The organism is Gordonia sp. DT219 (assembly GCF_049847065.1).
In the GTDB taxonomy this organism is placed as follows: Bacteria; Actinomycetota; Actinomycetes; order Mycobacteriales; family Mycobacteriaceae; genus Gordonia.
The window spans coordinates 117,857-174,878 of sequence record NZ_JBNCNR010000004.1 but is presented as its reverse complement, the minus strand read 5'-3'; the positions used below and the strand labels follow the sequence as shown (position 1 = coordinate 174,878).

Annotated in this window: 54 protein-coding genes, 2 tRNA genes and 1 pseudogene (1 of these 57 only partly in view); 41 read left to right on the top strand and 16 right to left on the bottom strand. The window is 68.1% G+C overall.

Annotation, left to right across the window (positions count from 1 at the left end; all coding sequences use genetic code 11):
• From ACPXB3_RS08340 to ACPXB3_RS08290, 11 genes are all read left to right on the top strand, one after another.
• Positions 1-580, top strand: partial view of an electron transfer flavoprotein subunit beta/FixA family protein gene (locus ACPXB3_RS08340; RefSeq protein ID WP_425703827.1) — the 3' portion only. Its footprint begins 206 nt before the window's first position; 580 of the gene's 786 nt are visible here — the last part of the coding sequence; its start codon lies beyond the left edge, outside the window; it ends in the stop codon at positions 578-580.
• 104 nt (positions 581-684) lie between these two features.
• The gene (locus ACPXB3_RS08335; protein WP_425703825.1) at positions 685-1,641 is read left to right on the top strand and encodes an electron transfer flavoprotein subunit alpha/FixB family protein; all 957 of its coding nucleotides are present in this window, start codon (positions 685-687) and stop codon (positions 1,639-1,641) included.
• An 87-nt stretch (positions 1,642-1,728) separates the two neighbouring features.
• Positions 1,729-2,646 (top strand): GNAT family N-acetyltransferase, encoded by a 918-nt coding sequence (locus tag ACPXB3_RS08330; RefSeq protein ID WP_425727335.1) that lies wholly within the window; start codon positions 1,729-1,731, stop codon positions 2,644-2,646.
• Positions 2,643-3,524 (top strand): lysophospholipid acyltransferase family protein, encoded by an 882-nt coding sequence (locus ACPXB3_RS08325; RefSeq protein WP_425703821.1) that lies wholly within the window; start codon positions 2,643-2,645, stop codon positions 3,522-3,524. Before ACPXB3_RS08330 ends, ACPXB3_RS08325 begins: the two co-directional genes overlap by 4 nt.
• A gap of 93 nt (positions 3,525-3,617) precedes the next feature.
• On the top strand, positions 3,618-4,115 hold the full coding sequence (locus ACPXB3_RS08320; protein WP_425727334.1) for a DUF4334 domain-containing protein: 498 nt from the start codon (positions 3,618-3,620) through the stop codon (positions 4,113-4,115).
• 169 nt (positions 4,116-4,284) lie between these two features.
• Entirely contained in the window at positions 4,285-5,751 is a 1,467-nt protein-coding gene (locus tag ACPXB3_RS08315) for an MFS transporter (protein ID WP_425727333.1), read from the top strand.
• Positions 5,752-5,816: 65 nt separating this feature from the next.
• Positions 5,817-9,287 carry a BTAD domain-containing putative transcriptional regulator gene (locus ACPXB3_RS08310; protein WP_425727332.1) on the top strand — a complete coding sequence of 1,157 codons (3,471 nt, stop codon included), beginning with the start codon at positions 5,817-5,819 and terminating at the stop codon, positions 9,285-9,287.
• Positions 9,288-9,418: 131 nt separating this feature from the next.
• Entirely contained in the window at positions 9,419-10,792 is a 1,374-nt protein-coding gene (locus tag ACPXB3_RS08305; protein WP_425727331.1) for an FAD-binding oxidoreductase, read from the top strand.
• A gap of 87 nt (positions 10,793-10,879) precedes the next feature.
• Positions 10,880-12,085, top strand: a complete 1,206-nt coding sequence (locus ACPXB3_RS08300) for a cysteine desulfurase family protein (RefSeq protein WP_425703811.1) — start codon at positions 10,880-10,882, stop codon at positions 12,083-12,085.
• Positions 12,085-13,239: a tRNA 2-thiouridine(34) synthase MnmA gene (gene mnmA / locus ACPXB3_RS08295; RefSeq protein ID WP_425727330.1), complete on the top strand. Its 1,155-nt coding sequence runs from the start codon at positions 12,085-12,087 to the stop codon at positions 13,237-13,239. The genes ACPXB3_RS08300 and mnmA overlap by 1 nt, the downstream gene beginning before the upstream one ends.
• 3 nt (positions 13,240-13,242) lie before the next feature.
• Positions 13,243-14,274: a vitamin-B12 independent methionine synthase gene (locus ACPXB3_RS08290; protein WP_425727329.1), complete on the top strand. Its 1,032-nt coding sequence runs from the start codon at positions 13,243-13,245 to the stop codon at positions 14,272-14,274.
• A gap of 15 nt (positions 14,275-14,289) precedes the next feature.
• Here ACPXB3_RS08290 and ACPXB3_RS08285 read toward each other — a convergent pair whose 3' ends face one another.
• The gene (locus ACPXB3_RS08285; protein WP_425727328.1) at positions 14,290-15,561 is read right to left on the bottom strand and encodes an MFS transporter; all 1,272 of its coding nucleotides are present in this window, start codon (positions 15,559-15,561) and stop codon (positions 14,290-14,292) included.
• A gap of 131 nt (positions 15,562-15,692) precedes the next feature.
• Complete coding sequence (locus ACPXB3_RS08280; protein ID WP_425703803.1) at positions 15,693-16,076, bottom strand: MmcQ/YjbR family DNA-binding protein; 384 nt, start codon at positions 16,074-16,076, stop codon at positions 15,693-15,695.
• Between the two features lie 124 nt (positions 16,077-16,200).
• On the opposite strand from ACPXB3_RS08280, the gene ligA reads away from it, so the two are divergent.
• Entirely contained in the window at positions 16,201-18,285 is a 2,085-nt protein-coding gene (gene ligA / locus ACPXB3_RS08275; protein ID WP_425727327.1) for an NAD-dependent DNA ligase LigA, read from the top strand.
• On the opposite strand, the gene ACPXB3_RS08270 is transcribed toward ligA, so the two are convergent.
• Positions 18,245-19,177, bottom strand: a complete 933-nt coding sequence (locus ACPXB3_RS08270; protein ID WP_425727326.1) for a LysR family transcriptional regulator — start codon at positions 19,175-19,177, stop codon at positions 18,245-18,247. The two genes, ligA and ACPXB3_RS08270, sit on opposite strands and share 41 nt — an antisense overlap.
• 48 nt (positions 19,178-19,225) lie before the next feature.
• Between ACPXB3_RS08270 and ACPXB3_RS08265 the strand changes: the two genes are divergently transcribed.
• The 5 genes and pseudogenes from ACPXB3_RS08265 (at position 19,226) to ACPXB3_RS08245 (ending at position 21,645) form a co-directional block, all read left to right on the top strand.
• Positions 19,226-19,369 (top strand): hypothetical protein, encoded by a 144-nt coding sequence (locus ACPXB3_RS08265; protein WP_425727325.1) that lies wholly within the window; start codon positions 19,226-19,228, stop codon positions 19,367-19,369.
• Complete coding sequence (locus ACPXB3_RS08260) at positions 19,329-20,111, top strand: SDR family oxidoreductase (protein ID WP_425727324.1); 783 nt, start codon at positions 19,329-19,331, stop codon at positions 20,109-20,111. Before ACPXB3_RS08265 ends, ACPXB3_RS08260 begins: the two co-directional genes overlap by 41 nt.
• A 28-nt stretch (positions 20,112-20,139) precedes the next feature.
• Positions 20,140-20,465, top strand: a pseudogene (locus ACPXB3_RS08255) (nuclear transport factor 2 family protein).
• Positions 20,466-20,555: 90 nt separating this feature from the next.
• Positions 20,556-21,416: a 3-hydroxyacyl-CoA dehydrogenase gene (locus ACPXB3_RS08250; protein WP_425703791.1), complete on the top strand. Its 861-nt coding sequence runs from the start codon at positions 20,556-20,558 to the stop codon at positions 21,414-21,416.
• Positions 21,417-21,459: 43 nt separating this feature from the next.
• The gene (locus tag ACPXB3_RS08245; protein WP_425703789.1) at positions 21,460-21,645 is read left to right on the top strand and encodes a hypothetical protein; all 186 of its coding nucleotides are present in this window, start codon (positions 21,460-21,462) and stop codon (positions 21,643-21,645) included.
• A 28-nt stretch (positions 21,646-21,673) separates the two neighbouring features.
• On the opposite strand, the gene ACPXB3_RS08240 is transcribed toward ACPXB3_RS08245, so the two are convergent.
• The 3 genes from ACPXB3_RS08240 to ACPXB3_RS08230 all read right to left on the bottom strand — a co-directional run bounded on the left by ACPXB3_RS08240 (position 21,674) and on the right by ACPXB3_RS08230 (position 23,261).
• Positions 21,674-22,183 carry an O-acetyl-ADP-ribose deacetylase gene (locus ACPXB3_RS08240; protein ID WP_425727323.1) on the bottom strand — a complete coding sequence of 170 codons (510 nt, stop codon included), beginning with the start codon at positions 22,181-22,183 and terminating at the stop codon, positions 21,674-21,676.
• Positions 22,184-22,191: 8 nt separating this feature from the next.
• Positions 22,192-22,860, bottom strand: a complete 669-nt coding sequence (locus ACPXB3_RS08235; RefSeq protein WP_425703785.1) for an amino acid-binding protein — start codon at positions 22,858-22,860, stop codon at positions 22,192-22,194.
• Between the two features lie 71 nt (positions 22,861-22,931).
• A complete protein-coding gene (locus ACPXB3_RS08230; RefSeq protein ID WP_425703783.1) occupies positions 22,932-23,261 on the bottom strand; it encodes a YbjQ family protein in 330 nt (109 codons plus the stop codon).
• Between the two features lie 86 nt (positions 23,262-23,347).
• Here ACPXB3_RS08230 and gatC point away from each other — a divergent pair, with 86 nt between their 5' ends.
• Positions 23,348-23,737, top strand: coding sequence for an Asp-tRNA(Asn)/Glu-tRNA(Gln) amidotransferase subunit GatC (gatC, locus tag ACPXB3_RS08225; RefSeq protein WP_425727322.1), 390 nt, complete (start codon positions 23,348-23,350; stop codon positions 23,735-23,737).
• Positions 23,734-25,233, top strand: coding sequence for an Asp-tRNA(Asn)/Glu-tRNA(Gln) amidotransferase subunit GatA (gatA, locus tag ACPXB3_RS08220; protein WP_425703781.1), 1,500 nt, complete (start codon positions 23,734-23,736; stop codon positions 25,231-25,233). The genes gatC and gatA overlap by 4 nt, the downstream gene beginning before the upstream one ends.
• Positions 25,234-25,252: 19 nt before the next feature.
• On the opposite strand, the gene ACPXB3_RS08215 is transcribed toward gatA, so the two are convergent.
• Both ACPXB3_RS08215 and ACPXB3_RS08210 read right to left on the bottom strand, forming a co-directional pair.
• Positions 25,253-26,389, bottom strand: a complete 1,137-nt coding sequence (locus ACPXB3_RS08215) for an alpha/beta-hydrolase family protein (RefSeq protein WP_425727321.1) — start codon at positions 26,387-26,389, stop codon at positions 25,253-25,255.
• Positions 26,386-27,015: a hypothetical protein gene (locus ACPXB3_RS08210; protein ID WP_425727320.1), complete on the bottom strand. Its 630-nt coding sequence runs from the start codon at positions 27,013-27,015 to the stop codon at positions 26,386-26,388. Before ACPXB3_RS08210 ends, ACPXB3_RS08215 begins: the two co-directional genes overlap by 4 nt.
• A gap of 176 nt (positions 27,016-27,191) precedes the next feature.
• Here ACPXB3_RS08210 and ACPXB3_RS08205 point away from each other — a divergent pair, with 176 nt between their 5' ends.
• The 4 genes from ACPXB3_RS08205 (at position 27,192) to gatB (ending at position 31,937) form a co-directional block, all read left to right on the top strand.
• Entirely contained in the window at positions 27,192-28,523 is a 1,332-nt protein-coding gene (locus tag ACPXB3_RS08205) for a sensor histidine kinase (RefSeq protein ID WP_425727319.1), read from the top strand.
• 10 nt (positions 28,524-28,533) lie between these two features.
• Positions 28,534-29,217 carry a LuxR C-terminal-related transcriptional regulator gene (locus ACPXB3_RS08200; RefSeq protein ID WP_425703773.1) on the top strand — a complete coding sequence of 228 codons (684 nt, stop codon included), beginning with the start codon at positions 28,534-28,536 and terminating at the stop codon, positions 29,215-29,217.
• 126 nt (positions 29,218-29,343) lie between these two features.
• Positions 29,344-30,378 carry a 6-phosphofructokinase gene (locus ACPXB3_RS08195; RefSeq protein WP_425703771.1) on the top strand — a complete coding sequence of 345 codons (1,035 nt, stop codon included), beginning with the start codon at positions 29,344-29,346 and terminating at the stop codon, positions 30,376-30,378.
• 56 nt (positions 30,379-30,434) lie between these two features.
• Complete coding sequence (gene gatB, locus ACPXB3_RS08190; RefSeq protein WP_425727318.1) at positions 30,435-31,937, top strand: Asp-tRNA(Asn)/Glu-tRNA(Gln) amidotransferase subunit GatB; 1,503 nt, start codon at positions 30,435-30,437, stop codon at positions 31,935-31,937.
• 26 nt (positions 31,938-31,963) lie between these two features.
• Here the strand turns inward: gatB and ACPXB3_RS08185 are convergent, their stop codons facing one another.
• Positions 31,964-33,163, bottom strand: a complete 1,200-nt coding sequence (locus tag ACPXB3_RS08185; RefSeq protein ID WP_425727317.1) for a PQQ-dependent sugar dehydrogenase — start codon at positions 33,161-33,163, stop codon at positions 31,964-31,966.
• 82 nt (positions 33,164-33,245) lie between these two features.
• Here ACPXB3_RS08185 and ACPXB3_RS08180 point away from each other — a divergent pair, with 82 nt between their 5' ends.
• Positions 33,246-34,427 (top strand): DoxX family protein, encoded by a 1,182-nt coding sequence (locus ACPXB3_RS08180; protein ID WP_425703766.1) that lies wholly within the window; start codon positions 33,246-33,248, stop codon positions 34,425-34,427.
• A gap of 92 nt (positions 34,428-34,519) precedes the next feature.
• Here ACPXB3_RS08180 and ilvD read toward each other — a convergent pair whose 3' ends face one another.
• The 3 genes from ilvD to ACPXB3_RS08165 form a co-directional block, all read right to left on the bottom strand.
• Complete coding sequence (ilvD, locus tag ACPXB3_RS08175) at positions 34,520-36,364, bottom strand: dihydroxy-acid dehydratase (protein WP_425703764.1); 1,845 nt, start codon at positions 36,362-36,364, stop codon at positions 34,520-34,522.
• A gap of 240 nt (positions 36,365-36,604) precedes the next feature.
• Positions 36,605-36,733 (bottom strand): hypothetical protein, encoded by a 129-nt coding sequence (locus tag ACPXB3_RS08170; protein ID WP_425703763.1) that lies wholly within the window; start codon positions 36,731-36,733, stop codon positions 36,605-36,607.
• Between the two features lie 97 nt (positions 36,734-36,830).
• Positions 36,831-37,346, bottom strand: coding sequence for a PH domain-containing protein (locus tag ACPXB3_RS08165; protein WP_425703762.1), 516 nt, complete (start codon positions 37,344-37,346; stop codon positions 36,831-36,833).
• A gap of 354 nt (positions 37,347-37,700) precedes the next feature.
• Here ACPXB3_RS08165 and ACPXB3_RS08160 point away from each other — a divergent pair, with 354 nt between their 5' ends.
• The 7 genes from ACPXB3_RS08160 (at position 37,701) to ACPXB3_RS08130 (ending at position 44,216) form a co-directional block, all read left to right on the top strand.
• On the top strand, positions 37,701-39,656 hold the full coding sequence (locus tag ACPXB3_RS08160) for an acetolactate synthase large subunit (protein ID WP_425727316.1): 1,956 nt from the start codon (positions 37,701-37,703) through the stop codon (positions 39,654-39,656).
• The gene (gene ilvN, locus ACPXB3_RS08155; protein ID WP_425703759.1) at positions 39,653-40,153 is read left to right on the top strand and encodes an acetolactate synthase small subunit; all 501 of its coding nucleotides are present in this window, start codon (positions 39,653-39,655) and stop codon (positions 40,151-40,153) included. The genes ACPXB3_RS08160 and ilvN overlap by 4 nt, the downstream gene beginning before the upstream one ends.
• 74 nt (positions 40,154-40,227) lie before the next feature.
• Entirely contained in the window at positions 40,228-41,241 is a 1,014-nt protein-coding gene (gene ilvC / locus ACPXB3_RS08150) for a ketol-acid reductoisomerase (RefSeq protein ID WP_425703758.1), read from the top strand.
• Between the two features lie 174 nt (positions 41,242-41,415).
• Positions 41,416-41,718, top strand: coding sequence for a hypothetical protein (locus tag ACPXB3_RS08145; RefSeq protein WP_425727315.1), 303 nt, complete (start codon positions 41,416-41,418; stop codon positions 41,716-41,718).
• Entirely contained in the window at positions 41,715-42,998 is a 1,284-nt protein-coding gene (locus tag ACPXB3_RS08140; protein ID WP_425727314.1) for a hypothetical protein, read from the top strand. The genes ACPXB3_RS08145 and ACPXB3_RS08140 overlap by 4 nt, the downstream gene beginning before the upstream one ends.
• Complete coding sequence (locus ACPXB3_RS08135) at positions 42,995-43,855, top strand: hypothetical protein (RefSeq protein ID WP_425727313.1); 861 nt, start codon at positions 42,995-42,997, stop codon at positions 43,853-43,855. The genes ACPXB3_RS08140 and ACPXB3_RS08135 overlap by 4 nt, the downstream gene beginning before the upstream one ends.
• Complete coding sequence (locus tag ACPXB3_RS08130) at positions 43,848-44,216, top strand: hypothetical protein (RefSeq protein ID WP_425727312.1); 369 nt, start codon at positions 43,848-43,850, stop codon at positions 44,214-44,216. The genes ACPXB3_RS08135 and ACPXB3_RS08130 overlap by 8 nt, the downstream gene beginning before the upstream one ends.
• Before the next feature lie 117 nt (positions 44,217-44,333).
• Here ACPXB3_RS08130 and ACPXB3_RS08125 read toward each other — a convergent pair whose 3' ends face one another.
• Positions 44,334-44,999 carry a serine protease gene (locus tag ACPXB3_RS08125; protein ID WP_425703750.1) on the bottom strand — a complete coding sequence of 222 codons (666 nt, stop codon included), beginning with the start codon at positions 44,997-44,999 and terminating at the stop codon, positions 44,334-44,336.
• A gap of 296 nt (positions 45,000-45,295) precedes the next feature.
• Here ACPXB3_RS08125 and serA point away from each other — a divergent pair, with 296 nt between their 5' ends.
• Entirely contained in the window at positions 45,296-46,891 is a 1,596-nt protein-coding gene (gene serA, locus ACPXB3_RS08120) for a phosphoglycerate dehydrogenase (RefSeq protein WP_425703748.1), read from the top strand.
• A complete protein-coding gene (locus tag ACPXB3_RS08115; RefSeq protein ID WP_425703746.1) occupies positions 46,888-47,898 on the top strand; it encodes a 3-isopropylmalate dehydrogenase in 1,011 nt (336 codons plus the stop codon). The genes serA and ACPXB3_RS08115 overlap by 4 nt, the downstream gene beginning before the upstream one ends.
• A 43-nt stretch (positions 47,899-47,941) precedes the next feature.
• Here ACPXB3_RS08115 and ACPXB3_RS08110 read toward each other — a convergent pair whose 3' ends face one another.
• Positions 47,942-49,165, bottom strand: a complete 1,224-nt coding sequence (locus ACPXB3_RS08110) for an MFS transporter (protein WP_425703744.1) — start codon at positions 49,163-49,165, stop codon at positions 47,942-47,944.
• 148 nt (positions 49,166-49,313) lie between these two features.
• Here ACPXB3_RS08110 and ACPXB3_RS08105 point away from each other — a divergent pair, with 148 nt between their 5' ends.
• The 5 genes from ACPXB3_RS08105 to ACPXB3_RS08085 all read left to right on the top strand — a co-directional run bounded on the left by ACPXB3_RS08105 (position 49,314) and on the right by ACPXB3_RS08085 (position 52,708).
• On the top strand, positions 49,314-50,087 hold the full coding sequence (locus ACPXB3_RS08105) for a fumarylacetoacetate hydrolase family protein (protein WP_425703742.1): 774 nt from the start codon (positions 49,314-49,316) through the stop codon (positions 50,085-50,087).
• Positions 50,084-50,908 carry an alpha/beta fold hydrolase gene (locus ACPXB3_RS08100; RefSeq protein ID WP_425727311.1) on the top strand — a complete coding sequence of 275 codons (825 nt, stop codon included), beginning with the start codon at positions 50,084-50,086 and terminating at the stop codon, positions 50,906-50,908. Before ACPXB3_RS08105 ends, ACPXB3_RS08100 begins: the two co-directional genes overlap by 4 nt.
• A gap of 34 nt (positions 50,909-50,942) precedes the next feature.
• Complete coding sequence (gltX, locus tag ACPXB3_RS08095; protein WP_425727310.1) at positions 50,943-52,472, top strand: glutamate--tRNA ligase; 1,530 nt, start codon at positions 50,943-50,945, stop codon at positions 52,470-52,472.
• Between the two features lie 75 nt (positions 52,473-52,547).
• Positions 52,548-52,619: transfer RNA gene (locus ACPXB3_RS08090), tRNA-Gln, on the top strand.
• A 16-nt stretch (positions 52,620-52,635) separates the two neighbouring features.
• Positions 52,636-52,708: transfer RNA gene (locus tag ACPXB3_RS08085), tRNA-Glu, on the top strand.
• 119 nt (positions 52,709-52,827) lie between these two features.
• On the opposite strand, the gene ACPXB3_RS08080 is transcribed toward ACPXB3_RS08085, so the two are convergent.
• Both ACPXB3_RS08080 and ACPXB3_RS08075 read right to left on the bottom strand, forming a co-directional pair.
• The gene (locus ACPXB3_RS08080; RefSeq protein ID WP_425703737.1) at positions 52,828-53,325 is read right to left on the bottom strand and encodes a pyridoxamine 5'-phosphate oxidase family protein; all 498 of its coding nucleotides are present in this window, start codon (positions 53,323-53,325) and stop codon (positions 52,828-52,830) included.
• A gap of 58 nt (positions 53,326-53,383) precedes the next feature.
• Positions 53,384-54,115, bottom strand: coding sequence for an IclR family transcriptional regulator (locus tag ACPXB3_RS08075; protein WP_425703736.1), 732 nt, complete (start codon positions 54,113-54,115; stop codon positions 53,384-53,386).
• Between the two features lie 105 nt (positions 54,116-54,220).
• Here ACPXB3_RS08075 and leuC point away from each other — a divergent pair, with 105 nt between their 5' ends.
• The 3 genes from leuC to ACPXB3_RS08060 form a co-directional block, all read left to right on the top strand.
• Positions 54,221-55,663 carry a 3-isopropylmalate dehydratase large subunit gene (gene leuC / locus ACPXB3_RS08070; RefSeq protein WP_425727309.1) on the top strand — a complete coding sequence of 481 codons (1,443 nt, stop codon included), beginning with the start codon at positions 54,221-54,223 and terminating at the stop codon, positions 55,661-55,663.
• Between the two features lie 103 nt (positions 55,664-55,766).
• Positions 55,767-56,360, top strand: coding sequence for a 3-isopropylmalate dehydratase small subunit (gene leuD, locus ACPXB3_RS08065; protein WP_425703733.1), 594 nt, complete (start codon positions 55,767-55,769; stop codon positions 56,358-56,360).
• A 180-nt stretch (positions 56,361-56,540) separates the two neighbouring features.
• The coding region (locus ACPXB3_RS08060) for an HU family DNA-binding protein (protein WP_425727308.1) at positions 56,541-57,022 on the top strand (482 nt) is incomplete at its 3' end.

Genomic DNA, 57,022 nt, shown 5'->3' with positions numbered 1-57,022 from the left:
CGAGGCGATCCGCAAGGCGCTGTCGATGGGTGCCGACAAGGCCATTCACGTCAAGGACGATGCGCTGCACGGCTCCGACGCGGTGCAGACCGCGTATGTGCTGGCCCGCGCGCTGGGCACCGTCGAGGGCGTGGAACTGGTCATCGCCGGTAACGAGGCCACCGACGGCCGGGTCGGCGCGATCCCGGCGATGATCGCCGAATACCTCGAGCTCCCGCACCTGACGCATCTGCGCAAGCTGACGCTGGAGGGCGAGACCCTCACCGGTGAGCGCGAGACCGATGACGGTATCTACCACATCACCGCGGAGCTGCCGGCGATCGTCAGCGTGAACGAGAAGATCAACGAGCCGCGCTTCCCGTCCTTCAAGGGCATCATGGCTGCGAAGAAGAAGGAAGTTCAGGTCGTCGGGCTGGCCGAGATCGACGTGGAGCCCGACGAGGTCGGGCTGGCCAACGCCGGCACGCAGGTCACCAGCTCCACCCCGAAGCCGCCGAAGTCGGCGGGCGAGCGGGTCACCGACGAGGGCGATGGCGGCGTGAAGGTTGCCGAGTACCTGGTCGCGCAGAAGATCATCTAGGTAACCCAGGCCGACATGACCCTGCCCGCGGGACCACGCGCCGGTGCATCAGTGCACCAAGTGCGAATTCCGCAGGGCCCCAAGAACATCCAGGAGTAATCGAAATGGCAGAAGTACTCGTTCTGGTCGAGCAGGACGCCGAGGGCGCCCTGAAGAAGGTGACCGGCGAACTCATCACCGCCGCCCGCGTGCTGGGCGCCCCGTCGGCTGTCGTGGTCGGCGCGCCCGGCAAGGCCGACGGCATCATCGACGGACTGACGCAGGCCGGCGCCGAGAAGATCTACGTCGCCGAGTCCGAGGCTGCGGCAAGCTATCTGATCAGCCCGAAGGTCGACGTGCTCGCGTCGATCGCCGAATCGGCATCGCCGGCCGGCATCCTGGTCGCCGCCTCCGCCGACGGCAAGGAGATCGCCGGACGCCTTGCGGTGCGTCTGGGCTCGGGCGTCCTCGCCGACGTCATCGAGGTCAAGGAGGGCGGCGTCGGGGTGCACTCGATCTTCGGTGGCGCCTTCACCGTCGAAGCCCAGGCCAAGGGTGACGTACCGGTGTTCTCGGTGCGCCCGGGCGGCGTCGAGGCGGCTCCGCAGGCCGGTGCCGGTGAGCGCGTCGACGTCGAGGTTCCCGAGCAGGCGGAGAACGCGGTGAAGATCACCAAGGTCGAGCCGAACGTCGGCGGCGACCGCCCCGAGCTCACCGAGGCCTCGATCGTGGTCTCCGGTGGCCGCGGTGTGGGCAGCGCCGACAAGTTCTCGGTCGTCGAAGACCTCGCCGACTCGCTCGGTGCCGCGGTCGGTGCCTCGCGCGCCGCCGTCGACTCCGGGTACTACCCCGGCCAGTTCCAGGTCGGCCAGACCGGTAAGACGGTGTCGCCGCAGCTGTACGTGGCGCTCGGCATCTCCGGTGCCATCCAGCACCGCGCCGGCATGCAGACCTCGAAGACCATCGTCGCCGTCAACAAGGACGAAGAGGCGCCGATCTTCGAGATCTCCGACTTCGGTGTGGTCGGCGACCTGTTCAACGTCGCCCCACAGCTGACCGAAGAGGTCAACAAGCGCAAGTAGTCACCCGCTTCCCAGACGCCCCCGGCCCTCATGGCCGGGGGCGTCTGCGTTTCTCCGGCGATCGGTCGTCGGTGGGTCGTGCGGCACGTGTTCACCGACCCAGCACCGACACGACGGCCCACCGTCGCCTTCGCGATGCCGGGTCTGGCTTTCATTCGGGGCATGACAACTCCGATCCCGTACCGCCCCGATCGGTCGCGGCCCCGGTTGTCGGGTCGCACGCTGATCCATGCCGGGCCGCTGACGATCGTGCTGACCGACGACCCAGCCGACGCGGTGGCCGTCCAGGAGTTCCGATTCGACCTCTTCGCGGCCGAGCCCGGGTTCTCCGACACGATCGGTGACCCGCGGTCACAGCGAGACGCAGACCATTTCGACGACCATTGCGAACACCTCGTCGCCCACCATGACGAACACGGCATCGTCGGTTGTGCCCGCCTGCTGCCGCCACCGCGGGCCATCGCCGCCGGCGGCTGGTACAGCGCCACCGAATTCGACCTGACCGAACTCGACGGCATCGCCGCGGCGACCGTCGAGATGGGACGGGCCTGCGTGGCCGCCGGGCATCGCGACGGATCGATCACCGCGCTGCTGTGGGCGGCGGTGTTCGGGTACCTCGAGGAGTCGGGATACCGCTACCTCATCGGCTCGGTGTCGATGCCGTTGGGCGGGCCCGGAATCGACGGTCTGACCCGGGGGAGTGCACTACGTGGCGCCTGGGCTGTGTTGCAGGAACGTCACCGCGCACCGTGGCGGGCATACCCGCACGTTGCGCCGCGCATCGGCGGCCTGCTGCTCGAGAACATCGAGCCACCCGAGCGGCTGCGGTTGCCGCCGCTGATGCGGGCCTATCTGAGACTGGGTGCGCAGGTGTGCGGCGCCCCGGCCATCGATCCGGCGTTCGACGTCGGAGACTTCCTCACCGTTCTCGACCGGCACGGCGCCAACACCCGCTATCTCGATCGTTTCCGGGACACGATCGGGCGTCTGGGTGGTACGTCGTGAGCGCCGCGGTCGGCGTCGCCGAACCGCAGGCCGAACCGCTTGTCGTACCCGCAACCGCACCACCGCGGCCCGCAGTTGCCCGGCCGCACGCCTGGTATCCGACGAGTCCGTGCGCGGCACACTGTCTGGAGCACTCCGGCCCGCAGGTGGGGCGGGTAGTGCTGGGTCTGCGGATCGCCCATCTGCTCGCGGTGGTGGCGATGGCCGGGATCGCCGGCCTGTTCATCATCTGCTCGCCGCGCTCGATGCGTCGGGTTTATCTGCGTCGCGTAGCGCGAGAGCTTCTGCGGGCGTTGGGAATCCGGGTCGACATCGACGACCGGCGCCCCAGTGGATCGCCGGCAGGCGGACTCATCGTGGCCAACCACATCTCATATTTGGACATCCTGGCGATCGCGGTGGTGCAACCGGCCCACTTCGTCGCCAAATCCGACGTCACGACGATGCCCGGGATCTCGCTGCTGGCACGGAGATTGGGGGTGATCGGCATCGACCGCGCGTCGTTGCGCACCCTGCCATCGGTGATCGAGCAGACCGTCGCCGGGCTCGATCGAGGCGCATCGGTCGCGGTCTTCCCGGAGGGCACCACCTGGTGCGGGCGTGCCCAAGGCGGCTTCCGGCCGGCGTTCTTCCAGTCCGCACTCGACGCGGGGGTGCCGATCCTGCCGATCTCGATCGGGTTCACTGCGCGTGGAATCCGCACTGCCCAACCGGGTTTCATCGGCGACGACGGCCCCGGTGACACCCTCCGGCGGGTGCTGCGCAGCCGGCACGTGGCCGTCCACGTCGGCCTGCACCGACCCCAGTTGCCCACGGGCGACCGGCGCTCGCTCGCGGCCGCGTGCGAGGGGCTGATCCGATCGGGCGGGCCGTGGTGACCGCCGCGCCCACCGCATCGGCCAACATATACGATGGCTGGACGGGGGTGACGAGTGTTACACCCTCGTTCCCGAGGCCGGAAGGGGCCCTGCATGTCCGACACACTGTCCTCACCGGCGCAGTCGAGGTTCGACGAGGCGCGCGCCCGCTTCGCCGAACTGCGCGCTTGCGACGCAACCGTCGATGACGCCGAACTCGACGTCATCTGGGCGGCACTGCCGACCCTGCGGCCAGAGGAGATGCTGGGGCGCTGGCGCGGGGGTGAGTTCACCACCGGCCATCGGATCAACGGGATGCTGCCCAAGGTGGGCTGGTACGGCAAGACCTTCGTCTCGGACTCCGACGTACAGCCACTGGTCTGCCGCAACGCCGACGGCGAGCTGTACTCCAACACCGAACTCGGCAAGGGCGAGGCCAGTCTCTGGATGATCGAGTTCCGCGGCGAGGTGACCGCGTCGATGGTTTATGACGGTCAGCCCGTCATCGACCACTTCAAGAAGGTCGACGCGAACACCGTGATGGGCATCATGAACGGCAAGGGTGGCGTCGTGGACGGCCGGCACCTGTACTTCTATCTCGACCGGGACTGAACATCTCCGCCGGGACCGGCTCTGCCCTGGCGGCGGGACAGGTTGCCGGATGAGTCGCCGACCGGACCATCGGGCAACCTCTCCGCCGGGCCAAGCGGCAGGCAAGGGGCTTCCAAGCGCATGAGGTGAGGGTGGGCCGACCGACCGGCCCCGACGAAAGACCTCACCCATGCCTGCCGAGAGCACTCGACGATTCACCCGTACCCAATGGGTCACCCTCGCGGTGGCGTGTGCCGCCACCGCGATGCTCATGCTCGACATCGCCGTGGTGAACACGGCGCTACCATCGATCGCCCGCGATCTCGGCGCCGACTTCACCGCGCTCAAGTGGATCATCGACGGCTACACCCTGGCGCTGGCCGCCGCCGTGTTGTCGGCGGGCGCCTGGGCCGACCGGATCGGGCGTCGCCGGGTCTTTCTGATCGGGGCGGTCGTGTTCACCGCAGCCTCGGCTCTGTGCGCACTCGCTACTGACGCGGTGACCCTCAATCTCGCGCGCATCGTGCAGGGACTGGGCGCGGCGCTGCTGTTCGCCACCTCGCTGGCCCTGCTGGCGCACGCCTTTGTCGAAGCGGCGCAGCGCAGCCGATCGCTGGCCGCGTACGGCGCGACAATCGGCGCGTCGTTTGCGATCGGTCCGCTGCTCGGTGGTCTGCTCACCGAACTGCTCGACTGGCGTGCCATCTTCCTGTTGAACGTACCGGTCGGACTGGCGATGATCGTCGGCGCCCGGTGGGTCGACGAGTCGCGGAGTGCGACACCGCGACGCGGCGATCGGATGGGCGGGCTCGCCGTGATGGTGGGACTCGCGGCACTGACCTATGGGCTGATCGAGGCGAACACCCGCGGCTGGGGCGACCGGGTCACCATCGCGGCGCTGAGCGTCGCGGCGGTTGCGCTGGCCGTCTTTGTGGTCATCGAAAGTCTTGTGGCGCAGCCGATGTTGCCGCTGAAGATGTTCGCCAATGCCGCGTTCTCGGGTGCGCAGGTGGCCACGTTCGCCATCTCGGCGTCGATGTTCGCGGTATTCGTCTACGTCACCATCTACCTCCAGGGTGTCGTCGGGATGAGCGCCATCGAGGCGGGTCTGGTCTATCTGCCGGGCACCATGGCGATGTTCGTCGTCGCGGGGCTCACCGACCGTCTCGTCGGGCGGGTGGCGCCGTGGTCGCTGCTGGCAGGGGGGCTGGTGGCGGTGGCCGGCGGCCTCGCCTGGATGACCGTCGCAGGCCGGTCCGGTTCGGGATGGGACATGGTCGGCGGCTTCGTGCTCGCCTGTGTCGGTGCCGGCGTCTTCAACCCGGTGATGAGCGGTGTGGTGCTGGCCGAGAGCCGCCACGACGATGCGGGTCTCGCCACGGGCATCAACGATGTGTTCCGGCAATCGGGGATCGCGCTCGGCGTTGCCGCGCTCGGCGCGTTCTTCCCGGGTCGCTCTGTGCTGCAGGGGGGTTCGCCGGCCGAGTTCGTCGCCGGACTGCATGCCGCCTTGTGGACGGCGTGCGCCGTCGCGCTCATCGGTGCGCTGGCCGTCACGGCGACCATGCGGCATGCCCACGCGCGGGGCGGTTCGGATGTCGAAGACCCGGCCGGTACCCAATCGGGCAAAAGCGACGAGCCGATTGTGACGCGATGACCGCCCTCGCGCCCGTGCTGCGCATACACTCTGGCGAAGAAGACGGTGCGAGTGAGGAATCCGGCGTGCGTGAGTATCTGGTGCTCGGCCCCCTGCAGGTGCATCGTGACCCGGATTCGGTCGAGCTCGGTCCGCCCAAGCAACGTGCCGTGCTCGGCACCCTGCTGCTCGCGCGCGGCAAGGTGGTCTCGGTCGACCGGCTCGTCGACACGTTGTGGGGTGACGGGCCGCCGCCGGCGGCGACGACGAGCCTGCAGGCCTACATCTCCAACTTGCGGCGGGCGTTGCGCAGCCGTGGGGAGGCGTCACCGATCGAACGGATCGGCGGCGGCTACCGGATCGAGCTCGGCGAGGACCGGCTCGACGTCACCGACTTCGCCGACCTCGCCCGCAGCGCCCGCATCGCCCGTGACGAGGGCCGGTGGGCCGACTCACTCGCCGACTCGCGGGCGGCACTGGCCCGGTGGCGCGGCGAACTGCTCGGTGGCGAACTCGATGACGTGGACTGGGTGACTGCCGAGTCGGCGGCGCTGGCCGAAAGCCTCATGGCCACCCAAGAAATCCACATCACTGCACTCCTGGGTGAGGGTGACATCGGTGGGGCGTTGAGCGATATCGTCGCCCTTCGGTCGCGGGATCGACTGCGCGACAGAGGAGTCTGGCTGCACATGGCTGCGCTGTACCGCGCCGGCCGGGCCACCGAGGCGCTCGAGGTCTATGCCTATCACCAGCACGTCCTCGACGACGAACTGGGGTTGTCGCCCGGCGCCGAGCTCGTCGACCTGCACGGCGCGATCCTGCGTCACGACCCGGTGATCGCGGCGTGGCCGCGTCCACCAGGCTGGTCGGGCGCCACCGCGGTCGCCGTCCCGGCGCGTGGCGACGATCGCCCCGCCGACCCCGAGCCGACCCCCGGCGCACTCGTCGGTGAGATCCCGCTGGTGGGTCGTGTCGCCGAGATCGACCGCATCCGAGCGCTATTCGGCATGACCGGAACCCGCACCCGCTGGCTTCTCCTCAGCGGCCCGGCGGGGATCGGCAAGACCCGGGTCGCGCAGGAGGCCGCCCGGGCCGCCGTCGACCTGGGCTCGGAGGTGGTGTGGGTCCGCTGTCCCGACGCCGAGGGAGTGCCCGCGTGGTGGCCGCTGCGGCAACTGTGTCGCGCGGTCGGGGCCGACCCGGTCGAGGTGCTGTCGGTGCCGGACGGGGTCGACGCCGACACCGCGCGGTTCGCCGTCTACGAGCGCGTGCACACGATGCTCGACGAAGCGTCGGCACGGCACCCGCTGACCGTCGTCGTCGACGACGCACAGTGGGCCGACCCGATGACGCTGGGATCGCTCACCTACCTCACCACGGTGCTGCGCGACGCGCCGATCTGCATGATCGTGACCGTCCGCGACCCCGAGGGCGGCGCGGACCTGGAGCGCTACCGCACCGCGGTGGCGCGCGCGGGCGGGGTGGCGATCGAGATTCCGAACCTCGGCCGCAGCGAGGTGGCCCAGCTCGTGCGGGCGGTGACCGCCGAGGAACCGACTGTCGACGAACTCGACACGCTCGTCCGGCGCACCGGCGGCAATCCGCTGTTCGTCACCGAGTTCTCCCGCCTGCCCACCGAGGAACGCCGCACCGAAGAGGTGCCTGCCGCGATCCGGTCGGTCCTCGATCGACGCCTGGCCTCATTGGATCCGGCTGTGCTCGACGTCCTCGGCCACGCGGCAGTGCTCGGCGAGGAGATCGACGTCGCGCTACTGGCCACCGTGATGGATCGTGATGTCGGCGAGATCGCCGACCGCATCGACGAGGCGGCCGACGACCGGATCCTCGTGACCACCGGTGGCGGGTCGACCCGATTCGCGCACGCCCTGCTGCGTGATCAGGCGTTGGCCGGTATCCGGCCCCTGCGCCGGGCCAGGATCCACCTCGCGGTCGCCGACGTGGTGTCCCGCCACCGGACCGCCGGTTCGACGGCCCGCCGGGCCGCCCATCTGCTGGAGGCGTTGCCGGTCGCCGATGCCGCCGAGGTGGTCGCCGGATGCCGAGCGGCCGCCGAGGAGACGACCGCCCACTGGGATTCGGAGAGCGCCGCGCATTGGCTCGCCGTGGCACTGCGCACCCACGAGTCGGCCGGGCTGCCCGACGGTGCCGAGCGCGACGACCTGCTGATCGGGATGCTCGCGGCGCAGGCCCGCGCCGGGCACGTGGAGACGGTCCTGGCCACCGTCGGCGAGCGGATGCACCAGGCCGTCGTCGGCGGTGCCACCACGACCGTGGGCCGGCTGGCCAGCGCACTCATCCGCTCCGGCGGTTCGTGGCCGTGGGTGGGCCCGCACGTGGACAACGAGACCCTGCAGGCGGTCCTCGATCGGGCCGAGGTTGCCGTCGCCGACGACCCGGTCGCGCTGGCCCGCGTACTCGCGGCGTCGGCGATCGGCCAGTGCTATCACAAGGATGCGGCGATCCCGGCCGGGCTCCTCGCCCGTGCGGACATCGTGGCCGAAGCGCTCGACGACGACGACATCACCGCCGATGTGCTGATGGCGCGCTTGATCACCTATTCCGGTGTCGCGCAGTACGCCGAGTCCGCCATCGAGCTCGCCGCCCGACTGCGGGCGATACCCCATGCCGATCACGACATCGACGAGGTCATCATCGACACGGCACTGACAATGGCGACCATGACGCTCGGTGATGTCGCGGCGACCGAATCACTGGTGCGCGGCGCGATCGTCGGCAGCGAACGGCTCCGGCTGCCGATCCTGCGTGCCCAATTGCGGTGGATGGAGGCCTCGCTGGCGGTGTGGCACGGCGATTTCGCAACGGCCAAGGCGCACTTCAGGACTGCGGTCACCGTGCACCAGATGACCGAACTCTACGTGGCGGGGACGGGCACCATCGCGCTGCTCGCATTGGCGGCCGAACGCGGCATGCTCGACGAGATCGCCGACACCGGAGAACTTTCCCCGATGGAGTGGGCCCGCATGATGGCCGCCGACTTCACCGATGACCAGGTCACGATCCTGCTCGCCGCGGGGATCGCGATGATCGCCGGCGCCGAGGGCGACCGCGACCTGGCCGAGCAGATGATCGTCTCCTGGCTCGCCGACGACCGGCCGATGATCTGGACCTCGCTGTGTCAGGCGGTGCTGTTGGCGCATGTCGTGGCCGATCTCGAACTCGATTCGTACGCACCACGATTCGTGGAGTATCTGACCCCCTACCGCTCATATGTCGCAACGCTGGGACAGCTCGGCTGCATCGGCCCGGTCGGGTACGCGCTGGCACGTCTGTGTTTCCTGCTCGGCCGTGACGAGGACGGGCAGCGAGCCCTTGCCGAGGCGACGCGGGTATCCGCGGCAGGCGACGGGGTCCCGTCGATGCTGCGCTGCCGGTTGCTCGCGGCACGACGAGCCGCCTCGTCGGCGGCGCGCGACGCCGAACTCGCCGACATCGCCGCCCACGCGCACCGACTCGGCCTCACCGGGCCCGCCGAGGCGGCGGATGCGCTGATCGCCGAGTCGCGCCGGGTGCGCTGAGCGTCGAGCCAAGCCTGCTCCAAGAGGCGGCCAAGCGACCCGCGACAGCGTGATGGGGCGACCACGACCGGTCGCCCCGGGAGCGCGAACGCTTCTCGGGCAGAGATCACCGATCCCACGAGGAGCTTCCGATGACTTCGACCCGCAGTGTCGACCAAGCCGACATCGCCGCGCTGCGACGGGCCGTGCGCGGCGCCGTCCACCGCCGGACCGACCCCGGATACGCCACCGTCGGCTTCAACGTGGCCGTCACCGCGCACCCGTGGGCGGTGGTCGACGTCCTCGATGCCGCCGACGTCGGTGCGGTCATGGGATTCGCGTCCGCCAACGACATGACCGTGTCGGTGTGGGCCACCGGGCACGGCGCCACCGGCGTCGACGGCCGGTCGATTCTCGTGCGCACCACCGCTCTCGATGTCTGCGAGATCGATCCGGCTGCCCATACCGCCCGGATCGGGGCAGGAGTGCGCTGGCAACAGGTCCTCGACGCCGCCGCTCCGCTCGGTCTCGCACCGCTGTGCGGCTCCGCCCCGCACGTCGGGGTCGCCGGATTCCTCAGCGGCGGCGGTATCGGGCCACTCGTACGGACCGTGGGCGCGTCGTCGGATCACGTCCGGTCGATCACGGTGGTCACCGGTGGTGGCGTCCTCAAGCACACCACCCCCGAGTCGAACCCGGAACTGTTCTGGGGTCTGCGCGGGGGCAAGGCCACCCTGGGGATTATCGTCGAGGTGGTCGTGGATCTGCTGCCGATAGCTGAGATATACGGTGGCGCAATCTATTTCGATGGCGCCGATGCGGATGCGGTGGCGCACCGCTGGCGCGACTGGGCAGTGGGACTGCCGCGGGAGGTCAGTACCTCACTGGCTCTGCTGCGCCTGCCCGAGATGCCCGGAATCCCCGAGCCGCTGGCCGGGCGCCTCAGTGTGGCGGTCCGGGTGGCCGCCGCCGGTGATCTCGCGGCTGCCGCCGGCCTCGTTGCGCCGATCCGAGCGCTCGGGGAGCCGTTGCTCGACGGCCTCGGGCCGATGCCCTATGCCCAGATCGGACTCATCCATGCCGATCCCACCGCGCCGATGCCCGTCACCGAACGCGGCGCCCTGCTGCGGGAGTTGCCCGACGCGGCGATCAGTGCACTGCTCGCCGCCGCCGGTCCGGCGTCCTCGTCGCCGCTGACGGTCGTCGAACTACGCATGCTCGGCGGGGCGTTCGCCGACGAACCACGAGTGCGCAGCGCGCTGTGCCATCGTCGCGCCGCGGCGAACCTGCATACCGTCGGCGTGCTCGTCCCGCCGATCGCCGAGGCGGTGATCGCCGCCGCGGCCCACACCGTCGAGGCGATGACACCGTGGGCCACCGGCGGCGAGCTGCCCAACTTCGCCGCGACCGCCGACGCCGCGCGCATCCGGCGCTGCTACGACGAGGACACCTACGCGTGGCTCTCCGCGCTGGCCGCCCAACACGACCCGCACGGCGTGCTCGACGTAGGGCAGGTCGTGCGCTGACGGCAACGACCGTCCGGGGGAATCGGTCGGGGGAATCGGTTGGGGGAATTGGTTGGGGCCCCGCACGCGTTTATCCTTGGCATCGACATGTCCACTCTCCGCCGCGCCCCCGTCTACCTCGATCACGCAGCCTCGACCGCAGTGCTTCCCGAGGCGATCGAGGCGATGAATGCTGTCCACGCCCAACCGGGTAACGCCTCGTCATTGCACGGTGCCGGCCGCTGGTCGCGGCGCCGGCTCGAGGAGGCGCGAGAAACGGTGGCCGCCGCGGTCGGCGCGCGCCCGTCGGAGGTCATCTTCACCAGCGGCGGAACCGAGGCCGACAACCTCGCACTCAAGGGCATCTATTGGGCGCGCAGGCAGGCCGACGATCGGCGGCGGCGAGTGGTGATCTCGGCGATCGAGCATCACGCGATCATCGACTCGGCGCAATGGCTCGCCACGCAGGGCGCGCACCTGGTGATCCTGCCCGTCGACGAGTTCGGGTTCGTCGCGCCGGCCGCCCTGCGCGACGAGCTCGCCGCACACGCCGACGAGACCGCAGTGGTGTCGATCATGTGGGCCAACAACGAGGTCGGCACGATCGAACCGATCGCCGAACTGGCCGCGATCGCCACCGAGTACGGCGTACCGATGCACTCCGACGCGGTGCAGGCGGTCGGGCACGTCCCGGTGGACTTCGGTGGCAGTGGTCTTGCCGCGCTGAGCCTTGCTGCGCACAAGTTCGGTGGCCCGCAGGGTATCGGTGCCCTGTTGCTGGGCCGCGATGTGGCATGCGTGCCGCTTCTTCACGGTGGCGGTCATGAGCGCGACGTACGCTCGGGCACCCAACCGGTCGCGGCGATCGTCGGCATGGCCACCGCCTTGCGGATCGCGACACAGAAACTGGCCGAGTCGATGCCCGCGGTCGCTGCGTTGCGTGACGAACTGTTCGCCACCGTGCTCGACCTCCCGGGTACCAGCTCCAACGGGCCGCGCGATGAGCGCCGGCTCCCCGGCAACGTGCACGTCTCCTTCGACGGGTGTGAGGGCGATTCGCTGTTGATGCTGCTCGACGCCAAGGGAGTGGAGTGCTCCACCGGCTCGGCCTGCACCGCCGGGGTCGCGCAGGCCAGTCATGTGTTGCTGGCAATGGGGCTGGATATGGCCGGTGCCCGTGGGTCGCTGCGATTCTCCCTTGCCTCGTCGAGTACCCGATCCGACATCGAGACCGTCGGCAAGGTGATCGGTGAGGTCGTCGAGCGTGCTCGCGTCGCCGGACTGGTCGCCTCACCCGGCGGGAGGTCGGCCTGATGCGGGTGTTGGCGGCGATGAGCGGCGGAGTCGACTCGGCCGTCGCCGCGGCCCGCGCGGTCGAAGCAGGCCACGACGTGGTCGGAGTGCATCTGGCGTTGTCCACGGCGCCCGGCGCGTTGCGTACCGGCTCCCGCGGCTGCTGTTCGCGTGAGGACGCCGACGACGCGCGTCGCGCGGCCGACGTCCTCGGCATCCCGTTCTACGTCTGGGATTTCGCGGACCGCTTCAAAGACGATGTCATCGACGAATTCGTCGAGGCGTACGCCGCAGGTCAAACCCCGAACCCGTGTCTGACGTGCAACGAGAAGATCAAGTTCGCCGCACTCGCCGACAAGGCGATGGCACTGGGCTTCGACGCGCTGGCCACCGGCCACTACGCGCAGCTCGCCGGGGACGAACTGCGCCGCGCGGTCGATCCCGACAAGGACCAGTCCTACGTGCTGGCGGTACTGACGCGCGAGCAGCTGCGCCGCGCGATGTTCCCGATCGGCGACACGCCCAAGAGCGAGATCCGGGCCGAGGCCGCCCGACGCGGTCTGTCGGTGGCCACCAAACCCGACTCGCACGACATCTGTTTCATCCCGACCGGCGATACCCAGGCATTTCTCGGTGCACGCATCGGGATCCGCCCGGGTGCGGTCGTCGACGCCGAGTCCGGCGAGCAGCTCGCCGAGCACGAGGGTGTGCACGGCTTCACCATCGGGCAGCGCAAGGGGCTCGGGATCGAGGCTCCGGCCGGCGACGGCCGGCCCCGCTACGTCACCGACATCGATCCCGACAGCGGCACCGTCAGCGTCGGTTCCGCCGACCATCTCGATGTGTGGTCGATCCGCACCCGTAACGCGGTGTGGACGTCCGGGCAGGCTCCCGACGGCCCGGTCGAGGTCATGGTGCAGGTACGCGCCCATGGTGGTCTCGCGCCGGCGGTGGCCACCGCGGTCGACGGGCCGGACGGTCCGTACATCGAGATCGCGCTGACGCAGCCGCTGACCGGTGTGGCACGCGGCCAGGCCGCCGTGCTGTACCTGCCGGACGACGCGCGCGGTGACCTGGTACTCGGTTCCGGCCGGATCTCACACACCTCTTCGGCCCACACCTCTTCAGGGGTTTCGGCTCCGGCCGCTGCGCCGGGCACCCCGGTGTCCGAGTAACCGATGACGGCTCTGCCCACGGGCGTGGGAACGGGTATCGGCTCGATGCCGGGCGTCGACGCGCCCGAGACCGCCACGGTGATCAACGGCGAACTCGACCTCGCGTATCTGGGCGAACTACCCGGACGCGGGATCGGCGCCGACATGATCGGCCGGATGGCGGCGTTGCTCGTCGACATGCCGATCGACACGGCGACCTGGGGTTACCGGCTGGGTTCGCGCGGCTCGTCGGTCGCCCGGCGCGCCCGCGGATTCCTCGGCGCCGACCTCGACGCGATCGAGGAGGTCTGGGACAACGCCGGATTCATCGGTACCGGCCGGCCGGTCAAGGTGCAGGTCGCCGGTCCCTTCACGCTGGGCGCCTCCATCGAATTGGTCAACGGGCACAAGGCAATTCGCGATCGGGGCGCACTACGTGACCTCGTCGACTCGGGTACCGAGGGTCTCGTCGAGCACGTCGCCGAGGTCAATCGGCGCCTCGGTGCCACGGTGATCGTGCAACTCGACGAACCGATGGTGGGCGCGGTGATCGACGGCACGGTGCCGCCGTTGACCCGTTTTGATGTGATCCCGCCGATCGCGCTCACCGACGTCGCCGAGGCGCTGCGCTCGGTGGCCGAGCGGGTCGGTGTGCCGATGATCGTGCACAACTGCGGGCAACCGCGCTGGGATCTGATCGAGGCACTGCCCGGGATAGGCCACGGGGTCGACGTGACCCGTGTCCTCGGCGACCTCGAGAACCCCGATCGTGTGACCCTCGACGGGATCGGTGCGCTCATCGACCGTGGTGACGTGCTCGTCGCGGGGGTGCTGCCGGCCGATCGGGAGGACCGGCGGGCTCGCGCGGAAACCGTGGCCACCGGGCTCGCGGCACTGACCGATCGCATCGGGCTCCCACGAAAAGTGCTGGCGCAGAACATCGTCGTCACCCCGACGTGTGGTCTGGCCGGCGCGGCGCCGGACTGGGCGCGTACCGCGCTGGGTATCTGCGCACGTGCCGGGGAGTTGCTGGCCGCGGACCCACAGGCACTCTGACCGGGAACCGGCGCGTCAGGTGGTGCGTTCGACGCTGCTCTGGTCGCTGCCGAACCGAACGCCCTTGCGTTCGCGCCCGATCGCGGTCAACACGATGACTGCGATGAGGACCGGGACGATGGTCACTGTCAGCGCGAACGGGTATCCGTGCGATCCCGCAATCGCTTCCTGGATGGGCAGATTGAAGGCGGCCAGACAGTTCCCGAGTTGGTAGGTGACCCCCGGATAGAACCCGCGGATCTCATCGGGCGACAGTTCGGTCAGGTGCGCCGGGATCACCCCCCACGCGCCCTGGACCATCACCTGCATCAGGAAGGAACCGAGCGCGAGGGCGCCGGCGGTTGTGGAATAGGCGAACAGCGGGATGATCGGCAGCGCGAGGATCGCGCACGCGATGATCAGGATCTTGCGTCCGTACCGCTCCGAGAGGGCACCGGCGGTCAGCCCACCGATGATCGCGCCGATGTTGTAGAGCACCGCAATCCACGTGGCGGTGCTCGCGGCGAGGCCTGCACCCGAGTCGTGCGTCGATTTCAGGAACGTCGGGTAGACGTCCTGGGTGCCGTGGCTCATCCAGTTGAACGCCGTCATCAACAGCACCAAGAAGATGAAGCGGCGCCAGATCGTCGGACTGGACCAGATCTCGCGGGCTGTCGTCTTGGTCTGTCTCACCCGATCGCGGGTGGCTTTCCACGCCTGCGATTCCTCGACGCGGGCCCGGATGAGCAGGCTGATCAGCGCCGGGATGATCGACAGCGCGAACATCCAGCGCCAACTCAGCCCAAGCCAGGTGTTGAGAACCAGAAAAGCCAGTGCGGCAACGAGATAGCCCATCGAGTAGCCGCTCTGCAGGAACCCGGAGAAGAACCCGCGCCGGGACGTGGGGATCTTCTCCATCGCCAGCGCCGCCCCAAGGCCCCACTCGCCGCCCATCCCGATGCCGTAGAGCATCCGGAGCACCATCAGGACCCAGAAACCGGGCGCGAAGGCGCAGAGGAATCCGATCACGCTGTAGAACGCCACATTGGTCATCAGCGGGATACGCCGGCCCTTGCGGTCGGCCCACAGCCCGAAGATGAACGCGCCCACCGGACGCATGATCAGCGTCATCGTGGTGATGAGGGCCATCCGCTCGAGCGGCACGCCGAAGTCCTTGGCGATGTCGGCGTAGATGAGGACGACGAGGAAGTAATCGAAGGCGTCCATCGCCCAACCGAGGTATGCCGCCGCAAAGGAGTTGCGCTGATCGGCGGTGAGACGTTCTCGCGGGGCGGATGAGGTGGCCATGCCCGAATCTCCTGCTTACGTTGAGATCTCGCTTCTCGCCCGACTCACTGTAGTCGGTGATGCGGGGAGTTCAGGCGGGATTGACGAGCGTTCAGGCGTGATGGACAAGGCCGGCAGCGCGCAATTCTCGCTTATCGGACATCGAGTTTCGCGATCGACCGCTTCGGTGCGATCTGCCGGTAGCTCGCGTCGAGCAACTCCCACACCTCCGGCCAGTCGGTCGAGTCGTCGAGTAGGAGCCCGAGCCAGCCATACGCGCCGAGATAGGCGGGCACGAAGAACCGGGAGTCGCTCAACAGTGGCGTGCGTTCGGCGGGATCGGGGACGAACAGCAGCGACTGGTCGTGGCGCACCCCGCCCTTCTCCCCGCCGCCATAGTTGCCGAACATCTTGCGGCATCGGAAGGTGGGCCGCCCATGCGCGACGACCTCGGTGGCATCGGGAAAGGCCAAGGCGATCTCGCGGACCCGGATCAAGAAGGGGTCGGCGTCGTCGAACATGATGGGGTGCGGCACGGGGGCTCTCCTCGGTACGGCGCTTCCGGGTCGGACACCGACGCTACCCGGCGGGGCGGCCGGCGCGACGAAGCGATCAGATCTTGTGGCAGAAGGTGTCGGGGCATTTCGATACCCTCGGTGCGTGGCAGAACCAGATCAGGTCCGAACCGAAGGCGCACCGGACGCCGATGCCCGGGAGCAGTGGTCGACGCTGGCCGATGAGATCCGTGAGCATCAGTTCCGGTATTACGTCAAAGATTCGCCGACCATCTCCGACGGCGAGTTCGACAGGTTGCTGCGGCGACTGCAAGATCTCGAGGACGCACATCCCGGGCTGGCCACTGCGGACTCGCCGACCAAACTCGTCGGCGGCGGCTTCTCCACCGCGTTCACCCCGGTCGATCATCTCGAGCGAATGCTGTCGCTGGACAACGTGTTCGACGCCGACGAGATGCGGACGTGGGTAGCGCGTGTCGAGGAGGAGGTCGGGGCGGGCACGGAGTATCTGTGTGAGCTCAAGATCGACGGCGTGGCGCTGGCACTGGTGTACCGCGACGGCGTGCTCGATCATGCGACGACACGTGGGGACGGACGCACCGGCGAGGACGTCAGCCTCAACGCCCGCACCATCGAGGACATCCCGCAGCGCTTGTCCGGCACCGACGATCATCCGGTTCCGCATGTGCTCGAGGTCCGCGGTGAGGTGTTCTTCCGGTTGGAGGACTTCGCGACGCTCAACGCCGCACTCGTCGCCGACGGCAAACCGCCCTTCGCCAATCCCCGCAACTCTGCGGCCGGCTCGTTGCGGCAGAAGAATCCACAGATCACCGCACGCCGCCGACTCCGCATGATCTGCCACGGCATCGGGCACACCGAGGGCTGGCGACCGGACTCGCTGCACGACGCCTACCTGGCGCTGGGCGCGTGGGGGCTGCCGGTGTCGGCGCACACCACCAAGGTCAGCGGAGCCGATGCGATCCTCGACAAGATCGCCTACTGGGGCGAACACCGCCACGACGTCGAGCACGAGATCGACGGCATCGTGGTGAAGGTCGACGACGTCACCTGTCAGCGTCGCCTCGGTGCGACGTCGCGGGCGCCGCGCTGGGCGATCGCCTACAAATACCCGCCGGAGGAGGTCACCACCGCGCTCCTGGGCATCGAGGTGGGCGTCGGGCGCACCGGCCGGGTCACTCCGTACGCGGTGCTCGAGCCGGTCCTGGTGGCCGGCTCCACTGTCGCGCGCGCCACCTTGCACAACGGGTCGGAGGTCAAACGCAAAGGTGTGCTCATCGGCGACACGGTGACCATCCGCAAGGCCGGCGACGTCATCCCCGAGGTGCTCGGGCCCGTCGTGGATCTCCGCGACGGCACCGAGCGTGCATTCGTGATGCCGGAGCGGTGCCCGGAATGCGGGACACCGCTGCGCCCGGAAAAGGACAGTGACGTCGACATCCGGTGCCCCAACGCCGAGAACTGCCCGGCGCAACTGCGCGAGCGGCTCTTTCATCTCGCCGGGCGCGGCTCCTTCGACATCGAGGCCCTCGGCTACGAGGCGGCCACCGCGTTGCTGTCGGCCGGGGTACTCGCCAACGAGGGCGACCTGTTCTCCCTGACCGCCGACGACCTCATCCGGACCGAGCTGTTCACCACCAAGAACGGTGCGCTCTCGGCCAACGGCAAACGCCTGCTCGCCAACCTCGACAAGGCCAAAGACGTTGCGCTGTGGCGAGTTCTGGTGGGGCTCTCGATCCGGCATGTGGGCCCGACCGCAGCGCGCGCGCTGGCCACCGAATTCGGCTCGCTACAGGCCATCGAGGACGCCGACACCGAGGCGCTCGCGAACGTCGAGGGACTCGGCGCAACCCTCGCGCAGAGCATCCACGACTGGTTCACGGTCGACTGGCATCGCGAGATCGTCGAGAAGTGGCGCGCCGCAGGCGTTTCCATGGAGGACGCACGCGACGAGTCGATCGAGCGCACCCTGGCGGGCAAGACCGTCGTCGTCACCGGATCATTGCAGGACTTCTCCCGCGACGGCGCCAAGGAGGCGATCCTCGCCCGCGGCGGCAAGGCGTCGGGATCGGTGTCGAAGAAGACCGACTATGTGGTCGTGGGGGATTCACCCGGGACCAAGGCCGACAAAGCCGAAGGACTCGGCGTGCCGATCCTCGACGAGGCCGGATTCAAGCGCCTTCTGGAGACAGGCGATCCGGCGCCGAGTTGAGGATGTCGGTCCGGAAGTCGGAGAGGGTGTGTGAGAGCCACAGCGCCTGGACCGGTGTGAACGGCGGATCGGTGAACTCCTTCACGATCACCCGGTCGCCGTGCGCCGGACCGGCGGGCGCGGTCACGAATGCGCATGCGGTGGGGTCGACGAGTACCGCGGTGGTCGGTGGGGTGCCCTGCACGCGGTCGATCCGCAGGTTCGGCTCGAAACCCGAACGCCGACAATGGGCGACGAGGAAATCCGTGTAGTACGAATGCCGTTCGGGTGCCCACACGATCACCGGATGACCGGCCACCTGCGACATGTGGACCTTGTCCAGCGTCGCCAGGGGATGATCGGACGTCACCGCGAGCCGGAGCTCTTGATAGCCGACCACGGTGGAGGTGAGCTCGTCGGGGGTGTCGATGCCGCGCCGCAGGACCAGATCGACGCGCGCGCTGCGCAGGTCGTCGACGAACTCGGCGGGAAACACCGGCCGTGCGGTCACCGAGATGTCGGGGTGGCGCGCCAGGGCGGGTTCGATGATCGAGAACACCTCGGCGCCCGACAGCGCCGGGGAATGGCCCACGACGAACGCCGGTGGTTGCTGCGCGGCCACCGCACGTACCGACCGGGTCAGATGCCGCGCGCCGGTCAGCAGCGGGCGCGCATTGCGCAGTAACTCCACGCCGGCGGGTGTCAGCGTCAGACCCCGATGCTCTCGGTCGAACAGGGTCACGCCCAGTTCGCTTTCCAGCCGACGGATGGCGGTGGACAGGGCCTGCTGTGTCACGAACAACCGGGCTGCGGCAACCGCGAGGGTGTCCGACTCGGCGACCGCCACGAACTGTTCGAGTCGGCGGATGTCCGGTATCGGCAGCGTCTCGAGTGAGGTGGAGAGTTCAGCCATGCACAAACCATACTTGATCGGAATCCAAATATCTTCGTTAGCGTTTGTATGAATTCGCTCTTAGCGTCGATGTCAGGTATCCGGTCGCGCATCGCGACCGGGAGCGTGCTGCCCGAGATGGCACGCGCCGCCCGACTACGGAAGGTGTCCTATGACCAGCACTTCGACGCAACCTACGACTCCGCAGCGTGACCTGCACGGCAAGACCGCCGTCGTGGCCGCCGGAGCCAAGAACCTCGGCCGGTTGATCAGCCTCGAGCTCGCACGACTCGGTGCCGACATCGTCGTCCATCACCACGGCGAGTCGTCGCGGCCCGACGCCGAGAAGACCGCCGCCGACATCCAGGCGCTCGGCGCCAAAGCGATCACCGTCGTCGGTGACCTCACCCGGCCCGACGCCGTCACCGCCCTCTTCGATCAGGCGGTGGAGTCCTTCGGCGGGGTCGACATCGCGGTCAACACCGTGGGCAAGGTGCTGCGCAAGCCGATCGTCGAGATCACCGAGGCCGAATATGATTCGATGTTCGACATCAACTCCAAGGCCGCGTTCTTCTTCATCTCCGAGGCCGGAAAGCGGTTGTCCGACAACGGTTCGCTGATCGGTATCGTCACGTCTTTGTTGGCCGCGTTCACCGATGGATACTCGACGTATGCGGGCAGCAAGAGCCCCGTCGAACATTTCACCCACGCGGCCGCCAAGGAGTTCGCCGATCGCGGCATCTCCGTCAACACCATCGCCCCCGGGCCGATGGACACCCCGTTCTTCTATCCGCAGGAAACCCCCGAACGGGTCGAGTTCCACAAGTCCCAGGCGATGGGCGGTCGACTGACCACGATCGAGGACATCGCGCCGATCGTGACATTCCTTGCCGCCGAAGGGCATTGGATCACCGGTCAGACCCTGTTCGCCAACGGCGGTTACACCACCCGCTGACCCGGCGGGCCCACTGCGAGGAGCAACCATGACCGAAGCATTGCCACAACCGGTGCAGGCGTCGATCGACGCGACCGATGCCGGCGACCTCGACGCCTTCCTGGCCACGTTCACTCCCGATGGGGCGGTGGACGATTGGGGGAGGATCTTCACCGGCCGGAGGCCATCACCGGATGGAGTGACGCCGAGTACATCGGTAAGAATCTGACGCTCGACGTCGTTTCCGCCGAACTCTCCGACGACACGACGGTCGTCGTGCGGGTGACGGTGGGCGGCGACGGATTCAACGGTCCGTCGACGTTCACCTACACCCTCGATGGCGCCAAGGTGGCGCGTATGACGATCCGGGAATGACCGCAGGCAGGCGTCGACGGTTTGACCTCGACGCCACCGGGTATCTGGCACGCTGGGAAGGAACGCACCGATCCGGCGAAAGGGAACGTCATGACCGAGTTCCACAAGATCACCGTGCTGGGCACCGGCGTGCTGGGCTCGCAGATCGCCTTCCAGACGGCCTACAGCGGGTTCGACGTCACCGTCTACGACATCAGTGACAAGGCCCTCGACGCGGGGCGATCCCGGTTCTCCGACCTGGCCCGCACATACACCAAGGAGGTCGACGGTGCCGCCGACGGGAAGGCCGACGCGGGACTGAAGCGGATTCGGTATTCGTCCGATCTCGCCGACGCCGCCACCGACGCCGACCTGGTGATCGAGGCGGTCCCGGAGAACATCGACATCAAACGCGACACCTACACCGAGCTCGGCAAGGCGGCACCGGCGAAGACCGTGTTCGCGACCAACTCGTCGACGCTCCTGCCGAGCGACCTGATGGAGTTCACCGGTAGGCCCGCCAAGTTCCTCGCGTTGCACTTCGCGAACCACGTGTGGTCGCACAACACGGCCGAGGTGATGGGCACCGAGAAGACCGACCCCGCCGTCTATGACGACGTGGTGCGGTTCGCGTCGCAGATCGGGATGGTGCCGATCGAGATCAAGAAGGAGAAGGCCGGGTATCTGCTGAACTCGCTGCTCGTACCGTTCCTCAACGCGGCGGGCGAACTCGTCGCCGACGGCATCGCCGAACCGGACATGGTCGACAAGACGTGGCGCATCGCCACCGGTGCGCCCGACGGCCCGTTCGAGATCTTCGACGTCGTGGGCCTGACGACGGCCTACAACATCGCGGCGGTAGGCACCGAGAAGGAAAAGCAGTTCGCGAAGTACCTCAAGGACAACTACATCGACAAGGGCAAGCTCGGTGTCGAGACCGGCGAAGGGTTCTACAAGTACCCGCGCCGGTGAGGTCGGACAGCCGGTGAGGTCGGACAGCCGGTGAGGTCGGACAATGGCCCGCGGTGATCATCCCCGGCGCACCCCGGTCTACGGGGGCGTCATGATCGTCGCGGCGCTGCTCGTGGCGTTCTTCGTGTACCGCGCCGACCCCGCACTGTGGGTGCAGGTGATCGTGTACGTCGTCGCCGCAGTGGTCGCGGTGGCCGGTTTCCTCATGACGTTGCGCGACTATTCGTGACGCCGGGGGCGGCGGCGAGGGCGGCAGATCAACCGAGGGCGTCGGCGAATGCCGCGCGGGCGCGATCGTCGAAGACGACGAAGCGGACATCGGCGACCGAGGTCTGCGAGGCCCGCACCGTGCGGACCGCGATGCCGGCGCCGTCGTCGATCGGCCAGCCGTAGATGCCGGTGGAGATCGCGGGGAAGGCCACCGATACGAGCCCGAGATCATCTGCGACGCGCAAGGATTCGCGATAGCACGACGCCAGGATCGGTGAGCGGTCGGTGGTCGTCGAATAGACGGGACCGACGGTGTGGATGACCGCGCGGGCATCGAGGTCGCCGGCGGTGGTCGCCACCGCCTGCCCGGCCGGAAGGCCGTCCGGGTAGCGGGTCGCACGCAGGTCCCGGCACTCGGCGAGGATCGCCGGGCCGCCCCGGCGATGGATCGTCCCGTCGACCCCGCCGCCTCCGAGTAGACCGGAGTTGGCGGCGTTGACGATGGCGTCCACCGATTGACCGGTGATGTCGCCGAGTATCAGCGTGAGCTCGGCCATCGTGTCGCTCAGCTCTCCGCGCGCAGGACCGTCGAGACGATGCCCGCGAGATAGCCGAGCCGGGCGATCTCCGAGGGCCGGAAGTCCGGTCCGCCGATGCGCCCCAACAGGATTGCCTTCGCGCCGTCGCCGAGTGGGGCAGCCGCCAGCCGGGTGTCCATCTCCTGCCAGGCCTGCGGTACCCAGTCGGCTTCCGGGTCGAGCTGGGCGGCGTGCTCCAGTGGCAGCCAGTCGGCGGTGGTCAGCGGGGTCTCGGGTGCACCGGAACTGCCGAACAGCTGCAGCACCCCACCGGAGGCGCGGGTGATCACGGTCGCCCACGACACCCGGAGTACACGTGGCGCATTGTCGACGAGGGTCTGCAGGCGGTCGTCGTCGGTCGCCGCTACCTGGTCGACCAACTCCAGTTCCCGATGGGTGTCGAGCACACCCGAGTACGGGCGGATCGAATCCACCCGGACACCGGAGACCGTTTCGGCGGCGGTGATCAACGTGTCGGGCAGCGAGCCGGGAGCCACCTCGACGACAAGATCGTCGACGGCGTAGCCGTCACCGCGCTCGACGACCTCGAGCGACAGGATGTCGGCGCCGACCGAACCCAGTTGAACGGCGAGGAGGCCGAGGCTGCCGGGCCGGTCCTCGAGGTACACCCGAAGCAGGTAGGACACGACCGACATTGTTCCACCGCCGGCGCGGTGCCGCTGGCCGCGGGCGTCGAGCGCCCGGCGACCGGCAGCGAGGCCGCTGGTCAAGGTCGGTTCAGCGGTTCGATACCCACCGCGGTCCCGTACGCGCACACCTCGATGCCACTGCCGCCGAATTCGGTCGTCTCGAAGCGGAACGCGACCACGGCGTTGGCGCCCTTCTGCTGTGCCTCCGCCGACAGCCGGCCCAGTGCCTCTTCGCGGCATTCGTGCAGGAGGTTGGTGATGCCCTTCAGTTCGCCGCCGGCCATCGCCTTGAATCCGGCCCCGATGTTCGACCCGATGTTGCGGGAACGAACGGTGAGCCCGAAGCACTCGCCGAAGACGTGTCCGATGCGATAACCGGGAATGTCGTTACTGGTGACGATGATCACGGCGGCGAGTGTACGCGCGCGCAGCCGGCGGTGGCGCGACGTCTAGGCTGGGTGCGTTGCCGTCGGGCAGGAAGGACACCATCGACATGCCAGTGGACCCCCAGTCCGCCACCACCCAGTCCGCCACGTCCCAGTCCACCACCTCGGGGCCCGTCACCTCGGGGTCCGCCACCACCGGATCCGCGATCACGCGTGACGAGGTCGCGCATCTGGCGCGGCTGTCGCGGTTGGCCCTGAGCGACGACGAACTCGACGTCTATGCGCAGCAACTCGATTCGATCCTGACTCACGTCGCACAGGTATCCGAGGTCGTCGCCGACGACGTGCCGCCGACCGCGCATCCGGCCGAACTGGCCAATGTGCTGCGCGCCGACGTCGTGGTGCCGGGACTGACCACCGAACAGGCGCTCTCCGGTGCGCCGGCCGTCGAGCAGGATCGCTTCGCGGTCCCGCAGATCCTGGGGGAGGAACAATGAGCAGCGCGACCCCGTCGACCCGCACGTCCACCGAGATCACCGGGCTCAGCGCGGCCGAACTCGGGGCGAAGATCGCCGCGCGTGAGGTGTCCTCGGTCGAGGTCACCCAGGCCCATCTCGATCGCATCGCCGAGATCGACGATCAACTCGGTGCGTTCCTGCACGTCAGTGGCGCCGAGGCGCTGGTCGCGGCCAAGGCCGCCGACGACGCGATCGCGGCCGGTACGGCACCGTCGGCGCTCACCGGCGTCCCGATCGCGCTCAAGGATGTCTTCACCACCACCGACGCGCCCACGACGTGCGGCTCGAAGATCCTCGAGGGCTGGGTGCCGCCCTACGACGCGACCGTCACCGCTCGGCTGCGCGCGGCGGGTATCCCGATTCTCGGCAAGACCAACATGGACGAGTTCGCGATGGGTAGCTCCACCGAGAACTCGGCCTATCAGGTCACGCGAAACCCGTGGGATGTCACCAGGATTCCCGGTGGCTCCGGCGGTGGCAGCGCGGCAGCGCTCGCCTCGTTCCAGGCACCGCTGGCCATCGGCACCGACACCGGCGGTTCCATTCGCCAGCCCGCGGCGGTCACCGCGACGGTCGGCGTCAAGCCGACCTACGGCACCGTCTCGCGCTACGGCCTGGTCGCCTGCGCGTCGTCGCTGGATCAGGGCGGGCCGTGTGCGCGCACCGTCCTCGACACCGCGCTGCTGCACGAGGTCATCGCCGGGCACGATCCGCGCGATTCCACCTCCATCGACGTGCCGGTCCCCGATGTGGTCGCCGCGGCGCGGGCCGGCGCGGAGGGCGACCTGACCGGCGTACGCGTCGGCGTGGTCCGCGAATTGCAGGGTCAGGGCTACCAGCCCGGGGTGCTGGCGTCCTTCGAGCAGGCGGTCGCCGAACTCTCGGCGCGCGGTGCCGAGGTCGTCGAGGTCTCCTGCCCGCACTTCACCTACGCGCTCGGCGCGTACTACCTGATCCTGCCGAGCGAGGTGTCGAGCAATCTCGCGCGCTTCGACGCCATGCGGTACGGCCTGCGGGTCGGCGACGACGGCACCCACAGCGCCGAGGAGGTCATGTCGCTGACCCGGGAGGCCGGATTCGGCCCAGAGGTCAAGCGCCGCATCATGATCGGGACCTACGCGCTGTCGTCGGGCTACTACGAGGCCTACTACGGTCAGGCGCAGAAGGTCCGCACGCTCATCGCCGGTGACTTCACCGCGGCTTTCGGGAACGTCGACGTGCTGGTCTCGCCGACCACCCCCACCACCGCATTCCCGATCGGCGAGCGGGTCGACGATCCGCTGGCGATGTATCTGTTCGACCTCGCCACACTGCCGGTGAATCTCGCCGGTGTCGGCGCGATGTCGGTGCCGTCGGGGTTGTCGTCCGACGACGGACTGCCGGTCGGTCTGCAGATCATGGCCCCGGCGCTCGCCGACGATCGCCTCTACCGCGTGGGCGCCGCCTACGAGGCGGCCCGCGGCCCGATCGGCTGACCGGGGCGAACGGCCACCACTACGGAAGGACCCCCTGCTCGGGGCCGTAGTGATGGCCGGTGCCGTCGGGTCCGTCGAGCGAGGCGAGCAGATCGACCGAGGTCTGGACGAAGGACACCACCGGCAGCCACGGTGGGCGGTGTACCGCGCGTCCCACGGTCCGGGTCTCATCGGGCCGGCTCGGCGGTCGCCAGAGCGACGCCAACGACCACCGGGTGACCGGGTCGGAGGCATTGGCGAGGACGATCCGGGCGCCGGCGCCGCCGTGCGGATCCACGGTGTCGGCGGGCACGCCCACAAGCACGGTGCCGGTCACCGCGCCCGGATGATGTGCCTCGGCCCAGGCTCTGGCCCGGTCGGCGCCCAGCGCACCCAGACTCTGCCCGTAGAGGTACACCTTCGGCCGTGATGCTGTCGGGGGCAGGGTGTCGCGCGCGGCGAGTACCCGGCGCAGCACCGCGATCGCCGAATTGCCTGCCGCCTCCCGATCGGTGACGAAGACCCGCCACGACGCGGTCGACGCGTACGGCAGTGACAGGAATGCCACGTCACCGTGCAGCCGTGCGCGCAGCGCCGTCGTCGCCTCGGGATCCACCCACCCCGAGCCGGTGGGGACCGCGATCACCACCGCGCCCTTGTGCAGCCCGTCCGCGTGCAACCAGCGGTCGGTGAGAGCGCGCGCCGCGACCTCGGTATCGGAAGCGCGGTCACTCTGCGTGGCAGCCGCCGAGGCGGCCGGTGACGCGAACAAACCGGTGACGGTGAGCGCGGCCAGCGCGGCGATCGCGGTTCGCCGCGGAAACCAGGTGACGGCCGCCATGCCGGCGGCCCCGGCCGCGACGAGTCCCGCACCGTATCCGGCCCCGATGGTTGTCGTCCCCGCGTCAACACGAATAATGTTCTGCCACAGCACGTCCATCACGGCACCCGCGACCAGGACGACCGCGAACATCGCCGCCGCCGACCACCCGAACACGCGGCTACCCGGGCGTGCGGTGCCGGACAGACGTGCCACGGTGGTGGCGACCAGAACGCAGGCGGTGGTGAGCAGTATCGCAGGCACGGGGCCGCGGGGTAACGAGGCGGGCCACAACGCGATCGCCGAACCGATCGTCGCGCCGATGCTGATCCGTGCGGAGGGTGGCGTGATGCTCATCGTGAACCACCCACGCCGCCACCGATTTCGGCGATCACCCGGACTGCGGTCGAGGCCACGATCGTGGTCATCGATTCCGACGCCGCCGGCGGCCCGGAGTGCTGACGCCACGTGTTGACCGCCAGCGCGGCGCCGGCGAGTTCGGCGGCCGTCCCGCACGCCGGATCATGGCACAGCGCGCGCATCCGTTCGACGAGCATGTGATCGAGGGCCGGACGCGCCCACGGCCCCAACGGCTTTCCGGTGCGCTGCGCATATCGCAACAGGTCGTAGCCGAAGTCGTGTGTGCGGCAGGCCGGTTCGAATCGTGTCGGCAACGGTATCGGTGAGGAGCAACCGCCGTCGGGGTTGATCGGATAGCCGCCGGCCAGACGCGGGCGGTAGCCCATCACCGTCGCGAAATCCGCCGGCAGATAACGTATTGTGGCCTCGGGCCGAGGGCCGACGAGGGTTTGCAGCGTCTGGGCCGCCGCGTTCGCCCCGATGGGGGTCCCGGCGTCGGCGGTGGCCGGCGCGCGACCGGCCGACATCATATGGACCGCGATCACGGCCAGACCCAGCAGCAGCCAGACGGTCCGGCGCAATGCCGCCCGCCGCCATGTGTACGAGGAATCTTCGGAAGTCATGCCGTGACGCTATGAACGGTAGGCACCGAGCCACATCGGCCGCGAGAACCGACCGTGCTCACCCGAACAGTCGGTACCCACCGATGGGCGTAGTCCGTCGGTAGGGCCGCGATCCCACTCTCGGGTATGAGGACTTTCCCGTCCGGCCCGCATAGCGTGGACCGCGAGGTGATCACATGTTGGGACGGTGGGTCCACACGGCGCGCGATGCGGCCGTCGACGAATTGCGCACGCTTCCCGTGGCGACGCATCCGGGGGTGCAGCGCTACCTCCGGTCCCCGGGTAACTGGTTTTTCCTGGTCTTCGCCGGGGTGCTCTACTCGGTGGCCTGGCCGACGGTGCCGGCGACACACGACCTGCCTGCCTACGCCTGGCCCGTCATCGCGGCAGTCGCGTCCTGGCCGCTGGCGATGGCGTGGAGCGCGCCGATGCTGGGGTGGGCGATCTCGGTGGTCGGCGCTCAGGTCATCGGCCTGGTGATACCGACCGCCCACGGCTGGCCATGGACCATCCAGGTCACCCACATCATCTCGTTCCTGATCCTCACCTTCATGGCCTACCTGCGGTGCCCGTTGCGGTTGCTGGCCCCGGTCTGGATCTGCTCGTCGGTGGTGTTCGCGCTCGCGGCACCGCCCGACGCCCGTGCCGGGTGGGTGGTCGGTCTGACCTTCCTGGCCGTGGTGGTGGCGCTATTGCGGGGGCTGCTCGCGTCGCGGCGGCAACTCGCCGTCCGGACCGAGGAGACCAAGGTCGCCGAATCGACGACGGCGGTCCTGCAGGAACGCGCGCGCATCGCCCGCGACCTGCATGACGTCGTGGCCCACCGCATGTCGATGGTCGTGGTGATGGCGCAGACCGCCCGCTACCGGCTGCCCGAGGTCAACGACGACTGTGCGGGTGAATTCGAGGCCATCGCACAGGCGGCCCGCACCTCCCTCGACGAAGTTCGTCAGCTGCTCGGGGTCCTGCGCGTCGACGGCTCGGCCGCCGCGGCCGCGCCGAGTCCCGGTCTGTCCGAGGTGGATTCACTGATCACCCAGACCCGCCGCGCCGGCGCACAGATCGCGTTCCACGACGGACTCGATCACGCGTTGTTCGCCGAATCGTCGGCGCTGGTGATCTACCGCATCGTGCAGGAGTCCCTCGCCAATGCGACCCGCCACGCGCCCGGCGGACTCATCGACGTGCGCCTGACACCGGCGGCCGGCGAAGCCGAGGTCGGTGAACGAGTCGCCGGCGAGCACGGCGACGGGGGTGCGGCGGCCGGAATCATCGTCACCAACACCGCTCCCACCGATCCGCCGCTGCATCTGTCCGGTGCCGGGGTGGGTATCGCAGGCATGACCGACCGGGCGCGCGCGGTGGCCGGGTGGTTGACCGCGACCCCGACCGCCGACGGCGGATTCGTCGTCCGTGCACTCATCCCGGCCGCCGCCCGCGGTCACGTGCCGGTGCCGGTAGGACTGCCGGCCGGGGCGCCGGCCGTCGGCCGCGGTAGCAACGGGTAACGTTGCGGCCGTGCCGATCACGCTCGTCGTCGCCGATGACCAGGCCATGGTCCGTCAAGGATTCTCGGCACTGCTTGCCGCACAACCGGATCTGTCGGTCCTCGGCGATGCCGCCGACGGTGTCGACGCCGTCGAACTGTGTCGCCGGGTGCATCCCGACGTGGTGCTGATGGACGTGCGGATGCCACGGCGCGACGGGTTGTGGGCGGCCGCCCAGATCCTCGGTGCGCGTGGCGCCGAGGCGGCGCAGCTGCCCGCCGACGGTACGGCCGGCCGCACCAAGGTCCTCATGCTGACCACTTTCGACATCGATGACTATGTGTACGAGGCGCTGCGGATCGGTGCGTCGGGCTTCATGCTCAAGGACGCGCCGGCCGACGAACTCGTCCGCGCGGTGCGGGTGGTGGCCGCGGGCGAGGCATTGCTGGCGCCGTCGATCACCCGGCGGCTCATCAGCGAGGTCACCGGCCGCCGGCCACGTCCGCGTATGCCCGCCGCCGTCGACGCGCTGACCCCGCGGGAACGTGAGGTGCTCGACCTCGTCGCGGAGGGCAAGTCCAATCAGGAGATCGCCGCCGACCTCTTCGTCGCCGAGCAGACCGTGAAGACCCACGTCAGCGGTGTCCTGGCAAAGTTGTCGCTGCGCGACCGCGCCCAGGCCGTGGTCTTCGCCTACGAGAACGGACTGAAGTAGTACCGCCCCCGCGCCGCGTCGGCCACCGTCGGACGGCACGAGTGCGTCGCCGGCACTAGATTGAGTGCCGTATGCAGAGGTGGTCGTCGGCAGTGGCGATTCGACGCGGCAGGAGGGGCACAGCGTATGGCCAAGCGATTCGGGATTCTCACCTCCGGTGGCGACTGCCCCGGACTGAACGCGGTGATCCGCGGGGCGGTACTCAAGGGCGAGACGGTCTACGGGCAGGAGTTCGTCGGTTTCCGCGACGGGTGGTACGGGCTGGTGTACGGCGACATCATCGATCTCGACCGGTCGGTGGTACGCGGACTCTCGCATGAGGGTGGCACGATCCTCGGCACCAGCCGATTCGGGCCGTACTCCGAGCCCGACGGCGGCCCGGAGAACATCAAGAGGGTCCTGAAGAATCTCGGCATCGACGGCGTCATCGCGATCGGCGGCGAGGGCACCGCGTCGGCCGCGAAACGTCTCTACGAGGACGGCATCGACATCGTCGGAGTCCCCAAGACGATCGACAACGACATCAACGCCACCGACTACACCTTCGGCTTCGACACCGCGGTCAACATCGCCACCGAGGCCATCGACCGGCTGCGGACCACCGGCAACTCGCACAAGCGGTGCATGGTCCTCGAGGTGATGGGACGCCACGCCGGCTGGATCGCCCTGCACTCGGGGATCGCCGGGGGTGCGCACGCCATTCTGATTCCGGAGCAGCCGGAGAGCATCAATCAGATCTGCGCCTGGGTGACCAGCGTCAAGAACCGCGGGCGTTCACCGATGGTCGTGGTCGCCGAGGGATTCACGTTGCCCGACATGGGCGAGGCGCACTCCACCAAGGGGCTCGACGGTTTCAACCGTCCCCGCCTCGGTGGCATCGGCGAGGTGCTGGCACCGATGATCGAGGAGCGCACCGGGATCGAGACCCGGGCCACCGTGCTCGGTCACATCCAGCGCGGCGGGACGCCCACCTCCTTCGACCGCGTGCTGGCCACCCGGATGGGGATGGCCACCGCCGATCTGGTCGCCGACAAGGCGTGGGGTCACATGATCGCGCTGCGCGGCACCGAGATGGCGCGCATCACCTTCGACGAGGCGCTCGCCAATCCCAAGACCGTGCCGCTCGACCAGTATCAGGAAGTCCGCGTCATCTTCGGCTGACCCGGCGCGGCGTCCCCGGTACCTCCGCGGTCCCCGGGCCGCATAAACTGACGGCCATGACTGCCGCAGCTGCCGAACTGATGGACTACGACCAGGTCATCGCCGACTTCGACCCGGTGATGGGCCTGGAGGTCCACGTCGAACTCGGCACCGCCACCAAAATGTTCTGCGGGTGCCCGACGGCTTTCGGTGCCGACCCCAACACCCAGGTGTGCCCGGTGTGTATCGGACTGCCGGGTTCGCTGCCGGTGGTCAACGCCAAGGCCATCGAATATGCGATTCGCATCGGGCTCGCACTCAACTGCTCGATCCGCCCGTCGAGTGTGTTCGCCCGCAAGAACTACTTCTATCCGGATCAGCCGAAGAACTACCAGATCAGCCAGTACGACGAGCCGATCGCCCACGACGGGTATCTCGACGTGGCCCTCGCCGACGGCACCACGTGGCGCGTGGACATCGAACGCGCGCATATGGAGGAGGACACCGGGAAGTCGTTGCACATCGGTGGCGCGGGCCGTATCCACGGCGCCGACCACTCCCTGCTCGACTACAACCGCGCCGGTGTCCCGCTCGTCGAGATCGTGACGCGGCCCATCGTCGGCGCCGGGCCACGGGCCCCCGAGGTCGCCCGCGCCTACGTCACCGCGCTGCGTGACCTGCTGAAATCGCTCGGCGTCTCCGACGTACGAATGGATCAGGGTTCGCTGCGCTGTGATGCCAACCTGTCGCTGATGCGTAAGGGCGCCACCGAATTCGGTACCCGGACCGAGACCAAGAACGTCAACTCGCTCAAGAGCGTCGAGCTCGCGGTGACCTATGAGATGCGGCGGCAGGCGGCAGTGCTGGTGACCGGGGGCGAGATCATCCAGGAGACCCGCCACTATCACGAGACCGACAGCACCACCTCGCCCGGACGTCGTAAGGAAACCGCCGAGGACTACCGCTATTTCCCGGAGCCCGACCTGCCGCCGGTGCGTCCGGCCGCGGAGTGGATCGAGGAGATCCGCGCGACCCTGCCGGAACTGCCCTGGGTGCGCCGGGCACGTATCCAGGAGGAGTGGGGCGTCTCCGACGAGGTGATGCGTGACCTCGTCAACGTCGGTGCCGTCGATCTCATCACCGCGACGGTCGACGAGGGCGCAGCCCCCGAGGCCGCCCGCGGATGGTGGGTCTCGTTCCTGGCCCAACAGGCCAATACACGTGGCACCGAACTGGCCGACCTGCCGATCACCCCGACACAGGTCGCGGCCGTCATCGGTCTCGTCGATGCCGGCACACTCACCACCAAGCTCGCCCAGCAGGTCGCCGTGGCCGTCCTCGACGGTGAGGGTGACCCCGAACAGATCGTCGCCGACCGCGGCCTCGAGGTCGTGCGCGACGATTCGGCACTGCAGAAGGCCGTCGACGAGGCGCTCGCCGCCAACCCCGACATCGTGGAAAAGATCCGGGGCGGCAAGGTCAAGGCCGCGGGCAAGATCGTCGGTGATGTCATGAAGGCCACGCGCGGTCAGGCCGACCCGGCTCGTGTCCAGGAGCTGGTGCTCGCGGCCTGCCAGTAAGTCTTGCCCGCCGCACCCCTCGCCCGTCAGGCGTTGGAGCCGGCAGGCGGTGGCGGCGAGATGAAGATGACCCGGTCGTCGGCCGGAACCGGTTGTCCGTGATCGTGATTGACGGTGGCGACCTGCAGTCGCCCGGTGTCGGTGCCGACCGCCGTGATCCGGCCCAGCGCACCGTAGCGCTTCTCCAGCACCAGGACCGGCGGGTTGATCGTGGGCCGTTGGCGCGTCGGTTGGTTGATGGCCTCGATGCGCTGCGTGCGGGTCTCGGTGACGAAGATCTGTCCGGCCGTGGTCGCGCAGCCGGCGATCTGCGGTTTGTCCGGCCACGTCCACAGGACCGTCGCCGCGCCGGACCCGTCCACCGACTGCAGCCGATCCTCGGTGGGCCCCTGATCCGACATGTACAGCGCCCCCGAAGACCCCGGGCACAACGCGACATTCGAACCGAGACCCGACGTCAGGACCTTGGGGCGGGCGGTGGTGCCCGACGACAGGTCGGTGAGCGAGAGCAGCTTGCCGGCCAGTGAGCCGGGGTCGTTCGCGGCCGCGGGGTCGCCTGCATTGCCGGTCGCCACGAGGAGCTGGGTGGGCGAGGCGAAGAGCAGTGCGCCCATGTTGCCGGTGGCGCCCTTGGGGATTCCGGTGAGGATCGGCTTGGGCACGTCGCCGGGAGCGAGCCGGACGACCCGATTGTCGGTGGGAGTGGTGATCAGTGCGTAGATGAGTTGATCCTGCTGATAGGTCGGCGAGAACGCAAAGTCGACGAGTCCGCCGTCACCTGAACCGTCCACATCGAAGGACGCCACAACTCGTTGTGGCCCATACCGTTTGGTGGTGACGATCTTGCCGGTGGTGCGTTCGGCGACGATGGTGACCGCGCCCTCGTCGTCGCCGGCGCGCAGTCCGCCGGTGGAGGCCAGGCAGGTGGCGATCACCGCGGGGTCGGGGTCGACGCATGGTCCGGGCGGCGGTGGGGGCGCGCTGGTCGGGTTCTGCGGTGTCGACTGCGGCGGCGTCGACTGGATCTGGAACGACTCGTTGTTCGCGCTGAACTGACCCGCTGCCTGCTCGCGGTCCTGCTGCGAGAAATCGGCGCAACCGGCCACACTCAACGTGAGGATGATCGCGCCGGCGAGCGCCCCGAGCCGGACGCGCGACGCCGCGATCGGCGCGCGGTGCGGGCCGTCCCCGGCCCGTCGTCGATGAGTTCGCCGCCCCTGTCGCATGCCCACCACAGTAGGCGATCGGGTTGCGCGGACCGCGCGGCGATCGGACGCTCACCGACCGGAAACCTCTAGCATCGGCCAGGTGAGCGATCGCGAACCTTCCGACCCGCCGGATCAGACGTTCCAGCCGTCGAGCCCGTACGACGAGCCGACGGGAGCGTTTCGCGTACCCGAGATGAGCGACGCCGACCGGGACACGTTCTACGAACGGCACCGTCGCAGGCTGGGCCGGTTGTCGCGGGTGGATTCACTCGATGACCTCGACCCCGGCGAGATCGAGACCACCCCGATCGGGGTGCCGCCGCCCTCGTCGGGCCGGCGCAACCCGGCGCCGATGCCACCTCCACACGTCCGGGGATCAGCCGACGACCCGGGGCCGTCGGAGGCGCCGACCGCACCGACCGAGACCGCAGGGCCCACCCCGACGCCTGCCGAGCCCCCCACGGCCAAGCTGGACCCCGCACCACCGATCCCCTCGGTCGAGGCGACCTTTCCCGAACTGTCTCGTACCCGTCGTGCCCAGCCCTCCGAACCCGACGACGCCACCCGCGGCCTGCGACACGACGAGGAACCGCTGCCCGTCACGATGGCACTGGGCGAGCCGGAGGTGGGGCCCGGCCGGGATGAGACCGATTGGGAGAAACCCGGGCAGGGCGGCCGCGACGAGACCTATCGGGATCAGCCGGAGGCGCCGGTCCGCGCGCCGCGCGGCACCCTGGACCTGGGACTGTTGCTGTTTCGTCTGGCCATCGGGAGCGTCGCGCTCGCCCACGGCCTGCAGAAGTTGTTCGGCCTGTGGGGCGGGCCGGGCCTGTCGGGCTACCAGGACATGCTGGTGAACAACGCGAATCCGGCGATCGGCTTCAACGCCGACGCGGCGCGGCCGCTCGCGATCGTCGGCGCGCTGTCGGAGACGATCGGCGGCGCGATGGTGATCCTCGGTCTGTTCACGCCGATCGGTGCCTGCGCGGTCCTGGCGGTGATGCTGCTCGCCGCCGCCTATCGGACGACGCTGTCCGGTGGCGGCTTCCTGTTCTTCGCCCCCGGCGGTGGCATCGAATACGAGCTGGTTCTGGCCGTCGCCGCGGCGGCCCTCATCCTCACCGGGCCGGGACTGTATTCGTTCGATGCGCCACGCCGCTGGGCGCGTCGGCCCTTCCTCGGGTCGGTGGCCTGGCTGATCGTCGGAATCGGCGCCGCGGTGGCGGTCTGGATGGTGTTCAACGGGACCAACCCGCTGCAGTCGCCGGGCAACCCGCGCTGATCGGCCCCCCGATACGCCGACAGCGGTGGACATCTCTCTCGGAAGGGAAAGAAATGTCCACCGCTGCGCAGTAGAGGTCCGCCGGTGCCGGGTCAGTCGACCTTGCGGACCGCGCCCTTGTCGGCCGAGGTGGCCAGCTTCGCGTAGGCGCGCAATGCAGTCGTCACGGTGCGCTCACGATCCTTCGGCTGCCAGGGGCGTTCGGAGGCCTCCATCTTCGCCCGCCGCTCGGCGAGCACCTCGTCGTCGACGCGGACCGCGAGTGTGCGGGTCGCGACGTCGATCAGGATCGGATCGCCGTCCTCGATCAGGCCGATGACACCACCGGCGGCGGCCTCGGGGGAGATGTGCCCGACCGAGAGCCCCGACGACCCGCCGGAGAACCGCCCGTCGGTGATCAGACCGCACTTGCGGCCCATGCCGGTGCCCTTCATGAAGGCGGTGGGGTGCAACATCTCCTGCATTCCCGGCCCGCCCGACGGGCCTTCGTAACGGATCACGAGCACCTCGCCGGCCTGCAGGGTCTTCGACAGGATGACCTGCACGGCATCTTCCTGTGACTCGACGACCCGCGCCGGGCCCTCGAAATGCCACAGTTCCTCGTCGATGCCCGCGGTCTTGAGGACAGCGCCGTCCTCGGCGAGATTGCCCTTGAGCACACACAGCCCCCCCTCGGCGGTGTAGGCGTGCGCGTGGTCCCGGATACATCCCCCCGCGGCGTCGGTGTCGAGGGAACTCCAACGATTGTCGGTCGAGAACGGCGTCGTGGTGCGCACGCCGCCGGGCGCCGCATGGAAGAGTTCGAGCGCCGCGTCCGAGGCGGTTCCGCTGCGGATGTCCCACTCGTCGAGGAACTGCCCGATGGTCGGGGAGTGCACCGTCGAGGCGGTGTCGTCGATGAGTCCGGCCCGCCGGAGTTCGCCGAGGATGGCCGGGATGCCACCGGCCCGGTGGACGTCTTCCATGTGGTAGTCGGAGTTGGGAGCGACCTTCGACAGACACGGCACACCGCGGCTGATCTCGTCGATGACCGACAGGTCGAAGTCGTCGATCTCACCCTCCTGCGCGGCGGCGAGGATGTGCAGCACGGTGTTGGTCGACCCGCCCATGGCCACATCGAGTGCCATCGCGTTACGGAATGCGTTGGGAGTGGCGACATTTCGAGGCAGCACCGACGCGTCGTCGTCGCGGTACCACCGGTTGGCGGCCTCGACCACAACCCGGCCGGCCCGCTCGAACAACGACCGGCGTGCCTCGTGGGTGGCCAGCGTCGACCCGTTGCCCGGCAACGCCAGACCGAGAGCCTCGGTGAGGCAGTTCATCGAGTTGGCGGTGAACATTCCCGAGCACGACCCACACGTCGGACACGCCGAACGCTCGACCTCGGACAGTCCGTCGTCGTCGACCGCGGAGTTGGCGCTCGCCGAGATCGCGGTGATCAGGTCGGTGGGAGCCTGCGCGACACCGTCGACGACGACGGCCTTGCCCGCCTCCATCGGTCCTCCGGAGACGAAGACCGTCGGGACGTTCAGGCGCATCGCGGCATTGAGCATGCCGGGAGTGATCTTGTCGCAGTTGGAGATACACACCAACGCGTCGGCGGTGTGCGCGTTGACCATGTATTCGACCGAGTCGGCGATGATCTCGCGGCTCGGTAGCGAGTAGAGCATGCCGCCGTGGCCCATCGCGATGCCGTCGTCCACGGCGATGGTGTGGAATTCGCGGGGCACCCCACCGGCCGCGCGGACCGCGTCGGCGACGATCTCACCCACGTCCTTGAGATGCACGTGGCCGGGCACGAACTGCGTATACGAATTCGCGATGGCGACGATCGGTTTGCCGAAGTCGTCGTCGGTCATCCCGGTGGCCCGCCACAGGGAACGGGCTCCGGCGGCTTCTCGTCCGACGGTGGTGGTTCGTGACCGCAAAGGTGGCATGAGATTTCCTCGATCGGTTTCGCTTCAGCGCGCGGGGCGACGCGCACGGGACAGACTCGGGGTCAACGCACGAATCGCTGCGGATATTCGCGAACGGATTCCGGTCGACCGTCACGGATGGGCGTGACACCTCCGGCCTGCGCTGACTGCGACCGTCGACACGGTGGCGTGGACGATCTGCCGCGCCAACGTTACTCCCCGCTGACATACGCCGACAAAACCGTTCGCGCCGGTGCCGGCTCAGATGTCCAGCACCGCCTTGGCGATCATCGGCATCACCCCGCCGACCGTCGCCGCCATGGTGCACTCGCCGAGCCGGCCCGCATCGATCAGGTCTGCGAACTCGTGAGGATTCGTCGTCTGCGGCACGGCAGTCACCCCAACCCGGCACGTGTCGGCGGCCGGCGGTGTTCACCTGCAGGTCACCGGCCATGCGTCGGCGGTCACCGACCGGAGGTGGCGCCCTTCAGCGTGCGGCCGGTGCCTCGGCGAACGGGTCGGGGACCCGGCCACCGCTGGCCGCGGAAAGTCGCGGCATGTCCCGGAAGGTGATCGCCGGTAGCCGGACCCGGCCGCCGTCGGCGAGAACTGCGCGCACCGGACCCCAACGGCTGAACTGGAGGCCATCGATCTCCGGCCACACGACCTCGCGGGTCCCGAAGGTGCCCACCGCGCGCAGTCCGTTCTGGGTCACAACGGTCTTGATCCGCCAGATCCATACGGCGAGCAGTACCGGGACCACGAACGTCCAGCCGAACCACGCCACATTGGCCCCGGCGATGAACAGCGCCACCAGGAACGTCGCGGGTACCGCGAAGTACGCGAGTCTGCTCAGCTTGAACTCTTGCGGCAGCTCGATCTCGTCCGACTGCTGACCGGACGGCTTCGGTGCCGAATCCGGTGATGTTGCCGAGGGTGACGCTGCCGAGGGTGACGCTGCCGGGGGTGACGCTGCCGGGGGTGACGCTGGGGAGGATGACACCGACGGTGTGGACGACCGGGCGCCGGAGGAAGAACGGGACACCTCACCATTGTGGCATCCGACCGTCGGCTGCCCTAGAGCGCCTGCGCAGCACAGACCAGTGTGTTCCCAAGATGTGGGACGGGGTGGGAGTGAGTTTGACTCTGCACTATCCGCAGTCCTACCGTGTTCGACGTGATGCAGAATGAGCTTCTCGTAGTAATCGGCCGGCGCGTCGTCGCCTGATCGGTCACTTCATCGGCCTCCAGCATCGACGCGCCACCCTCGAACAGCAACTGCTGTCGGGGGTTTTTTGTTGCCCATCCCTGTTGACCTCGAACACACCATTCGACCACGAACACAAAGGACCGTGCAGTGAGTGCACCAACAGCACGTACCGACACAGCCGCACCGGGCGCCGGGTCGCGCCCGGCATCGCCGGCGGCGGACAACCAGGAGTCTCCGGCGGCGGGCAACCTCCGGGCTGTACGGCAGAACACCGTCGCGCCCGAACGCGTCAGCGGCGCGCAGTCGGTGGTCCGCTCACTCGAGGAGCTCGGCGTCGACGTGGTCTTCGGCATTCCTGGCGGTGCGGTCCTCCCGGTTTACGATCCGTTGCTCGACTCCTCCAAGGTTCGCCATGTGCTCGTTCGTCATGAGCAGGGCGCAGGCCACGCCGCGACGGGTTATGCGCAGGTCGCCGGCCGGGCCGGGGTGATGATGGCGACGTCGGGTCCCGGGGCCACCAACCTGGTCACACCGCTCGCGGACGCCCAGATGGATTCGGTGCCGGTGGTCGCGATCACCGGCCAGGTCGGTCGCGCGCTGATCGGTACCGACGCTTTCCAGGAAGCCGATATCTCGGGTATCACCATGCCGGTCACCAAACACAACTTCCTGGTGAGCAACGCACTCGAGATCCCGCGGATCATCGCCGAGGCGTTCCACATCGCCGAAAGCGGCCGTCCCGGTGCGGTTCTGGTCGACATCCCCAAGGACGTCCTGCAGGCCCAGACCACCTTCTCGTGGCCGCCGCAGATCGACCTGCCCGGCTACCGTCCGGTCACCAAACCGCACGGCAAGCAGGTGCGCGAGGCCGCCCGGCTGATCAACGCCGCAAAGAATCCGGTGCTCTACGTGGGTGGCGGCGTCATCAAGGCGAACGCCTCGCCGGAACTGCTCGAATTGGCCGAATTCACCGGAATCCCGGTGGTCACCACACTGATGGCGCGCGGCGCCTTCCCCGACTCGCACAACCAGCACCTGGGCATGCCGGGTATGCACGGCACCGTCGCCGCGGTCGCCGCGCTGCAGCGCAGCGATCTGCTGATCACTCTCGGAGCGCGCTTCGATGACCGGGTGACCGGGCAGCTCTCGTCATTTGCGCAGGGCGCCAAAGTCATTCACGCCGACATCGATCCGGCGGAGATCGGCAAGAATCGTCATGCCGACGTCCCGATCGTCGGTGACTGCAAAGCAGTCATCATCGACCTCATCGAGACACTGCGGGCCGAACGCGCCACCACCGATGCGGTGCCGGAACTCGGCGAGTGGTGGGAGTATCTCGACGGTATCCGCCGAACCTATCCGCTGAGCTACGACCGCCCCGCCGACGGGTCGATGTCGCCGGAGTTCGTGATCTCCCGGATCGGCAAGCTCGCCGGACCTGATGCGGTCTATTGTGCCGGTGTCGGTCAGCATCAGATGTGGGCGGCGCAATTCGTCGCCTACGAAAAGCCGCGGACCTGGCTCAACTCCGGTGGCCTCGGCACCATGGGCTATGCGGTGCCCGCCGCGATGGGTGCCAAGATGGCCGCGCCGGAGACCGAGGTGTGGGCCATCGACGGAGACGGTTGCTTCCAGATGACCAATCAGGAGTTGGCGACCTGTGCGATCGAGGGCATCCCGATCAAGGTCGCCCTGATCAACAACGGCAACCTCGGCATGGTGCGACAGTGGCAGACGCTGTTCTATGACCAGCGCTACTCCAGCACCGATCTGGCCACCCACTCCAAGCGCATTCCCGACTTCGTCAAACTCGCAGAAGCGCTGGGCTGTGCGGCGTTTCGCGTCGAGAACGAAGCCGAGGTCGACGAGGTGATCGCCAAGGCGCGCGAGCTCAACGACCGTCCGGTGGTCATCGACTTCATTGTCGGTGCCGACGCGCAGGTGTGGCCGATGGTCGCGGCGGGCACCGGCAACGATCAGATCATGGCCGCGCGCGACATTCGGCCGTTGTTCGACGACGACGCGTCGGCCTCGGATCCGGCCGACATCCACGAGGTCGTCAACCAGAGCACCAACCTCGGCCAGGAGGCTCGAAAGAAATGAGTACCCACACTCTCAGCGTCCTCGTCGAGGACCGTCCCGGCGTGCTGGCCCGGGTGTCGGGGCTGTTCTCGCGGCGCGGATTCAACATCGAATCACTGGCGGTGGGCCCGACCGAGCTGAAAGGGATGTCGCGGATGACCATCATGGTCTCGGTCGAGGATTTCCCGCTCGAGCAGGTCACCAAGCAGCTGAACAAGCTGATCAACGTCATCAAGATCGTCGAGCAGGACCCGGCCGGCTCGGTCTCCCGGGAACTCATGATGGTCAAGGTGCGCGCCGATTCCACTGTGCGCTCGGAGGTCATCGAGGTTGTGGATCTCTTCCGCGCCAAGGTGATCGACGTCTCTCCGGAGTCGCTGACCGTCGAGGCCACCGGTACCGCCGAAAAGCTGGAGGCGTTGCTGCGGATGCTCGATCCGTACGGTATCCGCGAGATCGCCCAATCCGGTGCGGTCACCTTGGGCCGCGGTCCGAAGAGCATGTCGGCCAACCGCTGACGTAGTAAGTAATAGCGCCCTAGCGTGAGTTCGATTTGCCTGGGGCACAACATATATCGAAGGGAACCAGAACTGTGGCGATCGAATTGTTCTATGACGACGATGCCGATCTGTCGATCATCGCGGGCCGCAAGGTCGCAGTGATCGGCTACGGCAGCCAAGGGCACGCGCATGCGTTGTCGCTGCGCGACTCGGGCGTCGACGTCGCGATCGGCCTGCGCGAGGGCAGCAAGTCTCGGGAGAAGGCCGCCGAGCAGGGCCTGAAGGTGATGACCGCGGCCGAGGCCGCGGCCTGGGCGGATCTGATCATGGTGCTCGCCCCCGACACCAGCCAGGCCAAGATCTTCACCGAGGACATCGAGCCCAACTTGAACGACGGCGACGCGCTGTTCTTCGGCCACGGTCTCAACATTCACTTCGATCTGATCAAGGCGCCGGCCGAGGTGACCGTCGGGATGGTCGCTCCCAAGGGTCCCGGCCACCTGGTGCGCCGGCAGTTCGTCGACGGCAAGGGCGTGCCCTGCCTGATCGCGGTCGATCAGGATCCCAAGGGTGAGGGCCAGGCGCTGGCGCTCGCCTACGCCAGCGCCATCGGCGGCGGGCGTGCCGGAATCATCAAGACCACCTTCAAGGAAGAGACCGAGACCGACCTGTTCGGTGAGCAGGCGGTCCTCTGTGGCGGTACCGAGGAACTGGTCAAGACCGGCTTCGAGGTGATGGTGGAGGCCGGCTACGCGCCGGAGATGGCGTACTTCGAGGTGCTGCACGAACTGAAGCTGATCGTCGACCTCATGTACGAGGGCGGTATCGCGCGGATGAACTACTCGGTGTCGGACACCGCGGAGTTCGGTGGTTACGTGTCGGGCCCGCGGGTCATCGACGCCGACACCAAGGAGCGGATGCGCGGCATCCTCACCGACATCCAGGACGGCACCTTCGTCAAGCGCCTCGTCGCCAACGTCGAGGGCGGCAACAAGGAGCTCGAGGGTCTGCGCAAGCAGAATGCCGAGCACCCGATCGAGGTCACCGGCAAGAAGCTGCGCGACCTGATGAGCTGGGTCGACCGCCCGATCACCGAGACCGCCTGAGGTCCGGCAACTGACAGGTGCGGCCCCGTTCCCGGGTGGGAACGGGGCCGCTCTTGTTTCCGGACCCGGGCTGCTCCGGTCGGTCGTTTCCGAGCCTGTGGATGAATACTCCGGCACCGGTACGAAACCGGGCTATCGTTGTCTCCGGCCAGGGGAGCCGACGAAGGGGGAGCGATGGATGTCGATCCGGAAGCGTTGCGGCAGTTCTCGAATGTGGTCGACGATCTGGCGCAACAGGTCGCCGCATCGCCCATCCCGGCAGACTTCGAGTCACTCGCGGCGTTGCTGCCCGGCTCGACGACCGCGTATGCGGCGCAGACCACTGCCGACGAGATGAGACCCCAATTGGCCGGGGTGAGCACGTATTTCGATCGATTGTCCGGGGCCGTGTACAACGCGGCAGGCGGATTCGAGTCCACCGACACGGTGCTGGCCGACAAGTTCACGCAGCTACCTGATCCTCGCCGGGCATCATGATCCCGAGCCGAAAGACCTTCGATACGTGGCAGACCGATTCCGTCGGCGAGGCCGGTCACACCCTGCGGGCGGCCGGCGACACCTTCGAGGAGATGGTGTCCACCGCGTGGTACGCCATGCTGGCGTTGGGCAAGAACCGTCTGTGGACGGGGGTTGCGCAGCAGTCCGGCGAGTCGGCGTTCACCGCAGGCAAGGACCGCGCAGAGGCCGTCGGAGCCATCGCCGACAACTCCGCGATCGGGATCGCCAGATACTTGCCGGATCTCGTCGGTGCCGCCGCGTTCATCCGGAAGATGCTGACGATCATCGAATCCGGTGACCTCTTCGTCACCGATGACTGGATCGTCTTGCCGCGGGTCAAGCGATATTCGGCGCCGATGGCCAAGACCCTGGCGACCGTGGCCGACAATTTCCAGGTCCGACTCAACCCGCTCCTGGTAGACCTGAGCCAGGCCGACCTGAGCATCGCTGTATTCATCCGGGATCAGCTCAACAGCAGGGCCCTCGGGATCGCTCTACCCGAGATCGATGCCGACCCGCATGCCCCCGCGGATTTCACCACCGCGCCACGCGGCGACAACACCGGTGGCACGAATCCGACTGTGGGACGCGGATATCAGCGTGCGCGGTTGGCCGAGCACATGATGGGCACCGTCGTCGACACCACGACCACCGCCTCCGGAGCCACCACCGCGACGACGCTGCGGATGCTCGACGGCAGCCGACAGATCTACACCGGTGGTCCCGGCGTGAACAAGACGGAATTCTTCGATCCGCGAGGGGTTCTGACGGCAACGCGCACGGTGGCCGGCGACGGCACCGCCACCGTCACCCTGACCCGGCCGGGCAAACCGCCGGCCGTGGTGACCGAGCGGCCCGACGGGACGACCGAGGCCGTGGTCGACGGCATCACCTTCTCGCTGCCGTCGTCGCGTGACTACACGCTCGCGCTGGCGTCGGGCGGCATGGCGGCCACCGAATCCCGTGTCACACACGGTCTTCCGTATCTGACGCAAGCCGAGGTGGCGCGACTGAAAATGGGAGCGAAGCTGGCCGGCCCCGGACTGACACTGCTCGGCACCGCGGTCGGCGTCGCCACCGCCGAGGACTCCTACCAGCGATGTGTCGCCGGGGTCACCGGTGCGGTCGGGCTGACCACGGATCTGACGATGATCGCGGCGCCCGAAGCGGCGCCGGTGACAGCGGCAGTTCGCGCGGTCGTCGCCGGCCTCAGCGCAGCCGTGGTGGGAAACCTCGTCGGCCAGGTGGTGTGCAAATGACGTCGGCGCGGGAGATCGGCGGTCGGTCGGTGACCTATCCGCTTCCACGCGCGTGGGCGCACATCGGTCGTCGTGCTCGCTTCGGGTATGCGTTCTGCCTCACGTTCGCGTGCATATTCCTGGTCACAGCTTGGGTGACTGCCCGCGACCACCATCTCATCGTGGCCACCGCGGCCGTGCTGGCCGCGATGACATTCGTGCTACAACTCCGGACCGACCGGTTACGCAGGACGCGGCAGAAAGCCCGCTCGCCCCATCCGGCCGGGGCGCGCATGTTCCGATCGGCGCTGCTGCTGCGAGGCGACGACCGCGAGTTCGCGGCCGACCTCGGATCTGCGGTATGCGGCATGGTCGGCTGCGGGCTTGCCTTCTATGCCGTGGGCACCGGCGAACTCGACCTCTCGTTCACGGAGCACTCACCGAAACCCTTCTCGCCCTATGCGTTCGTGGTCGTTGCGGCCCTGTGTGCCTTCGAGGCGATCCGGCTGTCGGTGCGGCGTGGGCCCGCATTGACCGTGTCGCCGCGGGGCCTGGTCGTCGGCAAGGGTGGCTGGCGAGCCGAGTGGACCTGGGATGCGGTGACGACGATAGAGCCGAGGGGTGTGCCCGTCGAGGGCAGTCGGCGCCACGGCGCCTGGCTGACGATCGGTGACGGTGACCTCGAGCCGCAGCGTCCGGATCCGCTACCTCTCGATCCGATACGTCTCGATGCCGCCTGGCTCGGCGCGCCGGTCACCTTCTGGTTGCTGGACTTTTACCATCGGCATCCCGAGTTGCGCCACGAACTCGGCGATGGCCGGGTGCTGGGACGGCTGGCCGACGGGTCGCTCGTCGAGGATGCGCACCGTCATGTCTGAGTCGCAGCCGGGTGTGCTGCCCGCCGAATATGTTGCGGTGCTTCATGATCTGGCGCGCGATCCGGACCACGCCGACGCGGTCCGGCAGATGGTCACCGGACTCGACGATGCCGCCCTCACCGAGGCCGTCGCACCGATGCCGACGAGCTGGCGGGCCGACGACTACGCGCTGTTCTGCCGGGACCGCCGGGTCCGGGACGCCGAGTTACGGCGGCGGATCGCCGCCTCACTCGACGAGTGGATCGAGACCGGCGGATGGAATTGGCGGACCGGCGGTATCGACCCCGTCGACCGAGGGCGCATCGCCGAGTGGACCGGTCGGCAGTTCGACGCCGAGCTGACCGCATGGCGCGGGCACTGACCCGCGACGCGGCACAAAGACAGTGGTAGAGATCCGCGGTGAACAGATCCCGGTCAAAAAAGTGCGCCCTCTCCGTTCGAACGGAGAGGGCGCACTCGTTGATGAGCTGGTCGCCGATCAGAAGACGGTGAAGCCCTTGTATTTGGTGCTGTTGACGTAGTTCATGACCGGGCCGATGTTGGTTCCGGTCTCCGGACCGATGCAACCGACGAAGTAATAGGCGTTGACCATGCCGACGAGGCGATCGCCGACGACCACCGGGCTGCCGGAGTCGCCCTCGATCACACACAGCTGGGAGAAGTGGACGTCGCCGTCGGAGAACCAGGCGACCCCGCAGGTGCTGCCGGTGGTACGGCCTTCCTTGCATGCCACCGTCGGGAAGCCGATCGGGCGCGGGTCGATATGGCGGATGGTCACCGACCGGACGGTCCGCAACGGCACGACGCGCGACTGGTCGAACTGGATGATCGCGACGTCGTCCTTGGGGTTGGAGTACGTGATGACACCGGCCTGACCGCGGTCTTGGAAGGTTTCCGACAGAACCTTCTGCCCGGGCTCACCGCAATGTCCGGCCGTGATGCCGATGAGCTCACCGGTCTTCGCATGGCCGATGGTGGTCAGCGTGCATGCCGCCGCGGAGTTGCCGCCCTTGAGGATCAGGATTCCCGACCCGCCGCCGAGGAAGATCTTGGCCGGCGCCGCCATCGCGGTTCCGGGAGCCCCCCAGCCGGCAAGCACCGTCGCTGCCAGCACAGCCAACAGTATTGTCAGCTTCTTCTTCATGCACACTCCACTCTCATACCCGACCACTGCGGCTTGCCTGCCACGAAATCGATTGTCGTCACATCCCCGGCGAAAGAACACCGTATCGACGGATGTGCCCGGCGCGGTGCCCCCGCGAAAGTTCGCCGCAGGATCGCAACTCTTCCGTAATGCCGATCACAATGTACACGTCGATCCTGAGGATTCGACCGTCCTCGCCGCCCGGCTGTTCGTGCTGTCACCGAGGGTCTCTAAGCTGACTGGCGGATGCCCATACGGCATCGCCCCCGTTCTCGCCACCGATCCTGGAGAAAACTGTGACCTCAGCAGGCCTGCCGGTCGTCCTCATCGCCGACAAACTGGCCCCCTCGACCGTGGAAGCACTCGGCGACGGAGTCGAGGTGCGCTGGGTCGACGGCCCCGACCGTCCCAAGCTTCTCGAGGCCGTGGTCGACGCCGACGCGATCCTGGTGCGCTCGGCCACCACCGTCGACGCCGAAGTCCTCGACGCGGGTAAGAAGCTCAAGATCATCGCCCGCGCCGGCGTCGGACTCGACAACGTCGACGTTCCGGCCGCCACCGAGCGCGGTGTGATGGTCGTCAACGCGCCGACCTCCAACATCCACACCGCCGCCGAGCATGCGATCTCGCTGCTGCTCTCGGCGGCCCGCCAGATCCCGGCCGCCGATGCGACCCTGCACCAACACACCTGGAAGCGTTCCTCGTTCAACGGTGTCGAGATCTTCGACAAGACCGTCGGCGTCGTCGGGCTCGGCCGGATCGGGCAGCTCGTCGCCGCGCGCCTGGGCGCGTTCGAGACACATGTGATCGCCTACGACCCGTACGTGTCGCCGGCGCGAGCCGCGCAACTGGGCATCGAGCTGGTCTCGCTCGACGAGCTCCTCGAGCGAGCCGACTTCATCACCGTGCACCTGCCCAAGACCCCGGAGACGTTGGGGCTCATCGGGACCGAACAGCTCGCACGCACCAAGAAGGGCGTGATCATCGTCAACGCCGCGCGCGGCGGTCTCATCGACGAGCAGGCACTGGCCGATGCGATCACCGCGGGGCAGGTGCGGGCCGCAGGCCTGGACGTCTTCACCACCGAGCCGTGCACGGATTCGCCGTTGTTCGAACTCCCGCAGGTCGTGGTCACCCCACACCTGGGCGCGTCGACGAGCGAGGCGCAGGATCGCGCAGGCACCGATGTCGCCAAGAGTGTCCGACTCGCGTTGGCGGGGCACTTCGTCCCCGATGCGGTCAACATCGTCGGCGGCGCCGTGGACGAAGAGGTCGCCCCCTGGCTGGAGATGGCCCGCAAGCTCGGCGTGCTGGTCGGCGCCATCAGTCCCGAGCTGCCGACGTCACTGGTGGTCGACGTGCGCGGCGAGCTGGCCGCGAGCAATGTCGAGGTGCTGGGCCTGTCGGCGCTGCGCGGGCTGTTCGAGGCCGCGCTCGAAGAGCCGATCACCTTTGTCAACGCACCCAAGGTGGCCGAGGATCGCGGCGTCACCAGCGAGGTCGTCACCGCCACCGAGAGCCCCACCCACCGCAGCCTCGTCGACGTCCGGGCGGTCTTCGCCGACGGCTCGGTGCACAACGTCTCCGGGTCGCTGTCCGAGCCGCGCCAGGTGGAGAAGATCGTCAATATCAACGGCCGCAACTTCGACATGCGCGCCGAGGGTCTCAATCTGCTCGTGAGCTATACCGACCAGCCCGGGTCGCTCGGCAAGATCGGTACCCTCCTCGGTGATTCGGGCGTCGACATTCTCGCCGCCGCCCTCTCGCAGGACGCCGAGGGCGAAGGCGCCACGATGATCCTGCGGGTGAGTCGTGAGATCGACGAATCCGTGATCGGGGCCATCGAGGCGGCTGTCGACGCCACCCTGATCGAACAGGTGGATCTGTCGTGAAACTTGCCGTCATCGCCGGCGACGGGATCGGTCCCGAGGTCATCGCCGAGGCGCTCGAGGTATTACGCGCCGTGGTGCCCGACGTCGACACCACCGAGTTCGATCTCGGTGCCCGCCGCTATCACCGCAACGGCGAATTGCTGACCGAGGCCGATCTGGAGTCGTTGCGCGAACACGACGCGATCCTGCTCGGCGCGATCGGTGATCCGTCGGTCCCGTCGGGTGTGCTCGAGCGTGGTCTGCTGTTGACGATGCGCTTTGCGCTCGACCACCACGTGAACCTGCGCCCCGCACGGCGCCTGCCCGGCGTGACCTCGCCACTGGCCGGTGACCCCGACATCGACTTCGTCGTGGTCCGTGAGGGCACCGAGGGTCCCTACACCGGAAACGGCGGTTCCATCCGGGTCGGGACCCCGCACGAGGTCGCCACCGAGGTAAGCGTCAACACCCGCTTCGGTGTCGAACGGGTGGTGCGCGACGCGTTCGAGCGGGCGAGTCGCCGTCGTAAACACCTCACGCTCGTGCACAAGACCAACGTGCTGACCTTCGCCGGTTCACTGTGGAGCCGGGCCGTCGCCGAGATCGGCGCCGAATACCCCGACGTCACCACCGACTACTGCCACGTCGACGCCGCCACGATCTATCTGGTCACCGATCCAGGGCGTTTCGACGTGATCGTCACCGACAACCTGTTCGGTGACATCATCACCGACATCGCCGCAGCCGTCGCCGGCGGAATCGGTCTCGCCGCCTCGGGCAACATCGACGCCACCCGCACCAACCCCTCGATGTTCGAGCCGGTGCACGGCAGCGCACCCGACATCGCCGGGCAGGGCAAGGCCGACCCCACCGCGGCCATTCTGTCGGTGGCGCTGCTGCTCGAGCACCTCGGCAATGCCGAGGCCGCGCGGCGTGTCGAACAGGCGGTCGCCGACGATCTGCTCGAGCGCGGCGGTCGCCGGCTCTCGACATCAGAGATCGGCGAGAGCATCCGCGAGCGGCTGTAGCGCACCGGTTCCCGCGGCGGTCCGGCCCGCCGCGGGCGAAGAGTCATCGGGTATCCACGGGTACCGATTCGCCCTGGGGCGCCGGGTCTTTCGGCACCAGGGGGGCCGCGATCACCGGTGCCACCGCGCTCAGCGCGAACGCGAGCGGAAATCCGGCCGCGGTGATGATCGCGCCGAAGATCGGCGTGGTGGCGGCCGTCGCGAGATATTGCGCCGTGTTCTGGACGCCCAGGCCGCGCCCACTCCACCGGGGCCCGGCGAATTCGGCGATCGCGGTGAAGGCCAGACCGTTGTCGGCCACCGACACGATCGACGCGACCATCATGATCGCCACCGAGACGGGGCTGCCGGCCCAGTCGGTGAATGCCAGGATCGCCATCGCGAGCCCGGCGACGACGGCGATCAGCCGGATCGGACGCATCCGTGACAACCACGCGTCGGACCATCTGCCGGCAGCGATCCGGCCCAGGGCGCCGATCGTCTGGGTGACGGTGACGAGGACACCGGCGGTCGCCGGGGACCAGTGCCGGGCGACGATGAGCCAGGTCGGCACGAACGTCCACAGCATCGACTGCGGAATGACCAGCAGCACGCTGACCGCATGCACGCGTGCCAGAAACCAGCTGTCGCGGTAGGGATTTCGAGCGCTGAGGGCGGCCGATGACCCTGCTGCCGCCATCGGCGGATCGACGATGCCGAAGACGCACGCACACAGCCCGATCGCCGTCACCACGACCGGCACGAGCAACGCCGCACCGATGCCGAAGTGTTCGGAGATCACCGGCATGGTCAAGGCACACACCGCAATTCCCAGCGGCTGGGCCATCTGCCGGATGCCCATCGCGGTACCGCGCTGGGTCGGTGGGAACCATCCCACCACGATTCGTCCACTCGCGCCGTTGGCGGCGCCCGAACCGAGGCCGCCCAGGAACAGGAACGCGGCCAGCAGCGGATAGGGCGCGGCCCGCCACGCAGCCAACGCGGTGGCGACGGCGGCGACGAGGGTGATCGAGACGGAGATGATGAGGATCGACCGCTCGCCGTGCCGATCGAGCAGCGCGCCCCAGCCGATGATCGCGAGCATCAGTCCGACAGTCGGGACGGCGGCGAGGACCGAGGCCCGCGAGATGGTCATGCCACCCGCGTGCAGCGCCGGGATGAGATAGGCGAAGCCGGAGACCACGCAGGTCGTCGTCATGGCGGCGATCAGCGAACACCCGAGCATCACCCATCTGTGAGCGGTGCCGATGGTGTCGGTGGACAACATGTCGCCTCCTCGGCCGATGCGGCCCGGGGCCGGCACGTTTCATTTCTCACCATATGAGATGAGGTGTCCATATCTTAGAACCCGAATGTGGTGTGATGCCAACCGATGTCCCGCAATGTGGACACCGCCCGTGCGCTACGCTCTGGTTATGCGTCTTGGTCGAATTGCCAGTCCTGATGGTGTCGCCTTTGTCTCACTCGAGGATTTCGACGGCAATGTCGTCGCCAAGGAAATCGCCGAGCATCCCTTCGGTACGCCGACTTTCACCGGACGGAGCTGGCCGCTGGCCGACGTCCGGTTGCTCGCACCGATCCTGGCGACCAAGGTGATCTGCATCGGAAAGAACTATGCGGCGCACGCGGCCGAGATGGGCGGTGAGGCCCCCGCCGATCCGGTGATCTTCCTGAAGCCCAACACCTCGATCATCGGCCCGGAGGTCCCGATCGTGCGGCCCCCGTCCTCCGAGCGGGTCGACTACGAGGGAGAACTCGCGGCCGTCATCGGGCGGCCGTGCAAGGACGTCAGGGCCGCCGACGCCGCGGGGGTCATCCTCGGCTACACCGTCGCCAATGACGTCACCGCCCGCGATCAGCAGCAATCCGACGGTCAGTGGACCCGCGGCAAGGGCTATGACACCTTCTGTCCCCTGGGGCCGTGGATCGACACCACCTTCGACCCGTCCGACGCCGAGATCACCACCGAGCTCGACGGTGAGGTGCGCCAGCGCAGCCGAACATCGTTGATGCTGCACGACATCGGTGCGATCGTGGAATGGATCTCGCGCGTGATGACACTCCTGCCCGGCGACGTGATCCTCACCGGAACACCCGAGGGTGTCGGGCCGATGACTGCCGGACAACGGGTTTCGATCTCGGTCTCGGGCCTGGGGACGTTGAGCAATCCGGTGGTGGACAAGCCGTGACCGCGGCGGCGCGGACCGCACACATCAACGGCATCGAGCTGGCCTACGAGGTGTCGGGCACCGGGCCGCTCGTGGTGATGGTGATGGGCACCGGGAGCCCCGGACGTGTGTGGAAGGCCAATCAGGAACCCGCACTACGCAAAGCCGGATATCGCGTTGCGCTGTTCGACAACCGCGGTATCGCGCCGTCGTCGGAATGCGCCGACGGTTTCACACTGGCCGACATGGTGGCCGATACCGCCGGGCTGATCGAGCATCTGGGTGCCCCGGCGTTCGTGGTCGGCACATCCCTGGGTGCGCGCATCGTCCAGGAATTGGCGCTGGCCCGGCCCGATGTGGTGCGGGCCGCTGTCCTGCTGGCCACCTACGGACGCAACACCCCGCTGCAAGAAGCCATCTCGGCCGGCGAGCGCGCCCTCTACGACCAGCGGGTGACGTTGCCGCCGGAATACGCGGCGGCGATCACCGCGCATCTCAACCTCTCCCCACACACCCTCGACGACGATCGGTCGGCGCGGGACTGGCTCGAAGTCATCGGCTTCTCCCCGCAGATGGTGACCCCGGGTGTACGGGCCCAACTCGGGTTGCACCACCGAGAGCAGGATCGGCTGGGGGCCTACCGCGCCATCACCCGTCCGGTCCTCGTCGTCGGATTCGCCGACGACCGCACGCTCCCGCCAAAGCTCGCGCGGGAGGTCGCCGGCGCGATCCCGGGAGCCGAGTACGCCGAGGTGGCCAAGGCCGGTCATTTCGGCTACCTGGAACAACCCGCCGAGGTGAATCGCCTGATCGTCGACTTCTTGGACCGTCACCGGGACTGACCGCGGCCACGGCGCGTTCGATACGCTGAGGCCCATGGCCAGTACCGATTCCGCCCGTCCAGATTCCGACGGCGCCAAGTCCGCCGGCGCCGACGCCGTACGCGTCCGATTCTGTCCGTCACCCACGGGCACCCCGCACGTCGGCATGGTGCGCACCGCGTTGTTCAACTTCGCGCAGGCGCGGCACGACAAGGGCACCTTCGTCTTCCGGATCGAGGACACCGACGCCGCCCGCGACAGTCAGGAGTCCTACGACGCGATCCTGGAATCGTTGCGCTGGCTGGGACTCGACTGGGACGAGGGTCCTGAGGTCGGCGGTCCGTATGCGCCGTACCGGCAATCCGAGAGGCGCGACATCCACCTCGACGTGGTCCGGAGGTTGCTCGACGCCGGCGAGGCCTACGAGGCGTTTTCCACCCCGGAGGAGGTCGAGGCACGTCACCGCGCGGCCGGCCGCGACCCGAAACTCGGATATGACAACTTCGACCGCGACCTCACCGACTCCCAGCGCGCCGACTACCGCGCCGAGGGTCGCAATCCGGTTGTGCGACTTCGCATGCCGGACCGCGACATCTCGTGGGACGACCTCGTGCGAGGTACCACGACGATCAAGGCGGGTACCGTGCCCGACTTCGCGCTCACCCGCGCGAGCGGCGACCCGCTCTACACCCTGGTCAATCCGGTCGATGACGCGACCATGCGCATCACCCATGTGCTGCGCGGCGAGGACCTGCTGTCGTCGACGCCCCGGCAGATCGCGTTGTACGAGGCGCTGATTCGCATCGGTGTCGCCGAGCGGGTTCCGGAATTCGGGCACCTTCCGTTCGTGCTGGGGGAGGGCAACAAGAAGCTCTCCAAGCGGGATCCGCAGTCGAATCTGTTGCATCACCGCGACCGTGGCTTCCTGCCCGAGGGCTTGCTCAACTACCTCGCACTGCTCGGCTGGGGCTATTCACACGAGACCGATATCTTCGGGCTCGATCAGATGATCGACGCCTTCGATGTGCGCGACGTCAATTCGAATCCGGCGCGCTTCGATCAGAAGAAGGCGGACGCGATCAACGCCGAGCACATCCGGTTGCTCGAACCCGCCGACTTCGCCGCCCGCCTGAAGGCCTACCTCGTCGAGCACCGATACCTGGCCGAACCGTTCGACGACGTCGCGTTCACCGCCCTCGCCGAACTCGTGCAGACACGCATCCAGGTGCTCGGCGACGCCTGGCCGCTCATGTCGTTCCTCTACGTCGGCGAGGCCGAGTTCACGATCGACGAGAAGGCGGCGTCGAAGAACCTCGGGCCCGATTCGGTGGCGGTCCTCGACGCCACCATCGCCGCCGCAGAGGGCGTACCGGCGTGGCAGGCGTCGGAGTTGCATGATGCGCTCAATGCCGCTCTGGTGGACGATCTGGGCCTCAAACCGCGCAAGGCGTTCGGGCCGGTGCGGGTGGCCGTCACCGGGTCGCAGGTTTCGCCGCCGCTGTTCGAGTCCATGGAACTGCTTGGTCGCGACGTGAGTATCGCGCGCCTGCGCGCTGCGCGCGATCTCGCAGCGAAGTCGTCCTGACCTGGCGATTTGTAGTCCAGGGGTGTTGCTCTGCTAATCTATCGCAGGTTCTTTTCCGAGGGGAAAGAAGCCCCTTGGGGTATGGTGTAATTGGCAACACAGCGGTTTCTGGTACCGCCATTCTAGGTTCGAGTCCTGGTACCCCAGCGACCACCAAGGTCTTGGCCCCGTCGTCTAGTGGCCTAGGACGCCGCCCTCTCAAGGCGGTAGCGCGGGTTCGAATCCCGTCGGGGCTACAAACGAAGGCGCCCTTCCCGGAACACCGGGGAGGGCGCCTTCGTCATGTCGGACCGCTGGGTCCGGCCGGCGACCTTGCCGGTTCAGCGAAACGGCGGTTCCGAGATGCTCGGGTTCTTCAGAGATGCTGGGCCGTCGAACCGGCGACGGGCATGGGCGGCAGGCCGAGTTTGCGATGGTCCCAGCTACGCGTGCGCGTGGGGACGATCCGCACCGCGACCCGCTTGTGCATCATCTGCTCGACCAACGGCTTGGCCTCCTCGGTGTAGGGCGCGGTGTAGCGCTCCCAAACCGAGATGCCCACGCGCAGGCAGGAGTCGGGGTCGTCGCGGATCTCGGCGATACCCTCGATGGCGAGGCCGCGCAGCGTGTCATAGGTGTCGCCGTCCTCGATGAGTACCGAACACCGGTGCTGGCGACCCAGATTCACGGCCTTCTGCGATTTGGCCTTCGTCTCGAACCAGATCTCGCCATCGACGATCCCGTACCACATCGCGACGAGGTGGATACCGCCGTCGGGACCCGTCGTCGCGAGGGTCGCGGTGCGACTGCGTGTGATGAACTCCTCGATCTCCTCGGGACTCATCACGATCTGGCTGCGTTGATTCACGCCCATGCGCTGGGTCGCTTTCTCTCGTCGGAGTGGTGTGCGACACCGACGCTAACGCATTTCCCTACCGGACCGACGCCAACCGCTTGTGGATCGCCTCCGCGGCAGCCAGCAGGTCGGCGGCCCAGCGGGCCCCGGGTCGGCGGCCCATCCGGTCGATGGGACCCGAAACCGAGATGGCGGCAACGACTTCACCGGTGGCGTCGCGCACCGGGGCGGACACGCTGGCCACCCCGGCCGCCCGTTCGCCGGCGCTCTGAGCCCATCCGCGGCGTCGGATCTCGTGCAGCGCACGGTCGCTGAAGGCGCTGTCGGACAGGAGATGACGCCGGGTACCCGAATCGGCCCAGGCCGCCAGGACCTTGGCTGCCGACCCGGCCGTCATCGGGAAGCGGGTACCCACGGGCACGGTGTCGCGAAGCCCCGTCGGTGGTTCCATCGCGGCGATGCACACCCGCTCGGAGCCCTCACGGCGGTAGATCTGGACAGATTCACCGGTGATATCGCGCAGCCGTGGCAACACCATCAGGGCCGCCTCGCGCACCGGATCGTGTGCAGAGGAGGCGAGTTCGCCCAGTGCCGGACCGGGATGCCAACGTCCGGCGGCGTTGCGGGCGAGCAGTCGGTGCGCCTCGAGTCCCACCGCCAACCGGTGCGCGGTGGCCCGGGGTAGTCCGGTCCGTTCACACAACTCCGTGAGGTTGCACGGTGTCTCGGCGATGGCGCGCAGCACGGTGACCGACTTGTCGAGGACACCGATTCCGCTGCTGGGCTCCGATGCGCTACCATTTCCCATAGGACGATACTAGCCGTCCAAATAGTGAGACGCACGTCGGTCGGTGAACCGCCGCCCAGCTGGTTCGGCGACACCGACTCGCAACAGACGGATGTGAGCAGAGCCATGACCAACAGCCCAACCGCGACGGGCATCCCAACGGGCCCACGTACTCTCGCCGAGAAGGTCTGGGAGGACCACGTCGTCGTTCACGGCGACGCCGACGGGGGACAGCAGCCCGACCTCATCTACATCGACCTGCACCTGGTCCACGAGGTGACCAGCCCGCAGGCCTTTGACGGCCTGCGCCTCGCGGGCCGCCCGGTCCGGCGGCCCGACCTCACGATCGCCACCGAGGACCACAACGTCCCGACCACCAAGACCGACCTCATCGCCGACCCGGTGTCGCGCACCCAGGTCGAAACCCTGCGTCGCAATTGTGCGGAGTTCGGCATTCGCCTGCATCCCATGGGCGACGACGAGCAGGGGATCGTGCACGTGGTCGGCCCGCAGCTGGGCCTGACCCAGCCCGGAATGACCGTCGTCTGCGGCGATTCGCACACCTCGACCCATGGCGCATTCGGTGCGCTGGCAATGGGTATCGGGACTTCTGAGGTCGAGCATGTCCTGGCGACCCAGACATTGTCGTTGCGCCCCTTCAAGACCATGGCCATCACCGTCGACAGAGAACTGCCCGAAGGAGTCACCAGCAAGGACCTCATCCTGGCCGTCATCGCCAAGATCGGGACCGGCGGCGGGCAGGGCTACGTCCTGGAGTACCGGGGCTCGGCGATCGAGAAGTTGTCGATGGAAGCCCGGATGACCATCTGCAACATGTCGATCGAGGCCGGCGCCCGCGCCGGGATGATCGCCCCCGACGAGGTGACCTACGAATTCCTCTCCGGCCGGCCGAACGCGCCGCAGGGCGCGGACTGGGATGCCGCGGTGTCGTACTGGAACTCGTTGCGTACCGACCCCGACGCCGAATTCGACGCCGAGGTGCACATCGACGCAGGCGAGTTGTCGCCCTTCGTGACATGGGGTACCAACCCCGGCCAGGGTGCACCACTGTCCTCGGTCGTGCCCGATCCGGCCGACCTGGGGGATGAAAACGCGGCCGGCTCGGCGGTCAAGGCCTTGCAGTACATGGATCTGACCCCCGGCACCCCGCTGCGTGAGATCTCGGTCGACACGGTCTTCGTCGGCTCGTGCACCAACGGACGGATCGAAGATCTGCGCTCGGTTGCCGAAATCCTCAAGGGCCGCAAAGTCGCCGACGGGCTGCGGATGCTGGTGGTACCGGGTTCGATGCGGGTGCGAGCGCAGGCCGAGGCGGAGGGGCTCGGCGAGATCTTCACTGCCGCAGGCGCCGAGTGGCGCCAGGCGGGATGCTCGATGTGCCTGGGCATGAATCCCGATCAACTCGCTCCCGGCGAGCGGTGCGCCTCGACGTCGAACCGCAATTTCGAGGGCAGGCAGGGCAAAGGTGGGCGAACTCACCTGGTCTCCCCGGCCGTGGCTGCCGCCACCGCCGTGCGCGGCACCCTGTCCGCACCGGCAGACCTCTAGTGACGCAAGGACCTTGACCCGCGCCCCGTCGTAAGAGGATGGCCGTCGGTCGATCGTCCCACCACCACCCAGCACGACTTCCCAACGCACACCGGAGCCAAACATGGAACCCTTCATCGAGCACACCGGGATCGGAGTACCGCTGCGCCGCAGCAACGTCGATACCGATCAGATCATCCCGGCCGTCTACCTCAAGCGAGTCACCCGAACCGGATTCGAGGACGGACTCTTCGCGAGCTGGCGCACCGATCCCGACTTCATCCTCAACGCAGAACCGTGGAGCCGCGGGTCCGTCCTGGTCGCCGGACCGGACTTCGGCACCGGATCGTCGCGCGAACACGCCGTCTGGGCACTGTCGGACTTCGGATTTCGGGTGGTCATCTCTTCCCGGTTCGCCGACATCTTCCGTGGCAACGCAGGCAAGGCAGGCTTGGTCGCCGCGCAGGTCGAGCAATCCGACGTCGAACTGCTCTGGAAGCGGCTCGAGGAGCAGCCCGGCCTCGAATTGACCGTGAGTCTCCAAGAGCGGACGGTTACCGCCGGAGACCTCGTGGTGCCGTTGACAATTGATGAGTACACCAGGTGGCGCCTGATGGCGGGTCTCGACGACATCGGACTCACATTGCGCCAGGTAGACGCGATTTCCGAGTACGAGAGGTCCCGCCCCGCGTACAAGCCGGTCACCCTGCCGGGCTGAGTATCTCCGCAGGCCTACTCCCACACCGACGCCATCGACGGAACGTGTTAGCGGCGTGAAATTTTCGCAACACGTTCCGCCGATTGGCGTGGAAGATGGACGTTTTCGCCCACGACGTTTACCGTGTGGGGTTAGCTGGCTATATCAGACACGGCCAGAACAGCTTGCGGAGGTATTCCAATGAACAAGGCAGAGCTCATTGATGAGCTGACGAAGAAGCTCGACGCGGATCGCAAGGTAGCGACCGAATCCGTGGAGCTGATCGTCGACACGATCGTGCGTGCGGTCAACCGCGGTGAGAGTGTGACCATCACCGGCTTCGGTGTCTTCGAAAAGCGTCGTCGCGCACCGCGCGTCGCTCGCAATCCGCGGACCGGTGAAACCGTGAAGGTGCGTGCCACCTCGGTGCCGGCATTCCGCCCCGGCGCGCAGTTCAAGGCGGTCGTCGCGGGTAAGCAGAAGCTCTCGGCATCCGGACCCGCAGTCAAGCGCGGCAGCGGCGCGGGTACGACCACCGCGGCGAAGAAGACCACTGCGGCCAAGAAGACCGCGGCGAAGAAGGCCCCGGCCAAGACCACTGCCGCGAAGAAGACCGCGGCGAAGAAGGCCCCGGCCAAGACCACTGCCGCGAAGAAGACCGCGGCGAAGAAGGCCCCGGCCAA

Excerpts from the sequence above, each read along its gene's own strand:
- ACPXB3_RS08335 (WP_425703825.1), top strand. The coding sequence starts at position 685 with ATGGCAGAAGTACTCGTTCTGGTCGAGCAGGACGCCGAGGGCGCCCTG.
- ACPXB3_RS08320 (WP_425727334.1), top strand. The coding sequence starts at position 3,618 with ATGTCCGACACACTGTCCTCACCGGCGCAGTCGAGGTTCGACGAGGCG.
- ACPXB3_RS08315 (WP_425727333.1), top strand. The coding sequence starts at position 4,285 with ATGCCTGCCGAGAGCACTCGACGATTCACCCGTACCCAATGGGTCACC.
- ACPXB3_RS08305 (WP_425727331.1), top strand. The coding sequence starts at position 9,419 with ATGACTTCGACCCGCAGTGTCGACCAAGCCGACATCGCCGCGCTGCGA.
- ACPXB3_RS08300 (WP_425703811.1), top strand. The coding sequence starts at position 10,880 with ATGTCCACTCTCCGCCGCGCCCCCGTCTACCTCGATCACGCAGCCTCG.
- mnmA (WP_425727330.1), top strand. The coding sequence starts at position 12,085 with ATGCGGGTGTTGGCGGCGATGAGCGGCGGAGTCGACTCGGCCGTCGCC.
- ACPXB3_RS08290 (WP_425727329.1), top strand. The coding sequence starts at position 13,243 with ATGACGGCTCTGCCCACGGGCGTGGGAACGGGTATCGGCTCGATGCCG.
- ACPXB3_RS08285 (WP_425727328.1), bottom strand. The coding sequence starts at position 15,561 with ATGGCCACCTCATCCGCCCCGCGAGAACGTCTCACCGCCGATCAGCGC.
- ACPXB3_RS08270 (WP_425727326.1), bottom strand. The coding sequence starts at position 19,177 with ATGGCTGAACTCTCCACCTCACTCGAGACGCTGCCGATACCGGACATC.
- ACPXB3_RS08265 (WP_425727325.1), top strand. The coding sequence starts at position 19,226 with ATGAATTCGCTCTTAGCGTCGATGTCAGGTATCCGGTCGCGCATCGCG.
- ACPXB3_RS08260 (WP_425727324.1), top strand. The coding sequence starts at position 19,329 with ATGACCAGCACTTCGACGCAACCTACGACTCCGCAGCGTGACCTGCAC.
- ACPXB3_RS08250 (WP_425703791.1), top strand. The coding sequence starts at position 20,556 with ATGACCGAGTTCCACAAGATCACCGTGCTGGGCACCGGCGTGCTGGGC.
- ACPXB3_RS08245 (WP_425703789.1), top strand. The coding sequence starts at position 21,460 with ATGGCCCGCGGTGATCATCCCCGGCGCACCCCGGTCTACGGGGGCGTC.
- ACPXB3_RS08240 (WP_425727323.1), bottom strand. The coding sequence starts at position 22,183 with ATGGCCGAGCTCACGCTGATACTCGGCGACATCACCGGTCAATCGGTG.
- ACPXB3_RS08235 (WP_425703785.1), bottom strand. The coding sequence starts at position 22,860 with ATGTCGGTCGTGTCCTACCTGCTTCGGGTGTACCTCGAGGACCGGCCC.
- gatC (WP_425727322.1), top strand. The coding sequence starts at position 23,348 with ATGCCAGTGGACCCCCAGTCCGCCACCACCCAGTCCGCCACGTCCCAG.
- gatA (WP_425703781.1), top strand. The coding sequence starts at position 23,734 with ATGAGCAGCGCGACCCCGTCGACCCGCACGTCCACCGAGATCACCGGG.
- ACPXB3_RS08215 (WP_425727321.1), bottom strand. The coding sequence starts at position 26,389 with ATGAGCATCACGCCACCCTCCGCACGGATCAGCATCGGCGCGACGATC.
- ACPXB3_RS08210 (WP_425727320.1), bottom strand. The coding sequence starts at position 27,015 with ATGACTTCCGAAGATTCCTCGTACACATGGCGGCGGGCGGCATTGCGC.
- ACPXB3_RS08205 (WP_425727319.1), top strand. The coding sequence starts at position 27,192 with ATGTTGGGACGGTGGGTCCACACGGCGCGCGATGCGGCCGTCGACGAA.
- ACPXB3_RS08195 (WP_425703771.1), top strand. The coding sequence starts at position 29,344 with ATGGCCAAGCGATTCGGGATTCTCACCTCCGGTGGCGACTGCCCCGGA.
- gatB (WP_425727318.1), top strand. The coding sequence starts at position 30,435 with ATGACTGCCGCAGCTGCCGAACTGATGGACTACGACCAGGTCATCGCC.
- ACPXB3_RS08185 (WP_425727317.1), bottom strand. The coding sequence starts at position 33,163 with ATGCGACAGGGGCGGCGAACTCATCGACGACGGGCCGGGGACGGCCCG.
- ilvD (WP_425703764.1), bottom strand. The coding sequence starts at position 36,364 with ATGCCACCTTTGCGGTCACGAACCACCACCGTCGGACGAGAAGCCGCC.
- ilvN (WP_425703759.1), top strand. The coding sequence starts at position 39,653 with ATGAGTACCCACACTCTCAGCGTCCTCGTCGAGGACCGTCCCGGCGTG.
- ACPXB3_RS08145 (WP_425727315.1), top strand. The coding sequence starts at position 41,416 with ATGGATGTCGATCCGGAAGCGTTGCGGCAGTTCTCGAATGTGGTCGAC.
- ACPXB3_RS08140 (WP_425727314.1), top strand. The coding sequence starts at position 41,715 with ATGATCCCGAGCCGAAAGACCTTCGATACGTGGCAGACCGATTCCGTC.
- ACPXB3_RS08135 (WP_425727313.1), top strand. The coding sequence starts at position 42,995 with ATGACGTCGGCGCGGGAGATCGGCGGTCGGTCGGTGACCTATCCGCTT.
- ACPXB3_RS08130 (WP_425727312.1), top strand. The coding sequence starts at position 43,848 with ATGTCTGAGTCGCAGCCGGGTGTGCTGCCCGCCGAATATGTTGCGGTG.
- ACPXB3_RS08125 (WP_425703750.1), bottom strand. The coding sequence starts at position 44,999 with ATGAAGAAGAAGCTGACAATACTGTTGGCTGTGCTGGCAGCGACGGTG.
- ACPXB3_RS08110 (WP_425703744.1), bottom strand. The coding sequence starts at position 49,165 with ATGTTGTCCACCGACACCATCGGCACCGCTCACAGATGGGTGATGCTC.
- ACPXB3_RS08105 (WP_425703742.1), top strand. The coding sequence starts at position 49,314 with ATGCGTCTTGGTCGAATTGCCAGTCCTGATGGTGTCGCCTTTGTCTCA.
- gltX (WP_425727310.1), top strand. The coding sequence starts at position 50,943 with ATGGCCAGTACCGATTCCGCCCGTCCAGATTCCGACGGCGCCAAGTCC.
- ACPXB3_RS08080 (WP_425703737.1), bottom strand. The coding sequence starts at position 53,325 with ATGGGCGTGAATCAACGCAGCCAGATCGTGATGAGTCCCGAGGAGATC.
- ACPXB3_RS08075 (WP_425703736.1), bottom strand. The coding sequence starts at position 54,115 with ATGGGAAATGGTAGCGCATCGGAGCCCAGCAGCGGAATCGGTGTCCTC.
- leuC (WP_425727309.1), top strand. The coding sequence starts at position 54,221 with ATGACCAACAGCCCAACCGCGACGGGCATCCCAACGGGCCCACGTACT.
- leuD (WP_425703733.1), top strand. The coding sequence starts at position 55,767 with ATGGAACCCTTCATCGAGCACACCGGGATCGGAGTACCGCTGCGCCGC.